Source organism: Leisingera sp. ABM4_103, from assembly GCF_056158685.1.
Genome location: NZ_JBSWTU010000005.1, coordinates 3,219,845 through 3,276,072 on the forward strand (window position 1 = coordinate 3,219,845; position 56,228 = coordinate 3,276,072).

Sequence of the window (56,228 nt, forward strand, 5' to 3'; positions counted from 1 at the left end):
GGTCTTGCCTGTCGCAATTTGTGACCCAAGGTTACTTGTAATGGCAACGTAAAATGGCCTGAAATCAGGGTCAGGAAAAACTTGGAGTTAAGACCGATGGCTGGTCCCGAAGAGATACTTGAATTCTGGCTCGACGAGGTCGGGGAGAAGGGATGGTATCTGCAGGATGACGCGCTGGATCAGGAGATCCGCAAGAAGTTCCAGAAAACCTGGCAGGAGGCCTGCGAGGGCAAATTCTCCTTCTGGCTAACCTACCCCAGCGGGACGCTGGCCTACATCATTCTGATGGACCAGTTCCCGCGCAACATGTTCCGCGGCGAGGGCAAGGCGTTTGCCTCCGACCAAGCGTCGCTGTCAGCGGCCAAGGTCGCGATCAACAAGAAGTGGGACATGAAGATCGACGAGCCGGCACGGCAGTTCTTCTATCTGCCGCTGATGCATTCGGAGAACCTGTGCGATCAGGAACGCTGCATCCGGCTGATGATGGAGCGGATGCCTGAGAGCGGCGGCAGCAACCTGCTGCATGCCCGCGCGCACCGCGAAGTGATCCGCCAGTTCGGCCGCTTTCCCTACCGCAATGAGGCGCTGCACCGCGCCAGCACCGGGCCCGAGCTCGACTATGTCATGGCGGGCGGCTACGGCGAGACCGTGCGGCAGGTGCAAGCGGCTGGCTGACGCCGGCTCCGGCAGAAATCTGCAGCGCCGTGCCCGGGTCCGGGTGCGGCGTTTTTTTGGCCGGTCCCTTGTGCCATTGGGCGGCCTGCGGCAGGGAGGGGCCTTGTTTTCCAAATAAGCAATTGAGGACCGCCCCGTGACCACAGCAGACTTTCAGATGACCGGCAGCTGCCGCTGCGGTGCTACCGTGATTGAGGTTTCCGCCGCGCCGGTGCTGACCGCTGCCTGCCACTGCCGCGGCTGCCAGAAGATGAGCGCCAGCGCGTTTTCCCTGACCGCAATGTTTCCGGCGGAGGCCTTCGAGGTGGTGCAGGGCACGCCGGCCGTTGGCGGCGCCAAGGGCGAAGACCTGGCGCACTACTGCTGCCCGGAGTGCATGACATGGATGTTCACCCGCATCACAGGCGTAGAGGCGTTCGTGAACGTGCGTCCGGTAATGTTCGAAGACACCAGCTGGTTCCGGCCGTTCATTCAAACCTGGACCGCTGCACGGCTTCCCTTCGTCCAAGTCGCGGCCGACCACAGCTTTGAGCAATTCCCCGCAATGGAGGAGTTCGGCGCGCTGCTGGATGCATACGCCGCCAAGGGCTGAGGCAGGATCAGCCTTCGGTCGGCTGGCAGGCACGGCCGTCCCGCAGCATCGGCGCAGCGCGGATGATCCGGCCGGCAAGCTCTGCCGCACCGGCGCGGGCGGCCTGTTCCGCCGCCTGCAGCGGCAGCTGCCGGATCCCGGCGAGATTCGCTTGCAGCTGGTTCAGGCGCTCCTCCACCCGCTCCAGCCGGGCCGCTGAGAGCCTGTCGGCGCCGTCCCGGCCGGGCGGGTCCTGCAGGGCGGCGCGCAGGCTGGCCAGTTCCTCCTGCAGCCCGGTGGCGGCGGTCCGCAGCGGGGCGACGCGGCTGGTAATCTCCGACGCACTGGCGGTGACGGCCTCAGCCGCCGCCATCAGCTTCCATCCCAGGAACAGGCAGAGCGCCAGCAGGATCAGGGTGGCGTTCACTAGGGCCTTGGCAAGATCCGCAACGGTTCGTGTCATTGTCTTTCGCTCCCGGCAGTGGATTGCAGCACATGTTTCGGCTTATGCTGGCCCGGAACCAGCCTCGCTGCCAAGCGGCAGTCTGCCATAAAACGCATGACCGCTATGCCGCAGCAGAGGGTGATTGCAGTGCAGAAAGAAATAGTTTAACGGTAAACTAGTTTTATTGATCCTGTTCAAGGCGAGGGGACAGCATGGCCGCACAATCCTATGACGTGATCGTAATCGGCGCCGGGCCGGGGGGCTATGTTGCCGCCATCCGCGCAGCACAGCTGGGGCTGAAGACCTGCGTGGTCGAGCGCGAGCATCTGGGCGGCATCTGCCTGAACTGGGGCTGCATCCCGACCAAAGCGCTGCTGCGCTCGTCGGAAGTGTTCCACCTGATGGAGCGGGCAAAGGATTTCGGTCTGAAGGCGGAAAAGGTTGGATATGACCTGGACGCGGTGGTGAAACGCTCGCGCGGGGTGGCCAAACAGCTGTCCTCCGGCATCGGCCACCTGATGAAGAAGAACAAGATCGACGTGGTCATGGGCGAGGCAACGATCCCCGCCAAGGGCAAAGTGTCGGTCAAGACCGACAAGGGCAGCCAGGATCTGACCGCCAAGAACATCGTGCTGGCCACCGGCGCGCGGGCGCGGGAGCTGCCGGGCCTGGAAGCGGACGGCGATCTGGTCTGGACCTACAAGCACGCGCTGGACCCCGTCCGCATGCCGAAGAAGCTGCTGGTGATCGGATCCGGCGCGATCGGTATCGAATTTGCAAGCTTCTACAACACCCTGGGCGCTGAAACGACGGTGGTTGAGGTGATGGACCGGGTGCTGCCGGTTGAAGATGCGGAGATTTCCGCCTTTGCCAAGAAGGCCTTTGTCAAGCAGGGCATGAAGATCATGGAGAAAGCCATGGTCAAGCAGCTGGACCGCGGCAAGGGGAAGGTGACCGCCCATATCGAAGTCGGCGGCAAGGTCGAGAAGCAGGAATTCGACACCGTGATCTCTGCCGTTGGCATCGTCGGCAACGTCGAGGGCCTGGGCCTGGAAGAGCTGGGCGTCAAGGTCGACCGCACCCATGTGGTTACCGACGAGTACTGCCGCACCGGTGTTGATGGCCTCTATGCCATCGGCGACATCGCCGGTGCGCCCTGGCTGGCGCACAAGGCGTCCCATGAGGGCGTGATGGTGGCCGAGCTGATCGCGGGCAAACACGCGCATCCGGTGAAGCCAGAGAGCATCGCCGGCTGCACCTACTGCCAGCCGCAGGTGGCCTCCGTCGGCTATACCGAGGCGAAGGCCAAGGAGCTGGGCTATGACATCAAGGTCGGCCGCTTCCCCTTCATCGGCAACGGCAAGGCAATTGCGCTGGGTGAGGCCGAGGGCATGGTGAAAACCATCTTTGACGCCAAGACCGGCGAACTGCTGGGCGCCCATATGGTCGGCGCCGAGGTGACCGAGATGATCCAGGGCTATGTGGTGGGCCGCCAGCTGGAAACCACCGAGGAAGACCTCATGAACACCGTCTTCCCGCATCCGACGCTGAGCGAGATGATGCATGAATCGGTGCTCGATGCCTTTGACCGCGTCATCCACATGTGACGCAGCATTCCCGCACTGCGGCTCTTGCCGCGGGCGGCGATAGCAGGCAGGACAGGGAAAGCAGGCGCGGTGCGTGCCTGCTTTTTCTATTTGAGGGCGGACATTTGACGGATGGCGGAAACTCCCGCTGGGGGCTGATCCTGGCGGTTTGGGCCGCGGGGCTGGGGGCCGCGGCGCAATACGGCAAGATCTCCGTGATCTTCGGCCGCATGGGCGAGCTGTATCCGCAGGCGGGCACGGCGCTCAGCTTTTCCGTCTCGCTGGTGGGCACGCTGGGCATTTTGCTGGGGGCGGTGGCGGGGCTGTATGCGTCGGCCTTTGGCTACCGGCGCACGCTGGTCTGGGCGTTGTGGGCCGGGGCGGCGGTGTCTGCCTTGCAGGCGCTGCATCTGCCGTTCGGGCTGTTCCTGGCCACCCGTGTGGTCGAGGGGCTCTCGCACCTCGGCATTGTGGTGGCGGGGCCGGTCCTGATTGCGCAGCTGAGTTCTGACCGGGGCCGTGGGCTGGCGATGACCCTGTGGAGCACGTTCTTTGCCGTCGCCTTTACTTTGCTGGCCTGGGCCGGCCTGCCGCTGGTGCGCGCCTGGGGGCTGCTGGCGCTGTTCGGCGCTCATGCGGCGGTGATGGCAGGGCTGGCGGTTCTGCTCGGCCTGGCCTTGCGCGCAGTTCCCGTGCCAGAGCGGACGCCGCTGCCGCGGCTGGCGGAACTGCCGGGATTGCATCTGCCGGTTTACCGCTCGCCCTGGATTTCGGCGCCTGCTGCGGGCTGGCTGTTCTACACCTGCTGCTTTGTCGCGGTGCTGACTGTGATGCCGCCGTATATCGCAGAGGGGGCGCGCAGTTTCGTGCTGGGGATGATGCCGTTGGCGAGCATTGCGGTTTCGATGACTATTGGAGTTTTCCTGCTGCGGTACCTGCCCGGGGTGCGGCTGGCGCAATTGGGGTTTCTGGCCTGTGCGGCGGCGGCCCTGTGGCTGTGGGCCGTGCCCGGTGCGCCGCTGGCCTGTATCGCCATGGCCGGTGCGATGGGGCTGGTGCAGGGCGGCTCCTTTGCCGCGGTGCCGCAGCTGAATGAAACCGCCGCGTCGCGGGCGCAGGCCAGCGGCGCGATGGCGCAGATGGGCAACCTGGGCAACACGATCGGCACGCCGCTGATGGTTCTGTCGCTGTCGGCGGCGGGATTCGGCGGCATGATGGCTGCGGTTCTGGTGCTGTTTCTATGCGGCGCGGCGGTGCATGTGCTGCTGTCCGCCCGGCGGCGCGCTTTGGCTTAGAGGTACTCCCGCCCGTCACCGGCCCCCGTGGGGGACCGCGTCCCGTTGGGCGTGGCGCCGCGCGATGCGCGGCGCGCCGGATTTCAGGGAAATCCGGACCGGGCAGACACTGCGTTCCGGCTGCTGCCAGCTGCTGTCAGCAAACTTCCTCTTGTTCGCGATATGTTCTTTATGGGGGCTTGGCGTTTCCGATCGCATTCCCTATCTGTAGGGCGTTCGTCCGCCAAGGGTTCGGCGGGCGCGGGTACGGGGGCATTATGGCTGAGCTGAAATCCATCGAAGTGCGCGGCGCGCGCGAGCACAATTTGAAAAGCATCGACGTGGATATTCCGCGCGATGAGCTGGTTGTGATCACCGGCCTGTCCGGCTCGGGCAAGTCGTCCTTGGCGTTCGACACCATCTATGCCGAGGGCCAGCGCCGCTATGTGGAATCGCTGAGCGCCTATGCCCGCCAGTTCCTCGACATGATGGAAAAGCCGGATGTGGACCACATCAGCGGTCTGTCCCCGGCGATTTCGATTGAACAGAAGACGACCTCCAAGAATCCGCGCTCCACCGTGGGCACGGTGACCGAGATCTATGACTACCTGCGACTGCTGTTTGCCCGTGCCGGCACGCCGTACAGCCCGGCCACTGGGCTGCCGATTGAGGCGCAGCAGGTGCAGGACATGGTCGACCGGATCATGGAGATGGAGGAAGGCACCCGCGGCTATCTGCTGGCGCCGATCGTCCGCGACCGCAAGGGCGAGTACAAGAAGGAATTCCTGGAGCTGCGCAAGCAGGGTTTCCAGCGGGTGAAAGTGGACGGCGAGTTCTATGAGCTCGACGAGCCGCCCGTGCTGGACAAGAAGTTCCGCCATGACATCGACGTGGTGGTCGACCGCCTGGTGGTGCGCGAAGGCATGGAGACGCGGCTGGCGGATTCGCTTCGCACCGCGCTGGACCTTGCTGACGGTATTGCCATTCTGGAGACCGCGCCCAAGGAGGGCGATCCCGAACGCATCACATTCAGCGAGAATTTCGCCTGCCCGGTCAGTGGTTTCACCATCCCCGAGATTGAGCCGCGGCTGTTCTCCTTCAACGCGCCCTTCGGGGCCTGCCCGCAGTGCGACGGCCTGGGGGTGGAGCTGTTCTTTGACGAGCGGCTGGTGGTGCCGGATCAGTCGCTGAAGGTCTATGACGGTGCGCTGGCGCCCTGGCGCAAGGGCAAGTCGCCCTACTTCCTGCAGACCATCGAGGCCATCGCGAAGCATTACCAGTTCGACAAGAACACCGCATGGAAGGATCTGCCCGAGAAGGTGCAGAAGGTGTTCCTTTATGGCTCGGGCGAGGAGGAGATCCTGTTCCGCTATGACGAAGGCGGCCGGGTTTACCAGGTGGAGCGCACCTTTGAGGGCGTGATCCCGAACATGGAGCGGCGCTACCGCGAGACCGATTCCAACTGGATCCGCGAGGAATTCGAGCGGTACCAGAACAACCGTCCCTGCCACCACTGCGAGGGCTACCGGCTGCGGGATGAAGCGCTGGCGGTCAAGATCGCCGGGGTGCATGTGGGGCAGGTGGTGCAGAAGTCGATCCGCGAAGCACTGGCCTGGATCGAGGATGTGCCGAACCATCTGAGCCAGCAGAAGCAGGAGATCGCCCGCGCCATCGTTAAAGAAATCCGCGAGCGGCTGGGCTTCCTGAACAACGTGGGGCTGGAGTATCTGACCCTGAGCCGGAATTCCGGCACGCTGTCGGGGGGCGAGAGCCAGCGTATCCGCCTGGCCTCGCAGATCGGCTCCGGCCTGACCGGGGTTCTTTATGTGCTGGACGAGCCCTCTATCGGTTTGCACCAGCGCGATAATGACCGGCTGATCGGCACCCTCAAGAACCTGCGCGATCAGGGCAACACCGTGATCGTGGTGGAACATGACGAGGACATGATCCGGCAGGCGGACTACGTCTTTGACATCGGCCCCGGCGCCGGGGTGCATGGCGGCGAGGTGGTGAGCCACGGCACGCCGCAGGCGATTGCCTCGGACGCAGGCTCGATCACCGGCCAGTATCTGGCGGGGACGCGGGAAATTGCGGTGCCGGGCAAGCGGCGCAAGGGCAACAAGAAGAAGATCAAGGTGGTCAAGGCCACCGGGAACAACCTGAAAGAGGTGACGGCGGAGTTCCCGCTGGGCAAGTTTGTTTGCGTGACCGGCGTGTCGGGCGGCGGCAAGTCGACGCTGACCATCGAGACGCTGTTCAAGACCGCCTCGATGCGCCTGAACGGCGCGCGCCAGACGCCCGCGCCCTGCGAAAGCATCAAGGGGCTGGAGCATCTGGACAAGGTGATCGACATTGACCAGCGCCCGATCGGCCGCACGCCGCGGTCGAACCCGGCGACCTACACCGGGGCCTTCACACCGATCCGCGACTGGTTTGCCGGCCTGCCGGAGGCAAAGGCGCGGGGGTATAAACCGGGGCGGTTCTCCTTCAACGTCAAGGGCGGGCGCTGCGAGGCATGTCAGGGCGATGGTGTGATCAAGATCGAGATGCACTTTTTGCCCGACGTCTATGTGACCTGCGAGACCTGCAAGGGCGCGCGCTATAACCGTGAGACGCTGGAGATCAAGTTCAAGGGCAAGAGCATTGCCGATGTGCTGGATATGACGGTCGAGGATGCGCAGGAGTTTTTCCAGGCGGTGCCGGCGATCCGCGACAAAATGGATGCGCTGATGCGGGTGGGCCTTGGCTATATCAAGGTGGGCCAGCAGGCGACGACGCTGTCGGGCGGCGAGGCGCAGCGGGTGAAACTGTCCAAGGAGCTGTCGAAACGCTCGACCGGGCGGACGCTGTACATTCTCGATGAGCCGACCACTGGCCTGCATTTCGAGGATGTGAAGAAGCTTCTGGAAGTGCTGCACGAGCTGGTGGAGCAGGGCAACTCGGTTGTGGTGATCGAGCACAATCTGGATGTGATCAAGACCGCGGACTGGATCATCGACATCGGCCCGGAGGGCGGCGATGGCGGCGGTGAGATCGTGGCGGCGGGCACGCCGGAGGCGGTGGCCGATGAGCCGCGCAGCCATACCGGGCGCTACTTGAAGGACATTCTGGCGGCGCGGAAGGTGGCGGCGGAATAAGGGCGGGGCGTTGCGCCGCATTAAAGGGCGGGGGGCGCTGCCCCTCTTGGCCTTTGGCCAATTCACCCCGGAGTATTTCAGGAATGATGAAAGGGGGCTGATACGCCCCCTTTCTTATGCGGGTTGCGCTGCTGACGGGCGGGCCAGCAGCAGCGGCACCAGGAACAGGGCGAGGAAGGCCGAGTTCATCACCACATTGAACCAGGCGCCGGCGGCGAGGGAGCCGAGGCTGTCGGGAATGTACCAGGCTAAGAGCGCCGGGATAAGGAGACGGCGGCCCAGGGGCGGGTTGGCAGAGTAGACATGCTCTGTCACCAGGTAAATCAGCGCGCAGAAGCCGCACAGCAAGCCGCCGCTGATGGCGGTCATAAGAGACGCGGGGCCGGGTTCCAGCCTCTGCCCGCCATCCAAGGGCAGAAAGGCCAGGTCCAGAAAGAAACCGAGGGCCTGTGAGAGCGGTGTGGCCAGTGCCAGCACCATGGCGAGGCCGAAGGCGGCGGAGAGCACCGCGGCGGTTTTGAGCCAGCGGACGGAAGCGGAGCGGGTCATTGGGACCTCCTGTATTGAACTGGCCTTAGCCTGCGGGCAGAGGGGGAGTGAATTCAATTACCTTGGAGGTAAGTGTTTCCAGCAGCTCTTGGTGTAGAGTGGATCAAAGGCAGGAGGCAGCGATGGCGGCAGCATTTGGCGGGGCTTTGAAGAAATGGCGGCAGGTCCGGCGCTTGAGCCAGATGGAACTGGCGCTGAGCGCCGGAGTGTCGCCGCGGCATCTGTCGTTTCTGGAAACCGGGCGGGCGCAGCCCAGCCGGGGCATGGTGCTGCGGCTAAGCGATGAGCTGCAGGTGCCTGCCGCGGCCCGCAATCAGCTGCTGACAGCGGCAGGCCTGGCGCCGGCCTATTTGCAGCGGCCGCTGGAGGATGAGGAGCTGGCACCGCTGTGGCAGGCTGCGGAACAGATGCTGGCGGGCCATGAGCCGTTTCCGGCGATGGTTCTTGGCCGCCATTGGCAGCTGCTGCGCCTGAACCGGGCAGCGGCGATGATGCTGGACGCAACTGGGCTGAAACCCGGTGACAGCCTGATAGAAGCGCTGCTGGAGAACGCAGCGCTGCGGGCGGCGCTGGACAATCTGGAAGACGTCGAACGGCACAGCCTGGCGCGGCTTCGGACCGAACTGGCCCACTTTGGGGCCGATCCGGTATTGGAACAGGCGATAGAACGGCTGCAGCGGAATGTGACGGCGGCAGCGCTGTGCGAAGGCTTGCTGCCCGCGGTGATCCCGGCCCGCTACCGTCTGGACGGGCAGGTGCTGTCGTTCTTTTCCACCATCACCCAGTTCGGCGGCACCGGCGATCTGGCGATGACGGAACTGCGTATCGAGATGCTGTTCCCGGCCGATGAGGGCACGCGGACGGCTATGAAAATGATGGCCGGGCAGCGGGCCGCCCGCTCTGCCACTTAGTTTTTCAGCTCAAACTCAGCGCCGATCAGGCGCAGCACTTTATGCGTTTCCCGGTTGACCTGGTACACATAGCCGCCTGCCTGAACATAGCTGCCGTAGGGGTCCGGCGCCCAGCCGCCGGGCTTGCCGATAAAGGTATAGTTGTCCAGGATGTGGTCGCCGCGCCGGTAGAATTTCTTGGCCTGGCCCGGCGGCACGCAATAGCCGGACTTCTTGGCCATGACATGCGGGCACTGGAAGCTTGCCTGCAGCGGGGTGTCAAAACCATTGCCGGCCGCCAGCGGAATCGCCACCGCACAGGCGGCGGCAAGAACGGTGAGGGGAACAAGGTGACGGCGTACCATTTACAGCGGATCCTTTCTTCGCTGCCCTCCAAATAACCGCCCGTGCGGCAATTCCAAGAGCACACGCAAAGGGGTGGCGGCAGGCTGCCGGTTGCCGCTTACGCGGCGGCAATAACCCGCGCTTCGAAGCTGCGCAGCGACAGCCGGGCCGCGGCGCCGCAGCCGCGGCCGGTTTTTGCGCAAAGATCCGGGAACAACTCGCGGATTTCCGCCTGCGTTTCCGCATCAAAGCCCTCGGCCGTTTCCGGACCGGGCTGATAGCTCTCGCTGAGGGCGCCGTTGGCCCAGAGAATCTGGTGGCTGCCGAACAGCAAGTGGAAATACTCCGCCTGCGCCAGATCCAGCGCCGGGCGGATGGTCTTGTCGTTGACCAGGTCCTTGGCCTTTACCAGCACTTCGTTTTCGCCGAACAGCAGCTCCGCCAGCGGTCCGGACACCACCATCCGGTGCTGGGGCGAGACATAGAGGTCGCGGGTGTTGCCGAAGCTGCCCGCGGCAAAGCGGATCGGGGCGGTGCCGGGCGTGCAATCGGTGCGGCAGCTGCCGATCCATTGCAACCTCTGGGGGCCATTGTCGTAGGTCAGAACTTCCATGCCGGGGCGCAGGTCCTCGACCGCGATCTCGCCGCCTGGAACCCGGATCATGGTGCCACGCAGGAAACAGGGTACCGTCTGGTTGATCTCCACCAGACCGGTGTCCGAATTGCCCTGGCCGTTGTCCGCCGTGTAATTGAAATAGACGGTTTCCAGGTCGCCGTCAGTGACGACAGTCAGGGTGCCGTCGTCATTCAGGGTGATTTCCTGGCCGGTCGTCAGGGTGACCGTATCGCCGGCGGAAACCGCCTGATCGTTGATATGGGTGATGGTCAGAGTGCCGCCGGCAGCGGTGCTGTCGTTTTCCAGGACATCAATAACCCTGGTTTTGTTGACCGCGATGTCTTCCTGGTCACCCTGTGCGACCACGGCGGTCTGCACTGAGCCGCCGGCAATCAGCAGGTTGGAGTCGTAGCTGCTGTCGGAGGTGTCGGCGACACCGATCTTGAGGGTATTGGTCTCGCCTGCATTCACCGGGGCGACGAAGGTCAGGGTGATGGTGAAGCCGTCCATTTCAGTGTTGAACTGGTCACCGGTATTGTCGACGTAGATGTTTTCAGTGCCGCCGTTGATATTACCGATCGAGGCGGTGCCGTCGCCGATGGACACTTGGGCTTCAACCCCGTTCACCCAGACGCCGACGACGTCGTTGTACTGGGAGTTGATGAACTCGGGGTATTCCTCCGACGAGAGCACGAAGTCGATGGTCAGCGTGTCGCCGTCCGGGATGAACTCGATCTCCATGAAGGAGGCGTCGCGGGTGGCGGCACCGGCCAGGGCATCAAAGTCGGCGTCCCGGTCTACGCCGGAGGTGTTGGTGCTGGTGTTGGCGCGGACATTGGTATTGGCGGAGCCGTCACTGTTGGTGAAGTCACGGGCATAGCCGGTCGACAGGATCACCCCTGAGTCCGCGGGCGCAACGCCGGGCGTGCTGGTGTCGGCGCCCGAATAGATGCCGGATGACAGATCATCGCCGCTGTAGCTGGCGCTGGTGACGGTGACGCCGTCGCCAAAGATCTCCTCCGCCATCTGGGTGGCGGTGGCGGAAGTGTTGATGTTCAGTTCCGTTGCCGTGGCCATTTCGGGCTTCTTGCCTCCGGGTGTGCAAGGATTTGCGGTTGCTTACCGGAATGGTGCCGAACTTGGACAGAACTGTGGCAGGCTGGTGCCCGAAATCTGGAGTTTACTCGAATTTTAAGGGCATTGTCGAAGACCAGAAGAAAAAGGCAGCCTGTTCCGGGCTGCCTTTCAAAGCGTCGTGCCGGCTGCCAGAGGGCTGCCGGTGCGGTCAAGTCCCCTCAGCTCTCCCGGCTGCGCTTTTCAAAGCGGGGCAGCATTGCGGAGAAGTCCATGCCCTTGCCGTCTTCTTCCTCGACGAATTTCTTGTAGAGCGCCATGGCCAGTTCGCCCATCGGGGTGTCGGCGTCGGCGCTCGCGGCTGCCTGCTGGCTGAGGCCCAGATCCTTGAGCATCAGCTCGGCCGCGAAACCCGGCTGGTAGTTGTTGTCGGCCGGCGATTGAGGGCCGACACCGGGGGCCGGGCAGTAGGCGTTCATGGTCCAGCTGTAGCCCGAGGAGGTGGAAACCACGTCGAACATTTTCTGCCGGTCCAGTCCCAGCTTGTCGGCCAGCGCAAAGGCCTCGCAGGTGGCGATCATGGTGACGCCGAGGATCATGTTGTTGCAGATCTTGGCGGCCTGGCCGGCGCCGGCCTCGCCGCAATGCACCGCCTTCTGGCCCATGATATCGAACAGCGGTTCCGCTGCGGCAAACGCCTCTGCCGAGCCGCCTGCCATGAAGGTCAGGGTGCCGCCCGCCGCGCCGCCGATACCGCCGGAGACCGGCGCGTCCACGAACATGAGCCCTGCGTCCGCGGCCTGTCCGGCCACCGCGCGGGCGGATTCCACGTCGACGGTGGAGCAGTCGATGAAATTGGCGCCCTTGGCCATGGCCGGGATCAGCTCATCGGCAACCGAGCGCAGGATGGCGCCGTTGGGCAGCATGGTGATCACGGCATCAGCGCCGGCTGCGGCCTCGGCACCGGAGGCGGCCATCGTCACGCCCTCGATGCTGACATCGGCCATGTCAAAGCCGGTCACCTCGTGGCCTGCCTTTGCCAGGTTTGCGGCCATCGGGCCGCCCATGTTGCCAAGTCCGATAAATCCGATCTTCATGCGAGTTCCTCCTCAAATGTCAGCGCATCCGCGCCGAGCGGCGCCAGCATGTCCTCCACCGCTGATGCGGGCACTGCCTCGCCGGCGTATTGCCACTGCGGATTGCGGTCCTTGTCAATGATCTGGGCGCGGATGCCTTCCAGAAAATCGCCCTTTTCCATCGCGCGGTAGGTATAGCGGTATTCCAGGTCCAGTGCGCGGCGGATGGCGGGGCCATCGGCGCGCAGGCGGCGCAGCATCGCCAGGGTGCAGGCCATCGACAGCGGAGAGTTGCGGTTCAGGGATTTCAGCGCAGCAGCAGCAAATTCGCTGCCGTCTGCCTCAAGACCCTGCAGGATGTCTTCCAGGCTGTCCTTGCCGAAATGCTTGGCGGCATCCTCGCGGACCGCGCGCAGCTTGCCTTCGGGGGCGGGTTTGGCGGCGTCCTCTACCAGTTTGGCGGCGCCGGTCTCTTCCAGCCCGGCAATCAGCGTGGGCCATTGGTCCTGCGGAATGAAATAGTCGGCAAAGCCTGCGAGGATCGCGTCATCCGCGCCCATCCGCGCCGCCGTCATGCCGAGGTATTCGCCCAGGTGATCCGGCGCCAGCGCCAGCATCAGCGAACCGCCCACATCCGGCACCAGCCCGATGCCGACCTCGGGCATGGCGATCTGGCTGCTTTCGCCGACCACCCGGTGGGTGCCGTGGCAGCCGATGCCGACGCCGCCGCCCATGGTGAAGCCCTGCATGAAGCTGATCACCGGCTTCTTGTACTCAAAAATCCGCGCGTTCAGACGGTATTCATCGCGCCAGAAGGTGCGGCCATAGGAATAGTCGCCCTTGGTGCCGGTGTCATAAAGCTCGGCAATATCGCCGCCCGCGCAAAAGGCCTTGTCGCCCTCGGCGTCAATCACCACCAGCTTGACGGTGTCATCGCCGGCCCAGTCGCGCATGGCGGCGTCGATGGCCATGCACATGTCATAGCTCATCGCGTTCAGCGCCTTGGGGCGGGTAAAAGTGATGCGGCCGGCCTGGCCGGATTTGCGGATATGGATATCACTCATCGGGCGTGCTCCGTCAGTATGTGTTGCCGCGGGCAGTGTGCTGATTGCAGGTTACTCTGCAATCAGCTGGCGCGCGACGATCAGGCGCATGATCTCGTTGGTGCCTTCCAGGATCTGGTGCACCCGCAGGTCGCGCACGATCTTCTCGACGCCGTAGTCGGCCAGGTAGCCGTAGCCGCCGTGCAGCTGCAGGCAGCCGTTGGCGACGTCAAAGGCGGTGTCGGTGACCATCAGCTTGGCCATGGCGCAGAACTTGGTGGCGTCATGCGCACCGGTGTCCAGTTTCCAAGCCGCCTGGCGCAGGAAGGTGCGGGCGGCCTGCAAGCGGGTTTCATATTCCGCCAGCCGGAACTGCAGCGCCTGGAACTGGTTGATGGATTTGCCAAAGGCCTTGCGCTCGGACATGTACTGCACGGTCTGGTCCAGCGCCGCCTGGGCGCCGCCCAGAGCACCGGCCGAGATGTTCAGGCGGCCGCCGTCGAGACCCGCCATGGCGTAGGAGAAACCTTTGCCTTCCTCGCCGATCAGGTTGTCCGCGGGGATCGCGCAATCATCGAACTGCACCTGCGAGGTGGGCTGAGCCTTCCAGCCCATCTTGTCCTCCAGCGCGCCGAAGGAGAGGCCCGGGTTGCCGTCCTCGACCACCACGGTGGAGATCCCCTTGGGACCGTCTTCGCCGGTGCGGCACATCACGACATAGGCGTCGGAGTAGGAGCCGCCGGAGATGAACGCCTTGGTGCCGTTCAGCGTGTAGCCTTCATTGGTGCGCTCGGCGCGGGTTTTCAGCGCCGCAGCGTCCGAGCCCGAGCCCGGCTCAGTCAGGCAATAGGAGAAGATCTTCTCCATCGAGCACAGGCTGGGCAGCCACTTCTGCTTGGTCTCTTCCGAGCCGAACTTGTCGATCATGCCGCCGCACATGTTGTGGATCGACAGGAAGGAGCCGACCGCCGGGTCAGCCATCGCCAGCGCTTCGAACACCAGAGTGGCGTCGAGGCGCGAAAGACCGGATCCGCCGTATTCCTCTGAGACGTACAGGCCGCCAAAGCCAAGCTCTGCCAGTTGCGGCCACAGGGATTTGGGGATGGTGCCAGCCTTTTCCCACTCACGGGAATGCGGCGCGATGTTCTCTTGGCCAAAGGCTTGGGCCATGTCGAAGATGGCCTGCTGTTCCTCTGTGAGTGCGAAATCCATGTTCAGCTCCTCCCGTCGCGCAATGAATTGAACAGTTGTTTATTTAATAGCGCCGGCAGGACGTTGAGGCAAGCTGCGCAAATGCAAAGCCGCCGTGCAGCAATGCCGCAGGGCGGCGCGCGCTTGATGAGGAGAATGTTAAGAAACTTCGGCGAAACTCTGTCTCAAACCGATCACTCGCAGGTAAATCCTGCCGGGGCATTCCAAAAGGAGTAAACGCAGTGTCGAATTCAGGGGCGCAGCATTTTCTGGCTTCAGAGCAAAACGGGGCTGGCCGCAGCCCCACCGGTGAGCCGGACTTCGCCAATGCGGTGACCAGCAATCTGCGGGCCAATTTCGCGATGGATATTCGGCATGGTATGATGGGCGTCCGGGACGCCTCGCCCCAGGAACATGCAGAACAGCTGCGAAAGCTCGCCACCCGGTTGGCGGTGGAAGGCAAGCGCACGGATGCGGTCTATCTGCTCAAGCAGGCGCTGGAACTGGACCCCAAGAACCGATTGGTCCACACCACACTCGGGGAAGTTCTGGAACTGATGGGGCTGCCTGAAAAAGCAATCCTGCATCACGTCGACGCGCTGCGCCTTGAGCCGAACAATCCGGAATGCCTGGCCTATATCGGAAGTTATCTGATGCGGGTTTCGCAAGACGAAGAAGCAATCAACTATTTCCAGGATACGCTGAAATTCGATCCGTCCAACGACGTTGTCTTTGCCCGCCTGATGTATCTGAAGCGGCGCCAGTGCGATTGGACGGATGTAGGCAAGGCGCTGAAAAGGGTCAAGAACCACTCCAAGAGCACCACCTCTGTCGACCCGTTCTCATTTCTGAGCATCGTGGACGATCCTGAAATTCAGATGAACCACTCGATCAAGGCGGCCAGCGCACAGAAGTTGCGCAACTTCGACACTGGCGGTTTCACGGCGCCTTTGGCCAAGTCCGGCAAAATCAAGATCGGGTATTTCTCCTGCGACTTCCTGGATCACGCCACCATGTACCTGATTGGCCGGATGCTGGAGATGCACGACCGCAGCCGGTTCGAAATCTACATCTACGACTACGGCGCAATGACCGACCAGGACGGCCGCCAGCGGGCCGAAGACGCGGCGGATGTCTACCGGCAGATTTCGGGGATGCCCAGCGAAACGATTACCGCTATGGCCCGCGAAGACGGCCTTGATATCGCGGTGGATTTGAAGGGGCATACAAACGGAAACCGGATCAATCTGTTTGATCACCGCCTGGCGCCCATTCAGGTCTCTTACCTCGGTTACCCGGGAACCAGCGGCGTTGAGGCGATGGATTACATGGTTGCAGACCCGATCGTCGTGCCGCCGAAGTACCGCAGGTTCTATACCGAAAAAGTCCTTTATATGCCCGATTGCTACCAGTCCAACGACGACCGGCGGAAGGCGTCCGAATTCAAGCCCACACGGGCAGACATGGGCTTGCCGGAAAACGGTGTGGTGTTCTGCTCCTTCAACAGCCCCTACAAGGTTTCGCCGGACGAGTTCGGTATCTGGATGAAGCTTCTGAAGCTTGTACCGGGCAGCGTGCTCTGGTTTTACGCGGCTAATGGTGCGGTGCAGAAGAATATCCGCGCCGAAGCCAAGAAGCGCGGCGTCAATCCGGAGCGCGTTGTCTTTGCCGGTCATGCAGAGCAGGAAGACCACCTGGCCCGCCTGCCGCTGGCGGACATCTTCCTGGATACGTTCAATGTGAATGCCCACACCACGGCAAGTGACGCACTTTGGGCCGGCGTGCCGGTGGTGACCAAGATCGGCAAGCAGTTTGCCGCACGTGTTGCTGCCAGCCTGCTGCACTCAACCGGTCTGGATGAGCTGACGGCGGCGACGCCGAACCAGTATCAGGCACTGGCCCTGAAACTTGCACGCGATCCGGAATATCTGGCGGATGTGAAGGCCCGCGTGAAGGAGGGCATCCGTAATGGCCCGTTGTATGACACTGAGACCTTCACACGGAACTACGAGGCGCTGATGGAAAAAGCCGTGGCGCGCTTTGATGCCGGGTTGAAGCCTGACCACATAAGCCTGGGCTAAGGCCGGGCGGTAACAAAGAAGGGGCGCGGATAACTCCTCGCCCCTTCTTTCTGCAGGAAGCTTAGCTCTTGCGGGGTTCCCGGATTAGAGCAGCCGGACCTGGGTGCCGACTTGCACCAGCTCATACAGTTCTTCGACGTGCTGATTATAAAGACCGATGCAGCCGGAGGAGCTTTGGCGGCCGATCTTGCGGGTGTCGTGGGTGCCGTGCACCAGGTAGGCGGGCCAGTCCAGGTACATTGCCCGGGTGCCCAGCGGGTTGCCCGGGGCGCCGCCTTCGATGCGGACCGGCAGCGTCGGGTCGCGCTCGCGCATCGACTGGGTCGGGGTCCAGCTGGGGTTCTCCGCCTTGCGCACGATTTTGGAGTAGCCGCGCTTGGTCAGATCTTCTGTCATCGGTACTGAGGAAGGGAACAGGCGGTAGGTCTCTCCGTCCGGGCCCCAGTAATGCAGGGCGCGGGAGCTTATGTCGGCCAGCAGGCAACCGGCGCCGAGCTGGTCAAAATGATCCTGCCAGTCCTGCTGTGAGAACGCGGAGACATTGCGCTGAACCGGAACCTCCTCACGGATGGCCGGTTCGTTCTGCGGGAAGGCGTCTGTCGACTGCGCGCGCAGGATGGCCGGGGTGGCCAGGGTCGCGCCCAGGCCCATCAGGGTGGCGCGGCGGGTGATGCGGAGTTTTGTCATTTTTCATCTACCGTGCTGCTCAAAAACTCCGGGCAAGATAATCACCCGCACGGGAATTTCCAGAGGTGTCAAAGAGCTGCGGCAGCGCTTCACGTGTTTGTGTAGAGCCGGGCGGCAAGATCTTGCCGCCCGGCGCCGGTCAGGGCGTCAGGCGTAAAGCTTGCGGGCCTGGGCAAAGGAAAGCAGGCGGCAGCTGTCTTCATCCCAGAGGTGCAGACGCGCATTGGCCAGGCTTTCGCGGATGGTCATGCGGTTGCCCTCCGCCAGCTCTGCGTGGTCGCGCAGCACTTCGGTCAGGCGGTAGAACGGGATACGGCTGTAAAGATGGTGCACGTGGTGAATGCCGATATTGGCGCTGAGCCATTGCAGAACCGGCGGCAGCACGTAGTGCGAGCTGCCGTGCAGGGCGGCGTCATGCAGCTGCCAGTCCTCATCCTGCGTCCACTGGGTGGTCTCGAACTGGTGCTGCACATAGAACAGCCACAGGCCGGCAGTGGCGGCGATCAGGGTGGCGGGCAGGAAAATCAGCAGCAGCGGCATCAGGCCGCCGAAATACCAGATCAGCCCCAGCGCCGCGAGGATCGACGCATTGGTGCCCATAGCGCTGATCCAATAGCGCGCCTGCCCGGTCAGGCCGTAGGGAATGCGGTTCTGCAGGAAGAACAGGTATCCGGGGCCGATACCGAACAGGGTCACCGGGTGGCGGTAAAGCCGGTAGACCAGCCGCTCCCAGCGGCTGGCGGCGCGGTATTCGGCGACGGTCATGGTGTGAATGTCGCCCATGCCGCGCTTGCCGAGGTTGCCGTGGGTGCTGTGGTGGATCGAATGGGTTCGGCGCCAGACGTCATAGGGTGTAAGCGTCAGCACCCCGATGATGCGGCCCACCCAGTCGCTGACATGGCGGTTGGTGAAGAAGGAGCCGTGGCCGCAGTCGTGCTGGATGGTGAACAGGCGCAGCAGGAAGGCTGCGATACAGACGGATAGCGCGAGGGTCAGCCAGTAGCTGACCGAGAGCGACCACCAGGCCAAGGCCCAGAGCAGCAGGAAGGGGACCACCGTCACCGCCAGTTCGAAAGCACTGCGCAGGTGGCTGGGTTCGCGGTATTGGGCCAGGATCTTGACCCAGTCGCGGGCGGTTCTTGCAGCCGTCTTCGGCTGGTTCGGGTCGGGTGTCTTGCTCATGCGCCTGCCGTCTGTTTGTCCGTTGCTGACCGGATAGACGAGTTACGCGGCGGAACAAGGGAAATTTGGCCGAAATCCTTATTTTTAACCCCGACCGTGCCGGTAAAAGCGCCGCCCGTCGTGGTGGCGGGTCTGCACTAGGCTGCCCCAACAGAAAAAGGCCCCGGAAAATCCGGGGCCTTTTCTCATTTTCAGGCAGTGGGTTAGTCCATTGCCTTGAAGTTGAACTCGCCGCCTTCCTTGATACCCGAGGGCCAGCGGGAGGTCACGGTTTTGGTGCGGGTATAGAACTTGAAGCTATCCGGGCCATGCTGGTTCAGGTCGCCGAACATCGACTTTTTCCAGCCGCCGAAGGTGTGGTAGGCCAGCGGCACCGGGATCGGCACGTTGATGCCCACCATGCCAATGTTCACACGGCTGGCGAAGTCACGCGCGGTGTCGCCGTCACGGGTGAAGATCGCGGTGCCGTTGCCGTACTCGTGGTCCATCGCCAGCTTCAACGCTTCCTCGTAAGTGCCTGCACGCACAGTGGAAAGCACCGGGCCGAAGATCTCCTGCTTGTAGATGTCCATGTCCGGGGTCACCCGGTCGAACAGGTGCGCACCGACAAAGAAGCCGTCTTCATAGCCTTGCAGTTTGAAGTCGCGGTTGTCGACAACCAGTTCCGCGCCCTGGTCGACGCCGGACTGGATCAGGCCCAGGATACGTTCCTTGGCGGCCGCGGTCACAACCGGGCCCAGGTCGACGTCGTCGCCTGCGGTGTAGGGGCCGACTTTCAGTTTCTCGATGCGCGGGATCAGCTTTTCGATCAGTTTGTCGGCGGTTTCCTCGCCAACCGGAACCGCAACCGAGATCGCCATGCAGCGTTCGCCGGCCGCGCCGAAACCTGCACCGACCAGCGCGTCCGCGGCCTGATCCAGATCGGCGTCGGGCATCACGATCATGTGGTTCTTGGCGCCGCCGAAGCACTGGGCGCGCTTGCCGTTGGCGGTGGCGCGGGAATAGATGTACTGCGCAATCGGGGTGGAGCCCACAAAGGACACGCCCTGGATGATTTCGCTGTCCAGAATTGTGTCAACCGCCTCGCGGTCGCCGTTCACAACTTGGAAAACGCCTTCGGGCAGGCCTGCTTCGACGAACAGCTCGGCCAGCATCAGGGGCACGGAGGGGTCGCGCTCGGACGGTTTCAGCACCACGGCGTTGCCGCAGGCCAGCGCCGGGCCGACATGCCACAGCGGCATCATGGCCGGGAAGTTGAACGGCATGATCGAGCCGACAACGCCCAGCGGCTGGCGCATCGAATACATGTCGATGCCGGGGCCTGCGCTGTCGGTGAATTCACCCTTCAGCATCTGCGGCGCGCCGACGCAGTATTCGATCACTTCCAGGCCGCGCTGCAGGTCGCCCTTGGCGTCCGGGATGGTCTTGCCGTGCTCGCGGGAGAGCGCCTCGGCCAGATTGTCCATGTCGCGGTTCATCAGGCCAACCATCGCCATCATCACACGGGCGCGCTTCTGCGGGTTGGTGGCGCCCCAGGCGGGCTGCGCCGCCGCGGCTTTTTCGATGGCGTCGGTGGTTTCAGCAACGCTTGCCATCGGGCATTTGTACTGCACTTCGCCGGTTGCCGGGTTGAAAACATCGTCAAAACGGCCCGAGGTGCCGGAGACAATCTTGCCGTTGATAAAGTGGCCGAGTTCTTTCATCGGATCCTCCTCTGTTCATCTTGCCGTAATCCTAGGCTTGCAAAAAACATCGGAAAAGAGGAAAGATTTCAAAGAGGCTTTGCAGGAACGCAAAAGGTTAACGCGGCGTTAGCAGGAACACGGAGGAACTGGGCCGATGGATCCCCAGTGGGATGATATGAAAGTGTTTTTGGCGGTGGCACGGGAGGCGAGCCTGTCCGGCGCCGGCCGCGTCCTGAAGATGGACCCGGCGACAGTCGGCCGCAGGGTGGCCCGGTTCGAGGCGGCGCTGGAGACGCCGCTGTTCGTGAAATCCCCGCAAGGCTATGCGCTGAGCGCCGCCGGAGACCGGCTGCTGGTTCATGCGGAGGCCGCGGAACAGGCAATGCGGGCGGGCACCGAAGCGCTGACCGGTCCCAATGATACCCTGTCCGGGCAGATCCGCATCGGCGCGCCGGACGGCGCCGCCAATTACATCCTGCCGCAGGTCTGCGCGCAGATTTCTGAGGAGAACCCGGATCTGGACATTCAGATTGTGGCGCTGCCGCGGGTCATCAACCTCAGCCGCCGCGAAGCGGATATGGCAGTGACTGTCAGCGCGCCGACGGCCGGCAAGCTGCTGGTGCAGAAAATCTGTGACTATCAGCTGCATTTGGTGGCCTCGCGCCACTATCTGAAGGAGCACCCGCCGATCACCAAACTGGAGGATCTGAAGGACCACAAGATGATCGGCTATATTCCGGACATGATCTTCGACAAGGAACTCGATTATCTGAACGACATCGGCGTGGAGCGGGTGGCGCTGGCCTCAAACTCCGTCTCGGTCCAGATCAAGATGGCAGCACAAGGAACCGCGGTCTGCGTGGCGCATGACTTCAGCCTGCCGGCGCACCGGATGCTGCGCAAGATCCTGACCGACAAGGTGAGCCTGACCCGCAGCTTCCACCTGGTGCGCCATCAGGGCGACCAGCGCAGCGAGCGGCTGAACCGCTTTGCCCAGGCGCTGTCCAAGGGGATCCGCGACGAGGTGGCCCGGCTGGAATCCTTGACTTGAAGCTGCGTTGCGGCAAACCTTGCTGTAACGCAATAATATTTCGGAGGTTTGCCGTATGCTTGTTCAGGTCATTTTGAAATCCAAAGCCAGCACCGGTGTCGTGACAGTGAAGCCGGATGCAAGCGTGGCCGAGGCAGCAAAAGTGATGTCGGACAACCGTTTCGGCACCGTGGTGGTTTCCGCGGATGGCGAGACGCCGGTTGGCATCCTGTCAGAACGCGACATTGTCCGGGAACTGTCCAAAGAGGGTGCCGGCTGCCTGGATCAGCCGGTCAGCGGCTATATGACGCGCGATCTGGTGACCTGCACCACCCAGTCCAATGTGGGCGAGCTGCTGAAGCAGATGACAGAGGGCCGGTTCCGCCACATGCCCGTGGTCGAGGACGGAAAACTTGTGGGAATTGTGACCCTTGGCGATGCGGTGAAGGCTCAGCTGGCGCAGGTGGCGATGGAGAAGGACGCGCTCCAGGAAATGATCATGGGGCACTGAGCCGCAGGGGCGGGGTCCGTATTTCTGCCCCCTTGCATTGCCAGCCGCAAATGTGTTTGCGTGCGCAGAAATTCTGACAAGGCAGGAGGCCGCCCATGCGTGTGGGTCTGTATCCCGGCACCTTCGACCCGATCACCATCGGGCACATCGACATCATCCGCCGCGCCAGCGCCCTGGTGGACAAGCTGGTGATCGGCGTGGCGATCAACCGTGACAAGGGGCCGCTGTTCGATCTGGAAGAGCGGGTCGGCATGATTGAAGCGGAATGCGCCAAGCTGAGCGACGAGACCGGCACCGAGATCGTCGCGCATCCATTTGAAAATCTCTTGATCGACTGCGCCCGCGACGTGGGTGCCCAGATCATCGTGCGCGGCCTGCGGGCGGTTGCTGATTTCGAGTATGAATTCCAGATGGTCGGCATGAACCGGGCGCTCGACAGTTCGATCGAGACCGTGTTCCTGATGGCCGAGGCGCGGCATCAGGCGATTGCCTCCAAGCTGGTCAAGGAGATCGCCCGGCTGGACGGCGATGTATCAAAATTCGTCTCTCCGCTGGTCAAGGACAAGCTGCTGGCCCGTTTGGGCAAGACCGCCTGATCCTGTTTGCAGCATAGGACACAGGCAAAGCCGGGCTGACGCCCGGCTTTGTGCTTTCGGCGGCGCGCTGCGCGCGGGCGGCGGCTGACGCCGCCAAGTCAAAGGAAGGGGGGCTTGGAGCTCTCCAAAGCAGCAGCTTCAGATCCCTCCGCGCCCTAGGCCTGCCTGCCGCACCGGCCCGGCGCGCCGCCAGCAGAATGGCCGTCTCCCCGCCGGGGGCGGGGGCCCTCGTCAATTCAGCTGGCCCCGCTTAGGCCGCCGCGGCGGACGGCTGGTAGGCGCGGACGGCTCCGAAGCAGCGGCAGCGGTGACAGCGGCTCAGCGCCAGAATGCGACCCAGTCGATCAGGGCGAACAGTTTCTTGCCCAGGAAGATCATGTGCTGATCCCCGAACAGGGCAATGTCGACAATGGCGGCGGCGATCAGGAGCAGGCCCAGGGAAATGGCAATCCGGTTGGTCATGAAAGCTCCGCCGCAAAGGAAAACGCCCGCCCAGATAACCTGAGCGGGCGTGAATTCTCAAGGGTCTGAGGGCGTTTAGCCCAGTTTGCCCATCGCCACGGCCACGTCGGCCATGCGGACCGAGAAGCCCCACTCGTTGTCGTACCAGGCCAGAACGCGGACCATGCGGTCCTCGACCACGCAGAGTCTGGTCGGGTGCAAAGATCGAGCTTTCCGGGGTGTGGTTGAAGTCGGTGGAAACCAGCGGCGCCGGCTCAAAGCCCAGAACGCCCTTCATCGGGCCCTCAGCCGCTTCCTTGACGGCGGCGTTGATCTGCTCGGCGGTCACGTCGCGGCCTGCGCGGAAGGTCAGGTCCACGGCGGAGACATTCGGGGTCGGCACGCGGATGGCGGAACCGTCCAGGCGGCCCTTCAGGTTCGGCAGCACCTCGCCCAGGGCCTTGGCGGCGCCGGTCGAGGTCGGGATCATCGACATGGCTGCAGCGCGGGCGCGGTACAGGTCCTTGTGGCGGCGGTCCAGGGTCGGCTGGTCGCCGGTGTAGGCGTGGATGGTGGTCATGATGCCGTGCTCGATGCCGAACGCCTCGTCCAGCACCTTGGCCAGCGGCGCCAGGCAGTTGGTGGTGCAGGAGCCGTTGGAGATCATGGTGTCGCCGGCTTCCAGCTGGTCGTCGTTGACGCCATAGACGATGGTCTTGTCGACGTTCTTGCCGGGGGCGGACAGCAGCACTTTCTTCGCGCCGCGCTCCAGGTGCGCCTTCGCCTTCTCACCGTCGTTGAACTTGCCGGTGCATTCCAGAACGACGTCGCAGCCGTCCCAGTCCAGCTCGTTCATGTCATAGGTGGAGAACATCTGCATGTCGCCGCGGCCCAGGTTCATGGTGCCGTCGCCGATGGTCACTTCGCCCGGGAAACGGCCATGCACAGAGTCGTATTTGATCAGGTGCGCTGCGGTCTCCAGCGGGCCGGTGGCGTTCACCTTGATCACTTCGATGTCGTCGCGGCCCGAGGCGGCGATGTGCGACAGGGTGCAGCGGCCGATGCGGCCAAAACCGTTGATCCCGACTTTGATGGTCATGAGTTACGTCTCCAAGCGAGCAAAAACCTTTGGCCGCCATATAGACCGGGGCGGATGTGGTCTAAAGGGGTAAAAGCGTCATTAAATGAAACTGTTAGCGCAAAATCATGATGTTGGCGGTAACGGTTTGCGGCGGTGGCGTTAACGGAAATCCGCGGTTCCGGCGCGGTGGCGCTAACGCTTGTGCTGCGCCGCGGAAGCGGGCAGATTGCCTGTTAAAGCGGATAGATTTTGAGGATATTGGCATGAGCGGATTGCTGGCGCTTCTGGATGACGTGGCGGGGATTGCCAAGGTGGCGGCGGCCTCGGTCGATGATGTGGCGGCAGCAGCGGGCAAGGCCGGGGCCAAGACCGCCGGGGTGATCATCGACGATGCTGCGGTGACGCCCAAGTACCTCCAGGGCTTCGCGCCGGCGCGAGAGCTGCCGATCATCTGGCGCATCACCCGCGGCTCCTTGTTCAACAAGCTGATCCTGCTGCTGCCGGTGGCGATGCTGCTGGCGAATTTCGCGCCTTGGCTGATCACGCCCTTGCTGATGCTGGGCGGGTCTTACCTGTGTTTCGAGGGGGCAGAGAAGATCTTTCACGTGCTGTTTCCCCATGCCAGCCACGCCATTGACGAGGATATGAGCATCAAGGACCCGGGCCATCTGGAGGAGCAGAAGATCAAGGGCGCGATCAAGACCGATTTCATCCTGTCGGCGGAGATCATGACCATCGCGCTGGCCGCCATTGAGGCACCGAGCGTCTGGATGCAGGCGGCAACGCTGGCGGTGGTGGCCATCGGCGTGACGCTGGCGGTCTACGGCTCTGTCGCGCTGATCGTGAAGATGGATGACGTGGGGCTGTACCTGGCGCAGAACGCGCTGACGTCTCCGGGCCGGGGCCTGGGGCGCGGGCTGGTGAAATTCATGCCGGTGCTGATGAAGATCCTGTCGGTGGTCGGCACTGCGGCGATGTTGTGGGTGGGCGGTTCCATCATCATCCACGGGCTGGAGGTGCTGGGTTTTGGCTGGCTGGGCCATCTGATCCACGACTGGGCCTATGCCGTGGGCCACGCGGTGCCGGAGGGCTGGGCCGGCGCTGTGGAATGGGCTGCCAAGGCGGCGATGGACGGGGTGTTTGGCCTCGCTTGGGGACTGGTGCTGATCCCGCTGGCGACCAAGGTGATCGGGCCGGCGATTGCGTCGGTCAAGGGCCAATGAAGTTCACGGCGCCCAAAGGAGTTTTCTTTTGGGCGCAGACATTCGTTGCAGAAAGGCCGGAGCTGAGGATCAGCGGCTTGTGAGTTTGACCTCAAACGCGGTTCCCACATGACCTTGAACGGCTGCGACGGCGGCGTCATTCATGGCCCTGCTTTGAGCATTTTCATTCTTTTTCTTCATCTTGCGAAGGTCCATTTCGATCTGTAGCTCACCCCGGTTGCGCGTGTTTGTTTCCGGCCAATAGCTGTAGGTCCAGATCACATCCTTGTTTGCCTGGATGGCATTGTGCGCGAATTTCGGGCTGGTTTGGTCAATGAGCTTCACAAAGTATATCGGCTTTTCGACTTTGGTTTTCTTAATTTTCTTGACACGTGCCATGCGTTCACTCCTTCAGCTATGGTGTGACGCTAGAGGGCGGTTGCCGGGATTTCGACGAAAAACCCCATAAAAAAAGGACACCCAATCGGGTGCCCTCTCTTGTTTTCTGTATCGACTGGCCGGTCAGCCCAGCAGCTCTTTCACCTTGGCGACGGTGCCCTCAGCGGTGATGCCGAACTTCTCGAACAACTCACCCGCTGGCGCAGAGGCGCCGAAGCGGTCCATGCCGACGAACCCGGCTTTCTTCTCCTGGCCGCGCTCGCCCAGCAGCCAGCGGTCCCAGCCGCCGGCGCGCATGGCAGCCTCAATACCGACACGCACCGGGCCCGCGGGCAGGACCTTGCGGCGGTAGGCTTCGTCCTGCTCGGCAAACAGCTCCATGCAAGGCATGGAGACGACGCGGGTGCCGATGCCTTCGGCTTCCAGCTTGGCCTTGGCTTCCATCGCGACGGAGACCTCGGAGCCGGTGGCGATCAGGATCACCTGGCGCTTGTTCTCGGCCTCGGCCAGAACATAGGCGCCTTTTTCCACCATGTTGGTCAGCTTGTGCTCGGTCCGCACGGTGGGCAGGTTCTGACGGGTCAGGGCCAGCACGGAGGGGGTTTCCTTGGCGGTGATGGCGATTTCCCAGGCTTCGGCGGTCTCGACAGTGTCGGCCGGGCGGAACACATAGGTGTTCGGGGTCGCGCGGCAGATGGCCAGATGCTCGACCGGCTGGTGGGTCGGACCGTCTTCGCCGACGCCGATCGAGTCGTGGGTCATCACGAAAACGGTCGGGATCTTGGACAGGGCAGCCAGGCGCATCGCCGGGCGGGCATAGTCGGTGAAGCAGAAGAAGGTGCCGCCGTAGGGGCGCATGCCGCCGTGCAGGGCCATGCCGTTCATCGCTGCGGCCATGCCGTGCTCACGGATGCCCCAGTAGACATAGCGGCCCTTGCGGTTGTCGGTGTCAAAGACGCCCAGATCGCCGGTCTTGGTGTTGTTGGAGCCGGTGAGATCGGCAGAGCCGCCCACGGTTTCCGGCATCAGCGGGTTGATGACGGCCAGCGCCATCTCGGACGACTTGCGGGTCGCAACCTTGGGCTGCTCCTCGCTCACCTGCTTTTTCAGCGCCTTGATGGCGGCGGACAGTTTTTTGGGCGCTTCCAGTGCATAGGCGCGGTTGAAGCGGTCCTGCTTCTGCTGCGAGAGCTCGGCAAAGCGGGCTTCCCAGGCTTCGCGTTCGGACTTGCCGCGGGCGCCGATTTCTTCCCACTGGGACTTGATGTCCGCGGGAACCTCGAACGGGCCGCCGGTCCAGCCGTAGGCGTCCTTGGCCGCTTGCAGCTGCTCGGGATCGGTCAGCGCGCCGTGGCCTTTGGAGGTGTCCTGCGCGGCGTGGCCCAGGGCGATGTGGGTCTTGCAGGCGATCATCGAAGGCTTCTTGGACTTCTTGGCTGCCTCGATGGCCTCGTCGATGGCCTTGGGGTCGTGGCCGTCGATTTCCAGCACCTGCCAGCCCGACGCCTTGAAGCGCTGCACCTGGTTGGTGCGGTCGGACAGTTCAACGGTGCCGTCGATGGTGATGTTGTTGTTATCCCAGAACACGATCAGCTTGCCGAGGGAGTGGCGGCCTGCAAGACCGATGGCTTCCTGGCTGATGCCTTCCATCAGGCAGCCGTCGCCGGCGATCACATAGGTGTGGTGATCCACGACCTTGCGGCCGTAATGGGCACGCTGCATTTCCTCTGCCATAGCAAAGCCGACGGCGTTGGAGATGCCCTGGCCCAGCGGGCCGGTGGTCACTTCGACGGCATCAACCAGGAAGTTCTCCGGGTGGCCCGCGGTGATCGCGCCCATCTGGCGGAAGTTCTTGATCTGATCCAGGGTGACCTGCTTGTCGCCGGCCAGGTAGAGCAGCGAATAAATCAGCATCGAGCCGTGGCCCGCCGAAAGGATGAACCGGTCGCGGTCCGGCCAGGACGGGTTGGATGCATCAAATTTGAGGTGCTTTTCGAACAGCACGGTCGCCACATCGGCCATGCCGATGGGCATACCGGTGTGGCCGGAGTTGGCGGCGGCGACGGCGTCCAGAGCCAGCGCGCGGATTGCGGCGGCCTTGTTCCAATGCTCGGGATTGGCGGTGCGCAGGGCTGTCAGGTCCACTTGGATTGTTCCTTTGGCGTTACAGGCAATTGCTGCGCTCAATAACAGCGATGAGCCAAAGATCAAGCATGGTTGCGCGCATGTCTGCTGGCTTGCGCGAAGTTGGCGCGGCAAGTGGTTGAAAGACAAGGGGGGGTGTTTTATCCCTGAAGGGGAATAGCTGGCCCCATGTCAGCGGCGCGTGCGCGATTTGCGCAGGTGCCGGAAAAAGAGTGAACTGATGTGGACGGGTGAGGGACAGGCATGAACCAGATCGAAGAATTGCAAGGCCGCATCCAGGCCGCGCTGGAGCGCATCAGTGCGGGCACCTCAGCGCTGCAGGAGGCCCGCGAGGCGGACAAGGTCAAGGCGGCTGAAGCCGTAGCCGAAGCTGCCCAGGCAGCGGAAGCGGCTGCGGCAAGTGCTGCAAATGAGGCGCTGGAGCAGGCGCTGGACGAAGAAAAAACCGCCAACGCCCAGCTGGAAGAGCGGGTAAAGGTACTGCACGCCCGACTGCAGGAGGCCGAAAGCAAGACACCTGCCGATGGCGGTGATGTTGCGGCCATGGAGGCGGAGCTGCAGCTGCTGCGCAATGAGGCGGGCGACCCGGCAGAGAAGGAAGCGCTGCGGGCTGAGGTTGAGCGTCTCAGGGGCCAGCTGGAAGCCGCCGCCAATACGGCGGCGAGCGAGAAAGAGAAGCTGGAGGATCAGCTCACCGAGATTCAGGCTGCAAACGACAGCCTGAAAGCCCGCTTGGAAGAGGCTGAGGAGAATGGCGGGCAAGCCGCGGCAGCGCCTGCCGCAGAGTCCGGCATGAGTGCTGAGATTGAACGCCAGAACGAAGCCCTGCTGCGGCTGGATACCGAACTGCAGCAGCTTCGCCAGGCCAATGAGGAGCTGCGCGCCTCCAACGCGGCGCTGCGCGAGGCCAACGCCCAGGGCTTGGGCGATGCCGGGCTGATCAATGCCTCGATGGAAGCCGAAATTGAGGGCCTGCGCGCAGCCCAGGCCAGCGACCAGGCTCAAGTGAACGCGGTTCTGGCCAAGCTGGAGCCGCTCTTGGCCAACGCCCGCAACCTGCCCGAAGGAGAGGAAGTCTGATGCCCGAAGTGACCATTCATATCGGCGGCCGCGGCTTTGAGGTCTCCTGCCAGGAGGGCGAGGAGAGCTATCTGCACTCTGCCGCCAAGATGCTGGACGATGAGGCGCAGGTGCTGTCGGATCAGATCGGCCGCATGCCCGAGGCGCGGATGCTCCTGATGGCCGGGCTGATGCTGGCGGACAAGACCGCTGCCGTCGAAGACCGGATCAAGGAAGTGGAGGCTGAACTGGCCGAGCGAGTGCAGGAGCTGGAGGCGCTGAAGAACGCGCCAGCGCCGGAACCGGAGCGTGTTGAAGTGCCGGTAGTGCCGCCGATGGTCACCGAGGCGCTGGCCGAGATCGCGGCCCGAAGCGAGGCGCTGGCCCAGGAGATCGAAGAAAAATCCGCGGGCTGAGGGCACCGTTCCCTTAAGTCTTTCCGAAACGAAAAAAGGCGCCCCGCAGGGCGCCTTTTTCCTTTTACAGCAGAAGCCGCGATCAGCCGTTGGCTTCGCGGATCTTGTCGGCGGCGTCCTTGTTGAAGGCGATGCCGTTGTCCTCGAACATGCCGTCCAGCTCGCCCGACAGGGTCATCTCGGTGATGATGTCGCAGCCGCCGACGAACTCGCCTTTGACGTAAAGCTGCGGAATGGTCGGCCAGTCGGAGTAGTCCTTGATGCCCGCGCGGATCTCTTCATCCGCCAGGACGTTCACGTCGGTGTAGTCCACGCCGATATAGTTCAGCACCGCCGCCACACGCGAGGAAAAGCCGCACTGCGGCATTTCCCTGGTGCCTTTCATGTAGAGCACCACGTCATTGGCTTTGACGGTTTCGTCGATGCGGGTCTTTGCGTCGGTCATAAGTCAGTATCCTTTCGGCTGCTGCGCCGTTTGCGTTGGCCGTCATATAGGCAGTTTCGCGGGTTTTGCCAATCCGCCCCGCAGGCGATGCGGGGCTCAGTGCAACGCTATTTCGCCTTGTTCTTGGGAACGAAAAATCGTGCGTATTCCTGCGGGTCTTTCGGGACTTTCCACGTGCGGACGGAGCCGCCGCCCATCCCCGACTGATAGTCTGAGCGCAGGGTGTGGTAGTCCGGGTCCTCATCGTCCTCCTCCAGCGGGCGGCGGCGCTGGGACACGGCCGCGACAATCGCGGTCATGACCACAATGCCGAGCACCAGGATGGAAGCGAAGAGAGACACGAATCCTACTCCGGCGCCTTGGTGGTCAGCGCCAGGGCGTGCAACTCTCCGTCAGGCCCGTCCATCTTGCCTTTCAGCGCGGCATACACGGCGCGCTGCTGCTGGACGCGGTTTTTGCCGCGGAAGCTTTCGTCGACAACCATCGCCGACATGTGAACGCCATCGGTGCCGCCGACCTGGATTTCGGCGTCCGGGAAGGCTTCGCGCAGCAGTTCTTCGATTTCATGGGCTTGCATGGGCATCCGGGGAAGTCCTTTGTCTAGTTCGGTAAAAATGTAGGGGGGCGCCGGGGGCTGTGCAAGCAGGATTAGCAGCCGTCCTGGGCGAAGGGCGCGAGGCTTTCGACGAAGTCAGGAAGACTGGCCAGGGCCTCTTGCACGCTGTCATCCTCGAAATCCCAGACTGAAGCCGGGTTTTCCGGGCAAAGCGCACGGGTCAGCTCAGAACACCGGGCCTGCAGGTCTTCCGGCAGGGGCAGGGCGGCGGCCTCCTGCAGCACCAGCAGCGCCTCGTGGATCGGGCGCAGCACCCGCAGGGCGCGAGTCATGTGGGTCAGCAGGTCCGGGTCATCCCGCCAGGTTTCGCCGTCAAAAAGGTCTTGAGTCACCCGCTGGCCGGCACCGGCGCAGGAATAGGCCACGCAGCCGCCAAAACCGCAGGCTTCCAGATCCTCGTGGATGGTGCAGCGGAAGTCCGGAGCGAGATTGGGACAGGGGGTGTCCGCGTCCTTCAGGAGGCCGAAATCCTCTTGCGCTTCAAACGGATAGGCCACGCAGCAAAGGCCCGCGCAGCGGCTGCAATCCTCTTTCAGGTCGGGAAGGGTCATGGGCAGGTCCCCGGTCAAAGGAAAAGGCGGGACGGCTGTGCCATCCCGCCCTTTGTATTGTAACGAGCGCTGCCCGGCGGTGCGAGCGGTCAGGCTACAGCAGCGGCAAAGCTGGAGCGGAAGATCTCCTTCAGCTCGGCCAGCGGCGCCTCAGAGCCGCCGATCTTCACCATGTCGCCGCCGAACTTGCCGACGGTGGTGACGGTGACGCCCGCCTGGCCCGCGGCCAGCATCAGCGCTTCGGCCTGGTCGAAGTTGCAGGCGATCAGATAACGCGCCTGGTCCTCGCCAAACACGGTTTGGGTGTCGCCCGCGTCGATCTGCACGCCGACGCCGGCTTCCTCCGCCATTTCGAACGCCGCCAGCGCCAGGCCGCCGTCGCCGAGGTCGGTGCAGGCCTTGATCAGCTCGCGGTTGGCGCGGATGAACTCGCCGTTGCGCTTCTCGGCTTCCAGGTCCACCGCCGGGGCGTCGCCGTCCTCGCGGTTGAAAACTTCCGCCAGCAGTGCCGACTGGCCCAGATGGCCGACGGTTTCACCCACCAGCAGGGCAACATGGCCGTCGCGCGCCTCGCCGATGATCGGCTCTTCGCCCGCGGCAATCAGGCCCACGGCGCCGATGGTCGGGGTCGGCAGGATGCCCTTGCCGTCGGTTTCATTGTAGAGCGACACGTTGCCGGAGACGATCGGCATGTCGAGCGCGGCAACCGCCTCGCCGATGCCCTTGATGGCACCGACGAACTGGCCCATGATCTCAGGCTTTTCCGGGTTGCCGAAGTTCAGGTTGTCGGTGGTTGCCAGCGGCTTGGCACCCACGGCGGTCAGGTTGCGGTAGGCCTCGGCCACCGCCTGCTTGCCGCCCTCGAACGGGTTTGCCTTGACGTAGCGCGGGGTCACGTCGGAGGTGAAGGCCAGTTTCTTGTCAGTGCCATGCACACGCACGATACCGGAACCGGCACCCGGACGGCGCTGGGTGTCGCCCATCACGGTGGTGTCGTACTGCTCGTAAACCCACTGCTTGCCTGCGTAGTTCGGCGAGGACAGCAGCGCCTTGAGCCCGTCAATCGGGTCAATGGTCGGCACATCCGCGTCGGTCAGCGGCTCGGCTGCCGGGGTTTCCACCCACGGGCGGTCGTATTCCGGCGCGGTGGAGGACAGTTTGGACAGCACCAGATCGGCTTTCACTTCGCCGTTGTGCATGATCAGGAAGCGGTCCTCGGCAATGGTCTCGCCGACGATGGCAAAGTCCAGGTCCCACTTTTCGAACACCGCACGCGCCTCGGCTTCCAGCTCCGGCTTCAGAACCATCAGCATCCGCTCCTGGGATTCCGACAGCATCATCTCGTAGGCGGTCATGTTCTCTTCGCGCTGCGGAACCTTCTCCAGGTCCAGGCGCACGCCCAGTTTGCCCTTATCGCCCATTTCCACGGCCGAACAGGTGAGGCCCGCGGCGCCCATGTCCTGGATCGAGATCACCGCGCCGGTCTGCATCAGCTCCAGCGTGGCTTCCATCAAGCGCTTTTCAGTGAAGGGGTCGCCGACCTGAACGGTGGGGCGCTTTTCCTCGATGGTGTCGTCGAATTCCGCGGAAGCCATGGTGGCGCCGCCAACGCCGTCACGTCCGGTTTTGGCGCCCAGGTACACTACCGGCATGCCAACGCCCGAGGCGGCGGAGTAGAAAATGCCGTCCGTCTTGGCGAGGCCCGCCGCAAAGGCGTTGACCAGGCAGTTGCCGTTGTAGGCGGGGTGGAAGCGGACTTCGCCGCCAACGCACGGCACGCCAAAGCAGTTGCCGTAGCCGCCGATGCCCTCAACCACGCCGTTGACCAGCTGGCGGGTCTTGTGGTGGGCGGGCTCGCCGAAAGACAGCGAATTCATCGAGGCGATCGGCCGCGCGCCCATGGTGAAAACATCACGCAGAATGCCGCCAACCCCGGTTGCCGCGCCCTGGTAGGGCTCGATGTAGGAGGGGTGGTTGTGGCTTTCCATCTTGAAGACAACGGCATCACCGTCACCGATATCCACGATGCCCGCGTTCTCGCCGGGGCCGCAGATCACCTGCGGACCGTCGGTTGGCAGGGTGCGCAGCCATTTCTTGGAGGATTTATAGGAGCAGTGCTCGTTCCACATCGCCGAGAAAATGCCCAGCTCGGTGAAGGTCGGCTCCCGCCCGATGATTTCGAGGATCAGATCGTATTCCTCGGGCTTCAGCCCGTGATTGGCAATCAATTCAGGCGTGATGGCGGGTTCCTGCATCCGTAAACGTCCCCAATGGCTGCGATTGCGCGCCTTTTAGGGCAAGGCGGGGCGCGGGGGAAGTGGAATTAAACGAATCCACTGCAGATGCCGCCGGAGGCGTCTTTGCGCCGCAGCATGCCCGCCGCCGTCTCGATGGGCAGAAGATGGCATTGCGGGGTTGTCAAATCGGCGGAAATTGCGGCTTGGGCCAGGCAAGCTGCTGAAAATACAAGCATTGCGAATGTAGACGGTAAGAAACGTCAAATGTTTTCGGGCAAGTTTTTTCATTCTGATGCTATCCAGCAGGGGCAGTCTATGGCCGGAGACAGACATGCATACAGTTAGCCCAATACCAGAGGCCGATGTTTGCAGCGCCTTAAGAGCTGTTACAGGCCAATGGGTTACAGCCAAAAAAAAGGCCGAGCACTAAGCTCGGCCGAAGTCCAACAGGGAGGTATGAAGGGGGGCGTTGCCGCCGCCTTCATGAGGTTCATTTAGGGCTCCGGGCCTGCCCCTTCAAGGGGATTAACAACAAATGAGCGTCAATGCTGCTATGCGGTTTTTGCATGGCTGGGGCGGCGCTCTGTTTGCAAGGCAGTCCGGATGCAGGTCCGCTTGCCGCAACGCAGCAGGAGCGGACTGATCCAGAGGCGGGCGGGATCACAGCTTGCCCAGCGCTTTCATATGCTTGCGGTGTTCCATGATCTCGGACTGGACGAAATCGCGGAACGCACCGACCCGCTGCGAATGACGCAGCTCTTCCGGGTAGGCCAAGTATACGGGAACCTCGTTCTGGTCCTCGTGCGGCAGCACCTCGACAAGTTGCGGGAACTCTTCTGTCACATAGTCCGGCAGAATGCCGATGCCCAGATTGTGCAGGACACCCTGCAGAACGCCGAAGTAGTTGTTCACGGTCAGCAGCGATGCCGGATCCAGCGCCATCAGTTTCTTGCCCAGCACGGCGGCAGAACCGACCTGCGCTGAACTCTGGTTCTGGCAGATCAGGCGGTGCTGGGAAATGTCTGCAGAGGTTTCCAGGTTGCCGTGCTTCTCCAGATACTCCGGTGTCGCATATAGCCCCATGCGCACCGTCATCAGCCGCTTGCGCACCAGGTCGGCTTGGCTGGGCTCCTTCATGCGGATGGCCACATCGGCCTCGCGCATCGGCAGGTCCAGCACACGTTCCTCCAGCATCAGGTCGATTTTGAGGTTGGGGTACTGCTCGTAAAGCTTGGTCAGCCGCGGCGCCAGCCACAGGGTGCCAAAACCGACGGTGGTGGTCACCCGCAGCTCGCCGAACACTTCCTCTTCGCTGTCACGGATGCGCGCAGCGGCAGCGTCCAGGCGGCTGGTCATGGATTGGGTAGCGTCGAACAGAAGTTCACCCTGTTCGGTGAGAATCAGCCCGCGTGCATGCCGGTGGAACAGAGTGGCGTTCAGGCTTTCCTCCAGCGCACGGATCTGGCGGCTGACCGCCGATTGCGACAGGTTCAGCTTGTCGCCGGCATGGGTCAGGCTGCCCGCGTCCGCCACCGCGTGAAATATTCTGAGCTTGTCCCAATCCATATCCGTTACTTTCCGTGCGTTTGGGGCCGACTATATGAAATCTTAGTTATGTATCAGTTTTCGATGCGCAAGCGAGCGAAAACGAAAAAAAAGCGGCTATTCAGGTCAGCAATTATGACCTATTCTGCGCGCCAGAATGTGCAAGCTAATCCCGGTTGAGGAGGCCACGATGAGCACGCAAAAGATCTCACTCAATGATAAATACGATCTGACCAAATCGCCGGTTCTGCTGAATGGCACCCAGGCGCTGGTGCGGCTGATGCTGATGCAGAAGCAGCGCGACACGGCGGCGGGCCTGAATACGGCCGGCCTGGTCACCGGCTACCGCGGATCGCCGCTGGGTGCGGTGGACCTGCAGATGAGCCGCGCTGAAAAGCACTTGAAAGCCGCGGATGTCACCTTTCAGTATGGCCTGAACGAGGACCTGGCGGTCACCGCCCTGTGGGGCGCGCAGCAGGCTGAGGTGCGCGGCGAAGGCAAATACGACGGCGTCTTTGGACTGTGGTACGGCAAGGGCCCGGGCGTCGACCGCTCCGGCGACGCGCTGCGCCATGCCAACATGGCCGGCACCTCCAAGCACGGCGGCGTGCTGCTGGCGATGGGCGACGACCACACCGGCGAAAGCTCGACCGTACTGCACCAGTCGGAATGGTCTTTGCTGGATTGCTACCTGCCGATTGTCAGCCCCGCGGGCGTGCAGGAGATCCTGGACTACGGCATCTACGGCTATGCGCTCAGCCGCTTCTCGGGCCTGTGGGTCGGTCTCAAGACCATGAAGGACACCATCGAGGTGACCTCGGTCGTGGACGCCCGCCCGGACCGGATGCAGATGGTGACGCCGGAGTTTGACATGCCGGCGGATGGCCTCAACATCCGCTTGGATGACGACCGGTTCCGTCAGGAAGACCGCATCATTGATTACAAGCGCTTTGCGGCAGAGGCGTTCAGCCATGCCAACAAGATGGACAAGCGCGTGTGGGGCAAGCCCGGCGCCAAGATCGGGTTTGTCGCCGCGGGCAAGAACTGGCTCGACCTGGTGCATGCGCTCAAGCTGTTGAACATCGACGAAAACATGGCCGAGCGGCTGGGCATCACCACCTACAAGGTGGGCCAGACCTGGCCGATGGACATGAAAGGCTTCAACGACTGGGCCGAAGACCTGGACCTGATCGTCGTGGTCGAGGAAAAGCGCAAGCTGATCGAGATCCAGATCAAGGAAGCGATCTTTGACACCCGCCAGGGCCGCCGCGTCTATGGCTGGTACAAGGGCGGCGCCGGCTCCATGCACCGGGACGAGCTGTTCCCGACCCGTTACGCGCTCGACCCGATCATGATCGCCGAGAAGCTGGGCAACATCCTGATCGAGGAAGGCCGCGACACCGAGGCGCTCCGCGCCGGACTGGAGAGCCTGGCAGAGGCCCGCCGAGCCGACAACGCCGAGGAAATCGCCACCCGGCTGCCCTATTTCTGCTCCGGCTGCCCGCACAACAGCTCCACCAAGCTGCCGGACGGCTCCCGCGCTTATGCGGGCATCGGCTGCCATTTCATGGTTCAGTGGATGGACCGGGAAACCACCGGGTTCACCCACATGGGCGGCGAAGGCGTCAACTGGGTGGGCGAAGCGCCCTTCTCCAAGCGCAAGCACGTGTTCCAAAACCTGGGCGACGGCACCTACAACCACTCCGGCGTGCAGGCGATCCGTGCCGCGCTCGCCGAAGGCACCAACATCACCTACAAGATCCTCTACAACGACGCGGTGGCGATGACCGGCGGCCAGCAGGCCGAGGGCGGCCTGACCGCGCAGCAGATCGCGCATGAGCTGAAGGCGATGGGCGTCAAGACCATCGCGGTGGTCTATGACGAGAAGGAGGACGTGGACGCCTCCCTGTTCCCGGCCGGGATGCGGATGCACGAACGCGCCGAGATGATGAAGATCCAGCGCGAGTTCGAACAGATCGAGGGCGTCTCTGCCATCATCTACATCCAGACCTGCGCCGCCGAGAAACGCCGCCGCCGCAAGCGGGGCCAGTTCCCGGATCCGGACCAGCGGGTGTTCATCAACTCCGACGTCTGCGAAGGCTGCGGCGATTGCGGCGTGCAGTCGAACTGCGTCTCCATCGTGCCCAAGGACACCGAACTGGGCCGCAAGCGGGCGATTGACCAGTCGTCCTGCAACAAGGACTTCTCCTGCCTCAACGGCTTCTGCCCGTCCTTCGTGACGGTGGAAGGCGCCAAGATCCGCAAGGAGGCCACCGCCGATATCGACCTGCCGCATCTGCCCAAGCCTGAGCTGCCGGCAATCGACGGCACCCATAACGTGGTGATCACCGGCGTTGGCGGCACCGGGGTTGTGACCATCGGTGCGGTGCTGGCGCAGGCAGCGCAGATCGACGGGCTGGGCGCAGGCTTGATGGAAATGGCCGGTCTCGCCCAGAAGGGCGGCGCGGTGCACATCCACTGCCGGATCGCAAACAAGCCGGAAGACATTTCCGCCATCCGCGTCGCCACCGGCGAAGCGCATGCGCTGATCGGCGGCGATCTGGTGGTGAGCGCGGGCGCCAAGACCCTGGGCCTGACCACCTCCGGCCAGACCGGCGCGGTGGTGAACAGCCACGAGATCATCACCGGCGATTTTACCCGCAACACTGAGTTCGCGATCCCCACCGACCGGCTGGAGGTGGCGCTGCAGGCCCGCCTGCGCGACCGTCTCGACCTGTTCGACGCATCCGAGCTGGCGCGCGCGACCATGGGCGACTCGATCTTCTCGAACATGATGGTGTTCGGCGGCGCCTGGCAGAAGGGCCTGATCCCGGTCAGCCACGAGGCAATCGAACAGGCGATCGAGATGAACGGCGCCGCGGTGGAGCGCAACAAACGCGCCTTCGACATCGGCCGCTGGGCGGTGCTGCACCCGGAAGAGGCGGCACGCCTGATCCAGCCCAAGGTGGTGGAAAAGCCCAAGTCGCTGGACGAGAAAATCGCCTTCCGCGCCGATCACCTGGTGGCCTACCAGGGCAAGGGTCTGGCCAAGCGCTATGCGAAACTGCTGGACGGCATCAGCGATCCCGCGCTGAAGGAGGCTGTGGCAAAGGGCTACCACAAACTGTTGTCCTACAAGGACGAATACGAGGTGGCCCGCCTGCTGCTCGACAGCCGTGCCAAGGCTGAGGCGGAGTTCGAGGGCGACCTCAAGCTCTCCTATCACTTGGCGCCGCCGATGCTGGGCGGCACGGACCCGAACGGGCGCCCGCAAAAGCGCAAGTTCGGCGCTGGTATGGAGCGCTGGTTTCGGGTGCTCGCCAAGCTGAAGTCTCTGCGCGGCACGCCGCTCGACATCTTCGGCTACACCGAAGAGCGCAAAATGGAGCGGGCGCTGATCAAACAGTATGAGGCCGACATGCAGGAATGGCTGCCGAAAGCCCGTGCGGAGATCATGGAGCCGCTGGTGGCGCTGGCCGAGCTGCCGCTGCAGATCCGCGGCTTCGGACCGGTGAAACTGGCAAACGAACAGAAGGCCGCGAAGCGCCGCGAAGAGCTGCTGGCTGCCCTGCGCCAGGGCGGCACGGCTGTAAAACAGGCGGCCGAGTAACGCTGAACGGCATTGCGGCAGGGCGGGGCACTCCCGCCCGCTCCGGACCATCCTTGGGATGGCCCCTCCCGGTTGGGCCCGGCGCCGCGCTGACGCGCGGCGTTTGCCGTTCCACGGCGCCGTTTGCGCATCTGGACACCCCAGGGCACGTGGAAGCACCCCGGCCAGGTCTTGCAGCAAAGCGTCACACCCCTGTTACGCATCCATTGCAGAATGCGCCTCCGGCCTTATCTGGCCGCTGACACCAGACGGAGACCCGCCACAGATGCAGGCGCAGCGCCATATTGCCCGTGATATTTCCTATGCCCATTCGGCCTCCACCCGCGCGGGCCGCGCGGTGATCCGGCTGATGGAGAATTCCACCGGGCGCCTCGGCCTGATCCGGCGTGCGGCTGGATATGAACGAGATGTAGCCGCGGGCCGAAGCTTCTGGAGCGTGATGGCGGAGCGCTACGGTCTGTCGCTGGACGTGGCCAGAGGATCGCTGGCGAACATTCCGCGGGACAAGCCGGTGATCCTGATTGCCAATCACCCCTATGGGATCCTCGACGGGCTGATGATGGGGCATATTCTGTCCCAGACGCGGGGAGATTTCCGCATTCTGGCAAATCAGGTGTTCCGCAAGGCGGAGGATCTGAGCAAGGTGATCCTGCCAGTGGACTTCGCCGGGACACGGCAGGCCATGCAGACCAACCTGCAGACCCGCAAGGACGCGCTCAGCTTTCTGGGGCAGGGCGGTGCCATCGGCATCTTCCCGGGCGGCACTGTGTCCACTGCGGCCCGGCCCTTTGACCATCCGATGGACCCGGGCTGGCGCGGTTTTACGGCGCGGATGGTGGCTAAATCGGATGCGGTGGTGGTTCCCGTCTTCTTCGACGGCCACACCTCACGCCTGTTCCAGATTGCCAGCCATTTGCACGTTACACTGCGGATGGGGCTGCTGATCAAGGAGTTCCGCAAACGTGTCGATACCCCGGTGAGGGTCGTTATCGGCGAGCCGATTGGCCGCGACGTATTGGACCCGCTGGCCAAAGACACAAAAGCAATGATGGATTTCCTGCGCAAAGCGACGTATGACCTGTCTCCGGTACCGCTCAAATCCTATGCGCATGGGTTTGAGTTCGAGGAGAAACACCGCGCGTGAGAGAGCTTTATGGCTGTTGGCATCTTTGATTCAGGCCTGGGCGGGCTGACCGTCCTTGACGCAGCGCAAAAGCGGCTGCCGGATGTGAATTTCCTGTACTACGGCGACAACGCCCGCGCGCCCTATGGTGTGCGCGATGCCGAGGATGTCTATCAGCTGACCAAAACGGCCGTGGCCGGTATGTGGGACAAGGGCTGCGATCTGGTGATCCTCGCCTGCAACACCGCCTCTGCCGCGGCGCTGCGCCGGATGCAGGAGGGCGGGCTGCCCAAGGGCAAGCGGGTGCTGGGGGTGTTTGTGCCGTTGATCGAAGCGCTGACCGAGCGCCAGTGGGGCGACAACTCGCCCCCGCGTGAGGTCGCGGTGCAGCATGTGGCGCTGTTCGCCACCCCGGCGACCGTCGCCAGCCGCGCCTTCCAGCGCGAACTGGCGTTCCGCGCCATTGGCGTAGATGTAGAGGCGCAGGCCTGCGGCGGCGTTGTCGACGCGATCGAAGACGGCGACATGATCCTGGCCGAGGCGCTGGTGCGTTCCCACGTTGATGCGCTGAAACGCAAGATGCCGCATCCGGAGGCCGCAATTCTGGGCTGCACTCACTACCCGCTGATGGAACAGACGTTTCAGGAGGCGCTGGGGCCGGAGGTCAAGGTGTTCAGCCAGGGCAATCTGGTGGCGGACAGCCTGGCAGACTATCTGACCCGCCATCCTGACATGTACGGCAATGGCGGTGGCGGCTTCTTCACCACCGGGAACCCGGGCCGTGTCAGCGACCGCGCGACCCAGTTTCTCCGACGGGAAATCACCTTTCAGGCGGCCTGAACACCGACCGTCCGGAACCTTGTTCCAGGTCAAAGTGTGCGGGCGCCTTTCCCCGTATTTCTCTCCGCAGATGGCTGCGGAAACGGCATATCATATTGAAAGACGAGGTCTGACATGACCCATAAAGTGGCTATCCTTGGCGCTTCCGGCTACACCGGCGCCGAACTGGTGCGGCTGATCGCGCAGCACCCGAACATCGAGATCGCGGCGCTGTCCGCCGACCGCAAGGCCGGCATGACCATGGCCGAAGTGTTCCCGCACCTGCGCCATATGGAGCTGCCGGTGCTGTGCAAGATCGACGAGATCGACTTTGCCGGCATCGATCTTTGCTTCTGCGCGCTGCCCCATAAGACCAGCCAGGAGGTGATCGCGGCGCTGCCCAAGACCCTCAAGATCGTGGATCTGTCGGCGGACTTCCGGCTGCGCGACCCGGCGGAATACGAGAAGTGGTACGGCAATCCGCACGCTGCGCTGGAGCAGCAGGAAGAGGCTGTTTACGGCCTGACCGAGTTCTACCGGGATGACATCAAATCTGCGCGCCTGGTGGCCGGCACGGGCTGCAACGCCGCAACCGGCCAGTTTGCCCTGCGGCCGCTGATCGAAGCCGGTGTTATCGACCTGGACGAGATCATTCTGGATCTGAAATGCGCCGTCTCCGGCGCCGGCCGGTCGCTCAAGGAAAACCTGCTGCACGCGGAGCTGAGCGAGGGCTACAATGCCTACGCCATCGGCGGCACCCACCGGCACCTGGGCGAGTTCGACCAGGAGTTCAGCAAGATCGCAGGCCGCCCGGTCAAGGTGCAGTTCACCCCGCATCTGCTGCCGGTGAACCGCGGCATCCTGGCGACCGTCTATGTGAAGGGCGACGCGCAGGCGATTCATGATACCTTTGCCAAAGCCTATGCTGATGAGCCGTTCATTGAGCTGCTGCCCTTGGGTGAGGCGCCCTCTACCCATCACGTGCGCGGCTCCAACTTCTGCCATATCGGCGTGGCACAGGACCGGATCGAAGGCCGTGCCATCGTCTTTGCGGCACTGGATAACCTGACAAAAGGAAGCAGCGGCCAGGCCTTGCAGAACGCAAACCTGATGTTAGGTGAGGAAGAAACCGAAGGTCTGATGATGGCGCCGCTGTTCCCCTGATCAGGGGCCGGCGCTGTTGGGGCCTGAATAGAGGACACCATGAAGAACCTGAAGAAACAGCGCCGGATCCAGGTCATCGCGGTTGCCGCGGTGGCCCTGATCGTGGCAACCGCCCTGATCGGCTATGCCATGCGGGACGGGATCAACTACTTCCGCTCGCCCAGCCAGGTGATGGAGGAGCCGCCGAAGCCATCCGAGGTGTTCCGCATCGGCGGGCTGGTGGCGGAAGGCTCCTTGCAGCGCGGCCAGGGCGAAACCGTGCGCTTTGCGGTGACGGACGGCGGCGCGACTGTAAACGTCGCCTATACCGGGGTTCTGCCTGACCTGTTCGAGGAGAACCAGGGCATGGTTGGCACCGGGCGTTACGTGAACGGCGTCTTTGAAGCCACTGAAATCCTGGCAAAACATGATGAGACTTACATGCCCAAGGAAGTCATGGACGCGTTGAAGGAACAGGGTGTTTATCAGGAACCCGGGACCTGAGCCCTTCGCAGGTTTAGATCAATGGCCCCGCAGGACTGCCGTCCTGCGGGGCTTTTTGCTTCTGGGCTCACCAGCAAACAGACGCGGTTTCCCGTTGGGTGTTGCGCAGCCGGCGCACGGTTGTGTGAGAAGGTTTTAGCGCCTTTGCGGCATCCTGTTGCGGTTGGATGTGGTGAGGTGACATGCAGAGCGTTCAGGAAATTGCACAACAGATCGTGGCGCGCGAAGGCGGGTTTGTGAATGATCCGGATGATCCCGGCGGGGCCACGAAATACGGGGTGACGATTGGCACGCTGCGGCTCCTGGGGCTGGATCTGACCGGCGATGGAGCTGTCGGGGTCGAAGACGTGCGGGCGTTGAGCCGCGCCCAGGCGATAGAAATCTTCATCGCCCACTATTTCGAGTCGCCGCGGATTGGCAGCCTGCCGCAGTGCCTGCAGGACACGGTGTTCGACATGTACGTGAATGCAGGCAGCAACGCGGTGCGCATTCTGCAGCGGTTGCTGCGGGAGATGGGCTATGGTGTTGCTGTTGATGGTGCCATCGGCCCGCAGACGGCAGGGGCCGCTACCCAAGCGGCGGAGATCGGCGCGGAGGCCCTGCGTGACGCCTACGGCGTCGCGCGCCGCAACTATTATTTCCGTCTGGCGGACCGGCGCCCGGCCAGCCGCAAATATGCGCGCACCCGTGCAGGCGGCAAGGGCGGCTGGATCAAGCGGGCCGAAGAGTTCATTTCACCAGTCTACCACCTGAGCCGCGGCGACTTTCAGCGGAGGACCGCGGCATGGGGCTGATTGCAGATATATTCGGATTGATTTTTGGTAGCCATCGCAACGCCTTGCGGGAAGCCGTTGAAGTCTTTCGCGAAAACGCGGAGGCAGGCGCTGCACGCGCGCACGATTTGCAGAACGCTGCGCTGAGCCAGCTGGCGGCGGAGTTTCAGTATGGCGGCAGAAGCCGCTTTGACCGGTTCATGGACGGGGTGAACCGTCTGCCGCGCCCCCTGCTGGCGCTTGGGACCCTTGCACTGCTAGGCGCATCTCTCAGCGATCCGGTCTGGTTTGCTGCAAGAATGCAAGGGCTCGCGTTGGTGCCAGAGCCGCTGTGGTGGCTGCTGGGCGTCATCGTCTCCTTCTACTTCGGCGCCCGCCATCAGGTGAAGAGCCAGGAATTTCAGCAGGGCCTGGCTGCCAGCATGGCGCGGGTGCCGCAGGTGGCGCAAAATATCGCCGCGCTGGAGCGGCTCAGGGCCGATACGCCTGCCGCCGCCGCCACCCGCACAGATGCGGCGGCCCGGCTGGACGCCACCGCGGCGGAGAACAATCCAGCGCTGGAAGCCTGGAAAGCGCGCCGCGGCTGATCACATTTTGCCCTCTGCGGCGGCATGGCGCGGCGTTTGCCATTGGCCCTCCCGGCAGACAGGCGTATAGGAAAAAACATGATTACAGAGCTCGGCCACTTCGCCCTTATCCTCGCCTTCATGATCGCTATCGTGCAGGCCGTGATCCCCTTGATCGGCGCGCAGAAACGCTGGCCCGGCTGGATGGCCGTGGCAGAGCCTGCCGCGCAGGCGCAATTCCTGTTCACCGCGTTTTCCTTTGGCGCGCTGATGTGGGCCTTCATCACCTCTGACTTCTCGCTGAAGCTGGTGACGCTGAACAGCCATTCGGCCAAGCCGATGCTGTACAAGATCTCCGGCACCTGGGGGAACCACGAGGGCTCGATGCTGTTGTGGGTGCTGATCGTCAGCCTGTTCGGCGCGCTGGCCTCGGTATTTGGCGGCGGGCTGCCGCCCACGCTCAAGGCGCGGGTGCTGGCGGTGCAAGCGGCGATCGGGGTGGCGTTCTTTGCCTTCATCCTGTTCACCTCGAACCCGTTCCTGCGCCTGACGGTGCCGCCGTTTGACGGGCAGGACCTGAACCCGCTGCTGCAGGACCCGGGCCTCGCGTTCCACCCGCCGTTCCTTTACCTCGGCTATGTCGGCCTCAGCATGGCGTTTTCGTTTGCCGTCGCGGCCCTGATCGAAGGCCGGGTGGATGCCGCCTGGGGCCGCTGGGTGCGGCCGTGGACGCTCGCCGCCTGGATCTTCCTGACCATCGGCATCGCGCTGGGGTCGTGGTGGGCCTATTACGAGCTTGGCTGGGGTGGTTTCTGGTTCTGGGACCCGGTGGAGAACGCTTCCTTTATGCCCTGGCTGCTGGCCGCAGCGCTGCTGCACTCCGCCATCGTGGTGGAAAAGCGCGAGGCGCTGAAAAGCTGGACCATCCTGCTGGCGATCCTGGCCTTCGGCTTCTCGCTGATCGGTACGTTCATTGTGCGTTCGGGCGTGATCACCAGCGTCCATGCCTTTGCCAACGACCCGGAGCGGGGCGTGTTTATCCTGATCATCCTGGCCTTCTTCACCGGCGGCGCGCTGACCTTGTTTGCGGCGCGTGCGCAGGCGATGGAGGCCAAGGGCGTTTTTGGCATGATCAGCCGTGAAAGCGCGCTGGTGGCGAACAATATCCTGCTGGCGGTCAGCTGCTTTGTGGTGTTCTTCGGCACCATCTGGCCGATCGTGGCAGAGATGCTGCTGGACCGGAAGCTGAGCGTCGGCCCGCCGTTCTTCAATTCGGCCTTCACCCCCTTCATGGTGGTGCTGGGCTTGCTGCTGCCGGTCGGCGCCATGCTGCCGTGGAAGCGCGGCCGGATCGGGCGCACCGCCTGGCAGCTGCGCTATGTGTTTGTGCTGGCGGTGTCGCTGGGCGTGCTGGCCTGGTCGATGCAGACCGGGCGGTCTGCGCTGGGGCCGGTCGGGCTGTTCTTGGGGTCCTGGGTGGTCTTCGGTGCGCTGACGGATCTGTGGATGCGCAGCGGCAAATCCGGCCGCTTGCAGCGGATGCTGCGGCTGCCGCGGGCGGACTGGGGCAAGGCCACGGCCCACGCCGGCCTTGGCGTCACCATCTTTGCCGTTGCCGGGCTGACCGCCTGGGAGCAGGAGGATATCCGCGTGGCCCGTATTGGCGAGCCGTTTGAGGTTGGTGCCTTCACGCTGGTGTTGCAGGATGTCAACCGCGAGCAAGGGCCGAACTACTTCACCACCAAGGGACGCGTCGAAGTTACCCGAAACGGCCGGCCCGAGGCGGTGATGTTCCCGGAGAAACGCGACTATCCGGTGGCCAAGATGCCGACCACGGAGGCCGCGATTGACTACCGGGTGACCCGGGACCTGTATGTGGTGCTGGGCGACCAGCAGGCCGACGGCAGCTGGACCATGCGCACCTATATCAAACCCTTTGCCAACTGGATCTGGGCCGGCACCATCCTGATGGCGCTCGGCGGGCTGCTGAGCCTCAGCGACCGGCGCTTCCGCGTGGCTGCGGGCGCGCGCAAGACACCGGCAAGCGGAGTGCCTGCGGAATGAAACGGATGCGTTTTCTGATTGTCGCCCTGGCGGGTTTTATGGCGGCAGCTGCCGTCACCCCGTCGCCCGCTCTGGCGGTGGAGCCGGATGAGATCCTGGCGGACCCGGCGCTGGAGGCGCGTGCGCGGGAGCTGTCCAAGGACCTGCGCTGCCTGGTCTGCCGCAATGAAAGCATTGATGAATCCAACGCCGAACTGGCCCGCGACCTGCGGGTGCTGGTGCGGGAGCGGCTGGTGGCCGGCGACAGCGACCGTGAGGCGATGGATTTCATCGTCGCCCGTTATGGCGAGTACGTGCTGCTGCGGCCTACCACCAGCGGTGCCAACTGGCTGCTGTGGGCGGCGGGCCCGCTGATGCTGCTGGCGGCGCTGGTGATCGCGGTATTCTATGTTCGCGGCCGGGCCCGGGCGCCGAAAGCCGCAGAGCAGAGCCTGAGTGCGGAAGAACAGGAACGGCTGCGCAAAATCCTGAAGGATTGACGCCGGGTCTGCCTTTCCGGCGGGCAGGCTTTACGTCACCATAGCGTCAAACGGGCCCGCTGCGCACGGCTGGGCGGGACGCAAGCTTTATGAGGCAACCCTATGGACTACAAGGAAATCCTGTTCACGCTAGAGGACGGGCTGGCGGTCATCACCCTGAACCGTGCCAGCCGCAAGAACGCGCTGACCAGCCTGATGCGCTCGGAAATCACCCATGCGGTGCGGATGGCGTCGGCAGAAGCGCGTGCGGTGGTGCTGACGGGGGCGGGCGATGCGTTCTGCTCCGGCCAGGACCTGAGCGATGCCTCCAGCAGCGGCGACCTGGATCTGGAGCGCACGCTGCGCGACGAATACCTGCCGATGGTTGAGGCGATCTACAATTGCCCGGTGCCTGTCGTGGCCGCGGTCAATGGAGCCGCAGCCGGCGCCGGCGCCAGCCTGGCCCTGGCGGCGGATGTGGTGATCGCCAGTGAAAGCGCGTTTTTCATGCAGGCGTTCAGCAAGATCGGCCTGATGCCCGATGCCGGCGGCACCTGGTTCCTGCCGCGCCAGGTCGGTATGGCCAAGGCGATGGGTGCGGCGCTGTTTGCCGACCGTATCAGCGCGCAGCAGGCCAGCGATTGGGGCATGATCTGGGAAGCGGTGCCGGATGCGGAGTTCGACGCCCGCTGGCGCGAGCGTGCCGCCTATCTGGCGCAAGGCCCCAGCAAGGCCTTTGCCGCCACCAAATCCGCCCTGCGCGAAAGCACGGGCCGCAGCCTAATGGAACAGCTGTCGGAAGAGGCGCATCTGCAAGGGGAATGCGGCAAGACCCGCGACTTCCTGGAAGGGGTGACCGCCTTCATGGAAAAGCGCCCCGCGAAGTTCGAGGGGCGCTGACAGGCACTCAGGGGACGGGGCCGATCGGTCAGGAGAAAAAGGACCCGCCGGAAGAACGGTCGACGATGGAAACATCGCTGACCGTCAGCAACCCGCCGGCGCCTTGGATCCGTGCGACGAATACATTGTCTGCAAAGAGCAGGGCAGAGCCTTGCCCTTCTCTGCTGCCGTCGCCGACGGTCTGAACCGACAGTCTGGGCGGCAGCCCGTCGCCGTTGTAGGAGTAGACCAGCAGGTCTTCGGCGGGGTCAAAGTCTGTCACGATAACGGGGTCATCGTTGGACGCGACCCAATCACCAACCACCAGAGTGTCGCGTCCTTCGCCGAGAGAGATGGTGTCGCCATCCCCCGCGATCACGGTATCATCGCCATACCCGGCTGAGACGCTGTCTGCATCGCCGTCAAGATCCGTATCCGGGTTTACAAACCCGGACAGGCCGCTGATATCCGTGATGGACCCGTCGGCCACCCCACGCGAAAAGCCGACAATTCCTTCGCCGTCGATACCGCTGGTTGAGATGATCCTGTCATCGCCGGCATCCCCGTGCAGAGTGTCCGATCCGTCGTTGTCGATAAGATAGTCATCGCCGGCGCCGCCCCGCACAAAGTCGTCGCCGGTGCCGCCAACCAGAATGTCGGTGCCGTCCATTCCAAACAGGCGGTCATCGCCGCCGCGGCCTTCGACGATATCGTCTCCGCCCCTGGCAAAAATGGTTTCGTCCTGGTCAGTGGCAGTCAAGTCATCTGCTGCATCAGACGTGGTGATGGTACTTACGGGTTCTTCGGTTTGAGGCGGTTCCGTAGCGTCCGGTTCACTGGCGCCGTCATCATCATCGTCCGCTGCCATAGCCACACCGCCTATGGTCAGGCCGATACCGAGCAAAATCAAAAATTCCATCTATTCAATCCTGTAGCCGCCCGGCGGGTGACGTTCTGTAACGACGCGCGCGGGGCACGCGCACCACCGGATTGGAGTAAACTAAGTAGTTTGGTATTGAGTTGAGTACTTTTAGACAAATACTCGTAAATATTGAAATTCTCGACGAAACAGTCAGCTGATGCCGCCGGGATTGTTTCGCGTTCTGGCCTGCCGCAGCAGATGGGGATTAGGAGTGCAGGCGGGAAGAAGGCCGCTGATTGCATCGGCGGCTAATAAAAAACGCCCCGCAAAGTGCGGGGCGTTTGTCTGATTGTCTACGCAGCTATCAGCGCTTTTCGATGTCGACGTAGTCGCGCAGGGTCTCGCCCAGGTACAGCTGGCGCGGGCGGCCGATCTTGTTCTGCGGATCGGCGATCATCTCTTTCCACTGCGAGATCCAGCCGACGGTGCGCGACAGCGCAAAGATCGGGGTGAACATCGAGGTCGGGAAGCCCATCGCCTCCAGGATGATGCCGGAGTAGAAGTCGACGTTCGGGAACAGCTTCTTCTCGATGAAGTAGTCATCGTGCAGCGCGGTGCGCTCCAGCTCCTTGGCGACCTGCAGCAGGGGGTTGTCTTCGACGCCCAGCAGCTCCAGCACTTCATCCGCGGATTGCTTCAGCACCTTGGCGCGCGGGTCGGTGTTCTTGTACACACGGTGGCCAAAGCCCATCAGGCGGAACGGGTCGTTCTTGTCCTTGGCGCGTTCGATGAACTCCGGAATGCGGTCAACGGAGCCGATTTCCTTGAGCATTTCCAGGCAGGCCTGGTTGGCGCCGCCGTGTGCCGGGCCCCAGAGACATGCGATGCCCGCAGCGATACAGGCAAACGGGTTGGCACCGGAGGAGGACGCCAGGCGCACGGTCGAGGTCGAAGCGTTCTGCTCGTGGTCGGCGTGCAGGATGAAGATCCGGTCCATCGCGCGGCTCAGGATCGGGTTTACGTGATATTCCTCGGCCGGAACCGAGAAGCACATGTGCAGGAAGTTGGCCGAGTAATCCAGGTCGTTCTTCGGGTACACGAAGGGCTGGCCGATGGAGTACTTATAGGCCATCGCCGCGATGGTCGGCAGCTTGGCGATCAGCCGGATGGCGGCAACTTCGCGCTGCCACGGGTCGGTCACGTCCAGCGAGTCGTGATAGAAGGCCGACATCGCGCCGACCACGCCCACCAGGGTCGCCATCGGGTGCGCGTCGCGGCGGAACCCGCGGAAGAAGTTGTGCATCTGCTCATGCACCATGGTGTGACGGGTCACACGGGTCTCGAAATCCTCCAGCTGAGCGGCGGTCGGCAGTTCGCCGTACAGCAGCAGGTAGCAGACCTCGAGGTAATGCGACTTGGACGCCAGCTGGTCGATCGGGTAGCCGCGGTGCAGCAGTTCGCCCTTGCCGCCATCAATATAGGTGATGGTGCTGTCGCAGCTGGCGGTCGAGGTGAAGCCCGGGTCATAGGTAAACACACCTGCCTGCGCATAGAGCTTGCGGATGTCGAGGACATCGGGCCCGGCCGTTGGCGAGAAAATGGGCAGCTCGTAATTTTCGCCATTCAGGCTGAGCGTGGCAGATTTCTGTGTCTCGGTCATGGATGTCCCTTCCTGTTACAGGCACGAAAGCTGCCGCTCGGGCGTCTTCATGCGGGGCAGCGCCTGCGCGATTTCGCGCAGGGGTTGTCTTATCAAAACAGGCTTACCCGGGCGTAAAGACCGAAGTCAGCCTGTAGCGTCTTTGAGCCGGGCGATGGTTTCATCGCGGCCCAGAATCAGCATCATATCGAACACCGAAGGCGTTACCGCCCGGCCCGCGAGCACAGCCCGCAACGGGCCTGCCAGTTTGCCGAACTTGGTATCATGTGCTTCTGCAAATGCGTTCAGAAGCGCCTCCAGATCGTCACGGACCCAGCTAGCATTTTGCAACTGCGGCGTCAATTCTTCCAGTATACCATCGGATACAGAAGACAGCGCTTTTTCTGCCTTCGCATCCCGTTCAAGAGGCCGTGATGCAAGGATAAAATGCGCTTTTTCAAGCAGTTCCGGGAAGGTGCGGGCCCGGTCCTTGAGGCAATACATCGCAGCTTCCAGCCCTTGTGACTGCGCGTCAGTCAGGGCCGGTTCTCCAGCAGCCGCCAGATATGCGCAGATTTCCTGCCGCAGTGCGGCATCATCGCTAACGGCAATATGCTGGCCGCAGAGGTTCTCCAGCTTTTTGGTGTCGAACCGGGCCGGGCTTTTGCCGATACCGTCAAAGTTAAACCACTCTTTGGCCTGGCTGTCTGTAAAAAATTCGTCATCGCCGTGCGACCAGCCGAGACGCGCCAGATAGTTGCGCATGCCAGCAGCCGGGTAGCCCATCGCCTGATACTCCTGCGCGCCAAGCGCGCCGTGGCGTTTGGAAAGTTTCTTGCCGTCCGACCCGTGGATCAGCGGGATATGCGCCCAGACCGGCACGTCCCAGCCCATCGCCTCGTAAATCATCATCTGGCGGGCGGCGTTGTTGAGGTGGTCATCGCCGCGGATCACATGGGTGACGCCCATGTCATGGTCATCCACCACTACAGCCAGCATGTAGACAGGGGTGCCGTCCGAGCGCAGCAGGATCATGTCGTCCAGCTGGTCGTTGCGGATGGTCACATCGCCTTGCACCTGATCCTTGATCACAGTGACGCCATCCTGCGGCGCCTTGATGCGGATCACATAGGGCGCGTCCGGGTGGCTGGCCTCATCAGCGTCGCGCCAGGGCGAGCGGTAGAGGGTGGACTTGCCCTCGGCCTTGGCCTGCTCGCGGAAGGCGGCGATTTCTTCCTGAGTGGCAAAGCATTTGTAGGCCTTGCCTTCCGCCAGAAGCTGTTTGGCAACCTCGGCGTGGCGGTCTGCGCGCTCGAACTGGCTGATCACCTCGCCGTCGTGATCCAGGCCCAGCCATTCCATGCCCTGAAGGATGGCCGCTGTGGCCTCCGGCGTGGAGCGTTCGCGGTCGGTGTCCTCGATCCGCAGCAGGAACTTGCCGCCGCGGCCGCGGGCATAAAGCCAGTTGAACAGCGCGGTGCGGGCGCCGCCAATGTGCAGAAAGCCGGTGGGAGAGGGCGCGAAACGGGTGACAACCGGTTGGGTCATGAGCGGGATTTACCTTTTGGAAACCATGGGAGGCATAGAGTTTCCGCCTGTCTACCGGGCCAGAAGGCGGGGGGCAAGCATGCGGCTGAGCGCAGCCATCGCAGACCTGCTGCAGGCGCAGCGGGGACATTTGTTCGCCTGGGTTCCAGTGTTTCTGGGCGCCGGGATCGGGGCCTATTTCAATTTGAAAAGCGAACCTGGCTGGGCGGTTTATGCGTCTTTCACAGCGCTTTCACTGCTGCTGGCTTGGCTTGCGAGGCAACGGCGGCCGCTGGCGTTCCTGTGGTGGGCGCCAGCCTTTGCGGCCGCGGGCCTGTGCCTGGCGGGTGCCCGCGCCAATTGGGCTGCGGGTCCGGTTCTTGATTTCCGCTATTACGGCCTGGTGGAGGGGCGGGTGGTGTCGGTGGACCGCTCCCCGACCGATGCGCTGCGGCTGACCCTGGACCAGGTACGGCTGGACCGTGTGTCTCCCGCGAAAACGCCGGTCCGTGTCAGGATTTCGCTGAAGGGGCAGGACACTGTTCCGCCGCCCGGCGCCATTGTGATGACAACCGCGCATCTGCTGCCGCCGCAGGGTCCGGCGGAGCCGGGCGGGTTCGACTTCCGCCGCCATGCCTGGTTCAAACAACTGGGCGCCCTCGGCTATACCAGAGCACCGGTTCTGCTGGCGGAGGCACCGGGAGATGGTGTCCCGGTGGAGCGCCTGCGCCGCGCAATGGCAGGGTATCTGCAGGAGCGGATCCCGGGCGAGACCGGCGGATTCGCCGCGGCCATCACCGCCGGCGACCGCAGCGGTGTCGGCGAGCAGACGCTGACGGCCCTGCGGCAAAGCAACCTGGCGCATTTGCTGGCAATCTCCGGTCTGCATATGGGGCTGCTCACCGGCTTTGTCTTTGCCGCCGTGAGGGTGCTGTTCTGCCTGGTGCCGCCGGTTGCCCTGCGCTGGCCGGTCAAGAAACTGGCAGCGCTGACCGCCTTGGCTGCCGGGGCAGGCTATCTTTTATTGTCAGGTGGCAATGTTGCGACGGAGCGGGCCTTTATCATGGTGGCCGTAATGCTGGGGGCTGTGCTGCTGAACCGGCGCGCGATCACGTTGCGGGCGGTGGCAGTGGCGGCATTGATCGTATTGCTGCGGCGTCCCGAAAGCCTGCTGAGCCCGGGTTTCCAGATGAGCTTTGCCGCGACGGCCGCGCTGGTCGCGGTTTTTGCCGCGCTGCGCGATGGAGAGGTTCCGTTGGGCCCGCGCTGGCTGCGGCCGGTTCTGGCGCTGGTGATTTCCTCCGCCGTGGCAGGTGCCGCAACCGCGCCCTTTGCAGCCGCGCATTTCAACACCCTTCCTCACTACGGTCTTCTTGCAAATGTGCTGGCAGTTCCGGTTATGGGCACTGTGGTCATTCCGGCGGCTGTACTGGCGCTGTGCCTGGTGCCCATCGGGCTGGAAGGGATTGCGCTGACGGTGATGCGCTGGGGCATGGACTGGATTCTGAGCGTCGCACAAACCGTGTCTGGGTTTGAGGGGGCCGTGTCCCATGTGGCGGCCCCGGGCGGCGCGGTGCTGCCGCTGTTTGCGTCGGGCATGGTATTCGCGGTGATCTGGCAGGGGAGGCTCCGGCTCGCTGGCCTGTTGCCAGCGGCTGCGGCGCTGTGGGTTTGGAGCGGGGCGGAGCGGCCCGCGGTCATCATCGCCGGATCCGGCGGGCTGATCGGAGTAATGGAAACCGAGGGCCGTGCGTTGTCGCGGGCTAAGGGGCAGGCGTTCACGGCAAAGATTTGGCTGGAAAACGATGGCGATGCGGCCAGCCAGCCTGAGGCCGCTGCGCGGTGGCGCGCGGCGGACATGGGGTTGCCTGTTTGGAAAGCTGCGGGCTACCGCTTGGTTCACGCACCAGGAAAGCGTAAGCTGCTGCAGGCAAGCCCTTGTAAAAAGGGAGATATCATCGTCTCCAACGTCGCCGGCGTGCCGCTTGGCGACTGCTTGCTGCTGACGCCCGAGGATTTGCGGCAGACCGGCAGCATCGCGGTCCAGCCCGACGGGCGGCTACTGACTGCCCGCGAAGCGACCGGAGCGCGCCTGTGGAGCGGGTGGAAGCCGGAGGGGCCGGAGATCCGGCGCCTGCGGCGGCTGCTCGCGGTGGCAGCGCAGCGTCAGTAGGTGCGGATCAGTCCGACGAGGCGGCCCTGAACCTGCACCTGGTCCTCGGGGTAGCGCCGGGTTTCATAGACCGGGTTCGCGGCCTCCAGCGCAATCATTCCGCCCTGGCGGTGATAATACTTCAAAGTGGCTTCCTGGTCTTCGACCAGTGCCACCACGATGTCTCCGTTGTCGGCAGAACTGGTCTCGCGGATAACCACGATGTCGCCATTGTTGATGCCGGCCTCGATCATCGAGTCGCCCTTGACCTCCAGAGCAAAGTGCTGGCCGTTGGGGGCAATCATGCCGCCCGGCACCGCCACCTGGTGCGAGACCTGGCTGATCGCCTCAATCGGAACACCGGCCGCGATGCGGCCCATAACCGGCAGCTCGACCGCGGCCTGACGCATGGGGTCGGGGGCCGCAGCTGCGGCAGTACGGTGGCCGCTCTGGCCGCCTTCGATCACAGCGGGTGCAAAGCCCTGCGGCTCTGGCGTGCCACCCAGGCTTTCGGGCAGCCGCAGGATCTCAATGGCGCGGGCGCGGTGGGCGAGGCGGCGGATGAAGCCGCGTTCTTCCAGGGCAGTGATCAACCGGTGGATGCCGGATTTGGAGCGCAGATCCAGCGCCTCCTTCATCTCGTCAAAACTGGGCGGAACACCGTCCCGCTGCAGGCGTTTGTGAATGAATTCCAGCAAATCCAGCTGTTTTTTCGTGAGCATCGCCGCTCCCTCCGCGCCTCTTGTAGATGTTTTCTTTTGTTCTACGCATGTTCACGTTTTGTGTCAACATGGCGGCTTGCGGTTGTGGCGGATAATGGACGCGCGGGAGTCGCGTTCATTTAGCTGGAGTATTTTTGCAAAGATGAAGGGGTATCAGATCGGCAAATATTGCACGGTTTCGCCTGCGTCGCGTGAGCCGTCACCCGGCCTACGGATCAGCAAGGCGTTGGCCCCGGCCAGGACAGTAAGCAATGAGCTGTCCTGATTGGCGAAAGCGCTGATCTTACCGTCCTCAATCCGGGCGCGCATGTAATGCTCGCGCGGACCGTTCGCAGAAAGAGGCTCTGCCAAGGTGGCAGTTTGAAGCGACTGGCCGCTGTCCGGCAGGCCAAGCATCGCCTGGATCATCGGTGCGAGGAACACATGGCCGCAGACCATCGCTGACACTGGGTTGCCGGGCAGACCCACCATGGCGGCAGAGTTGATCCGGCCTGCCATCAGCGGTTTCCCGGGGCGCATGGCGACTTTGTAGAAGCTGCGCTCCATCCCCAAATCTTGCGCCACCTTGCCGACCAGATCGTGGTCGCCAACGGAGGCGCCGCCGATGGTCACCACCAGGTCGGCGCCCTCTGCCAGTTCAAAAGCCGTGCGCAGGGAGCTTTCGGTGTCGCGGGCAATCGGCAGGATGCGGGCGCGCGCGCCGATGTTCTCCAGCATGGCCTTGAGGCCGAAAGTGTTGGAGGCGATGATCTGGTCCGGTCCGGGCGTGCCGCCCGGCATCACCAGCTCATCCCCGGTGGAGATCAGGGCGACCTCGGGGCGGCGAATGACCGGAACGGAGGGGATGTTCATCGCGGCCAGAAGGGCGACGTCCGCAGGTGTCAGCAGCCGGGGTGCGGAGACGGTCTGACCATCGGTGAAATCACCGCCGCGGGGGCGGATGTTGTCGTTCCTTCCAGGCTCATCCCTGATGGTGATGAGGTCTCCGGTCCGGCTGATATCCTCTTGAATGACAACGAAACTTGCGCCTTCCGGAACTGGCGCGCCTGTGAAGATCCGCACCGCCTGGCCCGCGCCCACGCGGCCGTCAAAGGCATGGCCCGCAGCAGCCTCGCCGATCACCTTGAACATGGCGTGCAGCTCGACTTCTGCAGCATTCACCGCGTAGCCATCCATGGCGGAAGCGGAAAAGGGCGGCTGGTCGCGGCGCGCGTGCATATCCTCTGCCAGTACCCGGCCCGCGGCCTCTGCCAAGGGAACTTCTTCGGTCTCCAGCTTGGCGACAAGCGCCAGAAGATGCGCGCGGGCTTCGCTGACGGAGATCATCTATGCCTCGTACCTGCCTGATTTTCCGCCATCTTTCAGCGTGACGCGGATGCCGCCTATCTGCATCGCCTTGTCCACGGCCTTGGCCATGTCATAGACGGTGAGCGCGGCGGTGGAGACGGCGGTGAGCGCTTCCATTTCGACCCCGGTCTGGCCGGTGGTCTTGACGGTTGCCTCGATGCGCACGCCGGGCAGGTCCGGATCCAGCGTCAGCTCCACCGCAACCTTGGTCACCGGCAGCGGGTGGCAGAGCGGGATCAGGTCCGGTGTCTTCTTGGCGCCCATGATCCCGGCCAAGCGGGCCACGGAGAGAACGTCACCCTTCTTGGCGCGGCCTTCTGAAATGATTTCAAAGGTTTCCGGCGCCATGGCAATGTGACCCTCGGCAGTTGCTACGCGCGAAGTCACTGCCTTGTCCGAGACATCAACCATATGGGCGTCGCCCTTGGTATCGAAATGGGTGAGGCTCATGGGCTGCCTCCTTTACATCATGCCGGGAGTCAGAGGGTTGGCGAGCAGAGTACGGGTGGCCGCGGCCACGTCCTCCTGGCGCATCAGGCTTTCGCCGATCAGGAAGGTGCGGGCGCCGTAACGGGCCATGTCCGCCAGATCCTCGGGTGTGGTCAGGCCGCTTTCGCAAACGATGGTCCGGTCAGCAGGCACCAGGCGCGACAGCTCGCGGGTGGTGTCCAGCGTGGTCTCAAACGTCTTGAGATTGCGGTTGTTGATGCCCATCAGCGGCGATTTCAGATTGCAGGCGCGCTCCAGCTCTTCGGCGTCATGCACCTCGAGCAGCACATCCATGCCCCATTCAAAGGCACTTTCCTCCAGCTCCTGCGCCTGTTCGTCGGAGACGGAAGCCAGGATGATCAGGATGCAGTCGGCGCCCAGCGCACGGGCTTCGGCCACCTGATAGGTGTCGTACATGAAGTCCTTGCGCAGTGCCGGCAGCGAGCAGGCTGCGCGCGCCTGGGTGAGGAAGTCTTTGGCACCCTGAAAGCTGGGCGTATCGGTGAGCACCGACAGGCAGGTGGCGCCGCCGGCCTCATAGGCTTTGGCCAGTTCGGCGGGTTCAAAATCCGGGCGGATCAGCCCCTTGGACGGGCTGGCTTTCTTGATCTCCGCGATGAGGCCGTACCCTTGGCGGCTGGCCTGAAACAGGCTGTCGGCAAAGCCGCGCACCGGGGAGGCTTCGCGCGCCTCGGCCTCAACCGCCTCAAGCGGTTTCGCGGCTTTGTCGGCGGCCACTTCCTCAAGCTTATAGGCCTTGATCTTGTCCAGCACGTTTTGGGTCATGCCAGTGCCTCCGTTCATGTGTTCCAGTCTATGCCGGCTTCACCGCGTGCGGCGAGCCAATTGTTCACTTTTGAGAAGGGCCGGGACCCAAAGAAGCCGCGCCGCGCCGACAGGGGCGAGGGATGCGCGGTTTTCAGGATCAGGTGATCGCCCGGTTTGATATGTTTTTCAAGCTTTTGCGCCGCATTACCCCAGAGAATGTAAGCGGTGGGGCGTTCTGACGTCAGCTCCAGCACCTGATGCACCAGATGGTGCCAGCCGAGGTGCTTGTGGCCGTTTGCCTCACCCGCGGGGACCGACAGGGCGGTGTTCAGCAGCAGCACCCCCTGGCGGGCCCAGCCGCGCAGGTCGCCGTTCGGACGGGTTGCACCAAGATCCGCCTCC

At 63.3% G+C, this 56,228-nt stretch carries 51 protein-coding genes and 1 pseudogene (1 of these 52 cut by a window edge); 24 read left to right on the plus strand and 28 right to left on the minus strand.

Translation table 11 applies throughout. From position 1 onward, the window contains the following. The first annotated feature begins 96 nt into the window (after positions 1-96). Both ACXAED_RS17625 and ACXAED_RS17630 read left to right on the plus strand, forming a co-directional pair. Positions 97-675, plus strand: a complete 579-nt coding sequence (locus ACXAED_RS17625; protein ID WP_475051869.1) for a DUF924 family protein — start codon at positions 97-99, stop codon at positions 673-675. Positions 676-811: 136 nt separating this feature from the next. Next, the gene (locus ACXAED_RS17630; RefSeq protein WP_475051871.1) at positions 812-1,267 is read left to right on the plus strand and encodes a GFA family protein; all 456 of its coding nucleotides are present in this window, start codon (positions 812-814) and stop codon (positions 1,265-1,267) included. Between the two features lie 7 nt (positions 1,268-1,274). Here ACXAED_RS17630 and ACXAED_RS17635 read toward each other — a convergent pair whose 3' ends face one another. Continuing rightward, positions 1,275-1,709 carry a hypothetical protein gene (locus ACXAED_RS17635; protein ID WP_475051874.1) on the minus strand — a complete coding sequence of 145 codons (435 nt, stop codon included), beginning with the start codon at positions 1,707-1,709 and terminating at the stop codon, positions 1,275-1,277. Between the two features lie 194 nt (positions 1,710-1,903). Between ACXAED_RS17635 and lpdA the strand changes: the two genes are divergently transcribed. The 3 genes from lpdA to uvrA all read left to right on the plus strand — a co-directional run bounded on the left by lpdA (position 1,904) and on the right by uvrA (position 7,688). Then, the gene (gene lpdA / locus ACXAED_RS17640; RefSeq protein WP_475051877.1) at positions 1,904-3,298 is read left to right on the plus strand and encodes a dihydrolipoyl dehydrogenase; all 1,395 of its coding nucleotides are present in this window, start codon (positions 1,904-1,906) and stop codon (positions 3,296-3,298) included. A 104-nt stretch (positions 3,299-3,402) separates the two neighbouring features. Then, positions 3,403-4,572, plus strand: coding sequence for an MFS transporter (locus ACXAED_RS17645; protein ID WP_475051879.1), 1,170 nt, complete (start codon positions 3,403-3,405; stop codon positions 4,570-4,572). Positions 4,573-4,829: 257 nt separating this feature from the next. Continuing rightward, a complete protein-coding gene (uvrA, locus tag ACXAED_RS17650; protein ID WP_475051881.1) occupies positions 4,830-7,688 on the plus strand; it encodes an excinuclease ABC subunit UvrA in 2,859 nt (952 codons plus the stop codon). 114 nt (positions 7,689-7,802) lie between these two features. On the opposite strand, the gene ACXAED_RS17655 is transcribed toward uvrA, so the two are convergent. Then, positions 7,803-8,237 carry an excinuclease ABC subunit A gene (locus tag ACXAED_RS17655; RefSeq protein WP_475051882.1) on the minus strand — a complete coding sequence of 145 codons (435 nt, stop codon included), beginning with the start codon at positions 8,235-8,237 and terminating at the stop codon, positions 7,803-7,805. Positions 8,238-8,359: 122 nt separating this feature from the next. Between ACXAED_RS17655 and ACXAED_RS17660 the strand changes: the two genes are divergently transcribed. After that, on the plus strand, positions 8,360-9,148 hold the full coding sequence (locus ACXAED_RS17660) for a helix-turn-helix domain-containing protein (RefSeq protein WP_475051884.1): 789 nt from the start codon (positions 8,360-8,362) through the stop codon (positions 9,146-9,148). On the opposite strand, the gene ACXAED_RS17665 is transcribed toward ACXAED_RS17660, so the two are convergent. From ACXAED_RS17665 to ACXAED_RS17685, 5 genes are all read right to left on the minus strand, one after another. Continuing rightward, on the minus strand, positions 9,145-9,492 hold the full coding sequence (locus ACXAED_RS17665) for an excinuclease ABC subunit A (protein WP_475051886.1): 348 nt from the start codon (positions 9,490-9,492) through the stop codon (positions 9,145-9,147). The two genes, ACXAED_RS17660 and ACXAED_RS17665, sit on opposite strands and share 4 nt — an antisense overlap. A gap of 98 nt (positions 9,493-9,590) precedes the next feature. After that, positions 9,591-11,165 (minus strand): choice-of-anchor L domain-containing protein, encoded by a 1,575-nt coding sequence (locus ACXAED_RS17670; protein ID WP_475051887.1) that lies wholly within the window; start codon positions 11,163-11,165, stop codon positions 9,591-9,593. A 218-nt stretch (positions 11,166-11,383) separates the two neighbouring features. Beyond that, a complete protein-coding gene (gene mmsB / locus ACXAED_RS17675) occupies positions 11,384-12,259 on the minus strand; it encodes a 3-hydroxyisobutyrate dehydrogenase (RefSeq protein WP_475051888.1) in 876 nt (291 codons plus the stop codon). Next, positions 12,256-13,302, minus strand: a complete 1,047-nt coding sequence (locus ACXAED_RS17680) for an enoyl-CoA hydratase/isomerase family protein (RefSeq protein WP_475051890.1) — start codon at positions 13,300-13,302, stop codon at positions 12,256-12,258. The genes mmsB and ACXAED_RS17680 overlap by 4 nt, the downstream gene beginning before the upstream one ends. Before the next feature lie 51 nt (positions 13,303-13,353). Next, positions 13,354-14,493 carry an acyl-CoA dehydrogenase family protein gene (locus ACXAED_RS17685; RefSeq protein ID WP_475051893.1) on the minus strand — a complete coding sequence of 380 codons (1,140 nt, stop codon included), beginning with the start codon at positions 14,491-14,493 and terminating at the stop codon, positions 13,354-13,356. A 221-nt stretch (positions 14,494-14,714) separates the two neighbouring features. Between ACXAED_RS17685 and ACXAED_RS17690 the strand changes: the two genes are divergently transcribed. Then, positions 14,715-16,553, plus strand: a complete 1,839-nt coding sequence (locus tag ACXAED_RS17690) for an O-linked N-acetylglucosamine transferase, SPINDLY family protein (protein WP_475051895.1) — start codon at positions 14,715-14,717, stop codon at positions 16,551-16,553. An 84-nt stretch (positions 16,554-16,637) separates the two neighbouring features. Here the strand turns inward: ACXAED_RS17690 and ACXAED_RS17695 are convergent, their stop codons facing one another. From ACXAED_RS17695 to ACXAED_RS17705, 3 genes are all read right to left on the minus strand, one after another. Beyond that, positions 16,638-17,240 carry a L,D-transpeptidase gene (locus tag ACXAED_RS17695; RefSeq protein WP_475051898.1) on the minus strand — a complete coding sequence of 201 codons (603 nt, stop codon included), beginning with the start codon at positions 17,238-17,240 and terminating at the stop codon, positions 16,638-16,640. A gap of 147 nt (positions 17,241-17,387) precedes the next feature. Further along, positions 17,388-18,422: a fatty acid desaturase gene (locus ACXAED_RS17700; RefSeq protein ID WP_475051900.1), complete on the minus strand. Its 1,035-nt coding sequence runs from the start codon at positions 18,420-18,422 to the stop codon at positions 17,388-17,390. A 203-nt stretch (positions 18,423-18,625) separates the two neighbouring features. Beyond that, positions 18,626-20,125, minus strand: a complete 1,500-nt coding sequence (locus ACXAED_RS17705) for a CoA-acylating methylmalonate-semialdehyde dehydrogenase (protein ID WP_475051903.1) — start codon at positions 20,123-20,125, stop codon at positions 18,626-18,628. 136 nt (positions 20,126-20,261) lie between these two features. Between ACXAED_RS17705 and ACXAED_RS17710 the strand changes: the two genes are divergently transcribed. The 3 genes from ACXAED_RS17710 (at position 20,262) to coaD (ending at position 22,244) form a co-directional block, all read left to right on the plus strand. After that, positions 20,262-21,158 carry a LysR family transcriptional regulator gene (locus ACXAED_RS17710; RefSeq protein WP_475051905.1) on the plus strand — a complete coding sequence of 299 codons (897 nt, stop codon included), beginning with the start codon at positions 20,262-20,264 and terminating at the stop codon, positions 21,156-21,158. A 55-nt stretch (positions 21,159-21,213) separates the two neighbouring features. Continuing rightward, the gene (locus ACXAED_RS17715) at positions 21,214-21,648 is read left to right on the plus strand and encodes a CBS domain-containing protein (RefSeq protein WP_475051906.1); all 435 of its coding nucleotides are present in this window, start codon (positions 21,214-21,216) and stop codon (positions 21,646-21,648) included. 95 nt (positions 21,649-21,743) lie between these two features. Further along, positions 21,744-22,244: a pantetheine-phosphate adenylyltransferase gene (coaD, locus tag ACXAED_RS17720; RefSeq protein ID WP_475051909.1), complete on the plus strand. Its 501-nt coding sequence runs from the start codon at positions 21,744-21,746 to the stop codon at positions 22,242-22,244. Positions 22,245-22,562: 318 nt separating this feature from the next. Here coaD and ACXAED_RS17725 read toward each other — a convergent pair whose 3' ends face one another. Together ACXAED_RS17725 and gap are read right to left on the minus strand one after the other, a co-directional pair. Continuing rightward, entirely contained in the window at positions 22,563-22,706 is a 144-nt protein-coding gene (locus tag ACXAED_RS17725) for a hypothetical protein (protein WP_475051912.1), read from the minus strand. Between the two features lie 75 nt (positions 22,707-22,781). Further along, a pseudogene (gene gap / locus ACXAED_RS17730) lies at positions 22,782-23,784 on the minus strand (type I glyceraldehyde-3-phosphate dehydrogenase). 245 nt (positions 23,785-24,029) lie between these two features. Here gap and ACXAED_RS17735 point away from each other — a divergent pair. Next, entirely contained in the window at positions 24,030-24,989 is a 960-nt protein-coding gene (locus ACXAED_RS17735) for a DUF808 domain-containing protein (protein ID WP_475051915.1), read from the plus strand. Positions 24,990-25,058: 69 nt separating this feature from the next. Here ACXAED_RS17735 and ACXAED_RS17740 read toward each other — a convergent pair whose 3' ends face one another. Then, the gene (locus ACXAED_RS17740; RefSeq protein ID WP_475051916.1) at positions 25,059-25,367 is read right to left on the minus strand and encodes a hypothetical protein; all 309 of its coding nucleotides are present in this window, start codon (positions 25,365-25,367) and stop codon (positions 25,059-25,061) included. Between the two features lie 123 nt (positions 25,368-25,490). Further along, a complete protein-coding gene (tkt, locus tag ACXAED_RS17745; RefSeq protein ID WP_475051919.1) occupies positions 25,491-27,512 on the minus strand; it encodes a transketolase in 2,022 nt (673 codons plus the stop codon). Positions 27,513-27,755: 243 nt separating this feature from the next. Between tkt and ACXAED_RS17750 the strand changes: the two genes are divergently transcribed. Together ACXAED_RS17750 and ACXAED_RS17755 are read left to right on the plus strand one after the other, a co-directional pair. Further along, positions 27,756-28,592, plus strand: coding sequence for a coiled-coil domain-containing protein (locus ACXAED_RS17750; protein ID WP_475051920.1), 837 nt, complete (start codon positions 27,756-27,758; stop codon positions 28,590-28,592). Next, positions 28,592-28,987 carry a cell division protein ZapA gene (locus tag ACXAED_RS17755; protein ID WP_475051922.1) on the plus strand — a complete coding sequence of 132 codons (396 nt, stop codon included), beginning with the start codon at positions 28,592-28,594 and terminating at the stop codon, positions 28,985-28,987. Before ACXAED_RS17750 ends, ACXAED_RS17755 begins: the two co-directional genes overlap by 1 nt. Before the next feature lie 82 nt (positions 28,988-29,069). Here the strand turns inward: ACXAED_RS17755 and grxD are convergent, their stop codons facing one another. The 6 genes from grxD to ACXAED_RS17785 form a co-directional block, all read right to left on the minus strand. Further along, positions 29,070-29,432, minus strand: a complete 363-nt coding sequence (gene grxD, locus ACXAED_RS17760) for a Grx4 family monothiol glutaredoxin (RefSeq protein ID WP_475051924.1) — start codon at positions 29,430-29,432, stop codon at positions 29,070-29,072. Between the two features lie 107 nt (positions 29,433-29,539). Further along, positions 29,540-29,773 (minus strand): hypothetical protein, encoded by a 234-nt coding sequence (locus ACXAED_RS17765; RefSeq protein WP_475051926.1) that lies wholly within the window; start codon positions 29,771-29,773, stop codon positions 29,540-29,542. A 5-nt stretch (positions 29,774-29,778) separates the two neighbouring features. Continuing rightward, positions 29,779-30,015 (minus strand): BolA family protein, encoded by a 237-nt coding sequence (locus tag ACXAED_RS17770; protein ID WP_027237713.1) that lies wholly within the window; start codon positions 30,013-30,015, stop codon positions 29,779-29,781. Positions 30,016-30,080: 65 nt separating this feature from the next. Beyond that, positions 30,081-30,599 carry a hypothetical protein gene (locus ACXAED_RS17775; RefSeq protein ID WP_475051928.1) on the minus strand — a complete coding sequence of 173 codons (519 nt, stop codon included), beginning with the start codon at positions 30,597-30,599 and terminating at the stop codon, positions 30,081-30,083. Between the two features lie 89 nt (positions 30,600-30,688). Continuing rightward, entirely contained in the window at positions 30,689-32,854 is a 2,166-nt protein-coding gene (purL, locus tag ACXAED_RS17780) for a phosphoribosylformylglycinamidine synthase subunit PurL (RefSeq protein WP_475051929.1), read from the minus strand. A 642-nt stretch (positions 32,855-33,496) separates the two neighbouring features. Further along, entirely contained in the window at positions 33,497-34,402 is a 906-nt protein-coding gene (locus tag ACXAED_RS17785) for a LysR family transcriptional regulator (protein WP_475051932.1), read from the minus strand. Positions 34,403-34,571: 169 nt separating this feature from the next. On the opposite strand from ACXAED_RS17785, the gene ACXAED_RS17790 reads away from it, so the two are divergent. The 10 genes from ACXAED_RS17790 (at position 34,572) to ACXAED_RS17835 (ending at position 46,341) form a co-directional block, all read left to right on the plus strand. Next, on the plus strand, positions 34,572-37,991 hold the full coding sequence (locus ACXAED_RS17790) for an indolepyruvate ferredoxin oxidoreductase family protein (protein WP_475051934.1): 3,420 nt from the start codon (positions 34,572-34,574) through the stop codon (positions 37,989-37,991). 265 nt (positions 37,992-38,256) lie between these two features. Then, on the plus strand, positions 38,257-39,135 hold the full coding sequence (locus tag ACXAED_RS17795; RefSeq protein ID WP_475051935.1) for a lysophospholipid acyltransferase family protein: 879 nt from the start codon (positions 38,257-38,259) through the stop codon (positions 39,133-39,135). Positions 39,136-39,144: 9 nt separating this feature from the next. Further along, positions 39,145-39,954 (plus strand): glutamate racemase, encoded by an 810-nt coding sequence (locus ACXAED_RS17800; RefSeq protein WP_475051936.1) that lies wholly within the window; start codon positions 39,145-39,147, stop codon positions 39,952-39,954. A 114-nt stretch (positions 39,955-40,068) separates the two neighbouring features. Continuing rightward, positions 40,069-41,097 carry an N-acetyl-gamma-glutamyl-phosphate reductase gene (argC, locus tag ACXAED_RS17805; protein WP_475051937.1) on the plus strand — a complete coding sequence of 343 codons (1,029 nt, stop codon included), beginning with the start codon at positions 40,069-40,071 and terminating at the stop codon, positions 41,095-41,097. A gap of 39 nt (positions 41,098-41,136) precedes the next feature. After that, positions 41,137-41,580: a cytochrome c maturation protein CcmE gene (gene ccmE, locus ACXAED_RS17810; RefSeq protein ID WP_475051941.1), complete on the plus strand. Its 444-nt coding sequence runs from the start codon at positions 41,137-41,139 to the stop codon at positions 41,578-41,580. A gap of 182 nt (positions 41,581-41,762) precedes the next feature. Further along, positions 41,763-42,374: a holin-associated N-acetylmuramidase gene (locus ACXAED_RS17815; RefSeq protein ID WP_475051943.1), complete on the plus strand. Its 612-nt coding sequence runs from the start codon at positions 41,763-41,765 to the stop codon at positions 42,372-42,374. Further along, positions 42,365-42,940 carry a holin family protein gene (locus ACXAED_RS17820; RefSeq protein WP_475051945.1) on the plus strand — a complete coding sequence of 192 codons (576 nt, stop codon included), beginning with the start codon at positions 42,365-42,367 and terminating at the stop codon, positions 42,938-42,940. Before ACXAED_RS17815 ends, ACXAED_RS17820 begins: the two co-directional genes overlap by 10 nt. 78 nt (positions 42,941-43,018) lie before the next feature. Then, positions 43,019-44,983, plus strand: a complete 1,965-nt coding sequence (locus ACXAED_RS17825; protein ID WP_475051947.1) for a heme lyase CcmF/NrfE family subunit — start codon at positions 43,019-43,021, stop codon at positions 44,981-44,983. Then, positions 44,980-45,462, plus strand: coding sequence for a cytochrome c-type biogenesis protein (locus ACXAED_RS17830; protein WP_475051948.1), 483 nt, complete (start codon positions 44,980-44,982; stop codon positions 45,460-45,462). The genes ACXAED_RS17825 and ACXAED_RS17830 overlap by 4 nt, the downstream gene beginning before the upstream one ends. A 102-nt stretch (positions 45,463-45,564) precedes the next feature. Then, positions 45,565-46,341 carry an enoyl-CoA hydratase-related protein gene (locus tag ACXAED_RS17835; protein WP_475051950.1) on the plus strand — a complete coding sequence of 259 codons (777 nt, stop codon included), beginning with the start codon at positions 45,565-45,567 and terminating at the stop codon, positions 46,339-46,341. A 28-nt stretch (positions 46,342-46,369) separates the two neighbouring features. On the opposite strand, the gene ACXAED_RS17840 is transcribed toward ACXAED_RS17835, so the two are convergent. The 3 genes from ACXAED_RS17840 to gltX all read right to left on the minus strand — a co-directional run bounded on the left by ACXAED_RS17840 (position 46,370) and on the right by gltX (position 50,369). Further along, complete coding sequence (locus tag ACXAED_RS17840) at positions 46,370-47,239, minus strand: calcium-binding protein (RefSeq protein WP_475051952.1); 870 nt, start codon at positions 47,237-47,239, stop codon at positions 46,370-46,372. A gap of 307 nt (positions 47,240-47,546) precedes the next feature. Then, entirely contained in the window at positions 47,547-48,842 is a 1,296-nt protein-coding gene (locus tag ACXAED_RS17845) for a citrate synthase (protein ID WP_027237699.1), read from the minus strand. 126 nt (positions 48,843-48,968) lie between these two features. Continuing rightward, a complete protein-coding gene (gene gltX / locus ACXAED_RS17850; RefSeq protein WP_475051954.1) occupies positions 48,969-50,369 on the minus strand; it encodes a glutamate--tRNA ligase in 1,401 nt (466 codons plus the stop codon). Between the two features lie 79 nt (positions 50,370-50,448). Between gltX and ACXAED_RS17855 the strand changes: the two genes are divergently transcribed. Next, positions 50,449-52,521 carry a ComEC/Rec2 family competence protein gene (locus ACXAED_RS17855; RefSeq protein ID WP_475051957.1) on the plus strand — a complete coding sequence of 691 codons (2,073 nt, stop codon included), beginning with the start codon at positions 50,449-50,451 and terminating at the stop codon, positions 52,519-52,521. Here the strand turns inward: ACXAED_RS17855 and lexA are convergent. From lexA to ACXAED_RS17880, 5 genes are all read right to left on the minus strand, one after another. After that, on the minus strand, positions 52,515-53,222 hold the full coding sequence (lexA, locus tag ACXAED_RS17860; protein ID WP_475051959.1) for a transcriptional repressor LexA: 708 nt from the start codon (positions 53,220-53,222) through the stop codon (positions 52,515-52,517). The genes ACXAED_RS17855 and lexA overlap by 7 nt on opposite strands. A 153-nt stretch (positions 53,223-53,375) precedes the next feature. Then, entirely contained in the window at positions 53,376-54,548 is a 1,173-nt protein-coding gene (locus ACXAED_RS17865) for a molybdopterin molybdotransferase MoeA (protein ID WP_475051961.1), read from the minus strand. Beyond that, on the minus strand, positions 54,549-55,019 hold the full coding sequence (gene moaC, locus ACXAED_RS17870) for a cyclic pyranopterin monophosphate synthase MoaC (RefSeq protein WP_475051964.1): 471 nt from the start codon (positions 55,017-55,019) through the stop codon (positions 54,549-54,551). A 12-nt stretch (positions 55,020-55,031) separates the two neighbouring features. After that, positions 55,032-55,844 (minus strand): indole-3-glycerol phosphate synthase TrpC, encoded by an 813-nt coding sequence (gene trpC, locus ACXAED_RS17875; protein WP_475051965.1) that lies wholly within the window; start codon positions 55,842-55,844, stop codon positions 55,032-55,034. Between the two features lie 14 nt (positions 55,845-55,858). Beyond that, positions 55,859-56,228, minus strand: partial view of a uracil-DNA glycosylase gene (locus ACXAED_RS17880; protein ID WP_475051966.1) — the 3' portion only. Its footprint extends 284 nt past the window's final position; 370 of the gene's 654 nt are visible here — the last part of the coding sequence; its start codon lies off the right edge, out of view — the gene reads right to left on this strand; the stop codon is at positions 55,859-55,861.

Excerpts from the sequence above, each read along its gene's own strand:
- ACXAED_RS17625 (WP_475051869.1), top strand. The coding sequence starts at position 97 with ATGGCTGGTCCCGAAGAGATACTTGAATTCTGGCTCGACGAGGTCGGG.
- ACXAED_RS17635 (WP_475051874.1), bottom strand. The coding sequence starts at position 1,709 with ATGACACGAACCGTTGCGGATCTTGCCAAGGCCCTAGTGAACGCCACC.
- lpdA (WP_475051877.1), top strand. The coding sequence starts at position 1,904 with ATGGCCGCACAATCCTATGACGTGATCGTAATCGGCGCCGGGCCGGGG.
- uvrA (WP_475051881.1), top strand. The coding sequence starts at position 4,830 with ATGGCTGAGCTGAAATCCATCGAAGTGCGCGGCGCGCGCGAGCACAAT.
- ACXAED_RS17655 (WP_475051882.1), bottom strand. The coding sequence starts at position 8,237 with ATGACCCGCTCCGCTTCCGTCCGCTGGCTCAAAACCGCCGCGGTGCTC.
- ACXAED_RS17660 (WP_475051884.1), top strand. The coding sequence starts at position 8,360 with ATGGCGGCAGCATTTGGCGGGGCTTTGAAGAAATGGCGGCAGGTCCGG.
- ACXAED_RS17665 (WP_475051886.1), bottom strand. The coding sequence starts at position 9,492 with ATGGTACGCCGTCACCTTGTTCCCCTCACCGTTCTTGCCGCCGCCTGT.
- ACXAED_RS17670 (WP_475051887.1), bottom strand. The coding sequence starts at position 11,165 with ATGGCCACGGCAACGGAACTGAACATCAACACTTCCGCCACCGCCACC.
- mmsB (WP_475051888.1), bottom strand. The coding sequence starts at position 12,259 with ATGAAGATCGGATTTATCGGACTTGGCAACATGGGCGGCCCGATGGCC.
- ACXAED_RS17680 (WP_475051890.1), bottom strand. The coding sequence starts at position 13,302 with ATGAGTGATATCCATATCCGCAAATCCGGCCAGGCCGGCCGCATCACT.
- ACXAED_RS17685 (WP_475051893.1), bottom strand. The coding sequence starts at position 14,493 with ATGGATTTCGCACTCACAGAGGAACAGCAGGCCATCTTCGACATGGCC.
- ACXAED_RS17695 (WP_475051898.1), bottom strand. The coding sequence starts at position 17,240 with ATGACAAAACTCCGCATCACCCGCCGCGCCACCCTGATGGGCCTGGGC.
- ACXAED_RS17700 (WP_475051900.1), bottom strand. The coding sequence starts at position 18,422 with ATGAGCAAGACACCCGACCCGAACCAGCCGAAGACGGCTGCAAGAACC.
- ACXAED_RS17705 (WP_475051903.1), bottom strand. The coding sequence starts at position 20,125 with ATGAAAGAACTCGGCCACTTTATCAACGGCAAGATTGTCTCCGGCACC.
- ACXAED_RS17710 (WP_475051905.1), top strand. The coding sequence starts at position 20,262 with ATGGATCCCCAGTGGGATGATATGAAAGTGTTTTTGGCGGTGGCACGG.
- ACXAED_RS17715 (WP_475051906.1), top strand. The coding sequence starts at position 21,214 with ATGCTTGTTCAGGTCATTTTGAAATCCAAAGCCAGCACCGGTGTCGTG.
- coaD (WP_475051909.1), top strand. The coding sequence starts at position 21,744 with ATGCGTGTGGGTCTGTATCCCGGCACCTTCGACCCGATCACCATCGGG.
- ACXAED_RS17725 (WP_475051912.1), bottom strand. The coding sequence starts at position 22,706 with ATGACCAACCGGATTGCCATTTCCCTGGGCCTGCTCCTGATCGCCGCC.
- ACXAED_RS17735 (WP_475051915.1), top strand. The coding sequence starts at position 24,030 with ATGAGCGGATTGCTGGCGCTTCTGGATGACGTGGCGGGGATTGCCAAG.
- ACXAED_RS17740 (WP_475051916.1), bottom strand. The coding sequence starts at position 25,367 with ATGGCACGTGTCAAGAAAATTAAGAAAACCAAAGTCGAAAAGCCGATA.
- ACXAED_RS17750 (WP_475051920.1), top strand. The coding sequence starts at position 27,756 with ATGAACCAGATCGAAGAATTGCAAGGCCGCATCCAGGCCGCGCTGGAG.
- ACXAED_RS17755 (WP_475051922.1), top strand. The coding sequence starts at position 28,592 with ATGCCCGAAGTGACCATTCATATCGGCGGCCGCGGCTTTGAGGTCTCC.
- grxD (WP_475051924.1), bottom strand. The coding sequence starts at position 29,432 with ATGACCGACGCAAAGACCCGCATCGACGAAACCGTCAAAGCCAATGAC.
- ACXAED_RS17770 (WP_027237713.1), bottom strand. The coding sequence starts at position 30,015 with ATGCCCATGCAAGCCCATGAAATCGAAGAACTGCTGCGCGAAGCCTTC.
- ACXAED_RS17775 (WP_475051928.1), bottom strand. The coding sequence starts at position 30,599 with ATGACCCTTCCCGACCTGAAAGAGGATTGCAGCCGCTGCGCGGGCCTT.
- purL (WP_475051929.1), bottom strand. The coding sequence starts at position 32,854 with ATGCAGGAACCCGCCATCACGCCTGAATTGATTGCCAATCACGGGCTG.
- ACXAED_RS17785 (WP_475051932.1), bottom strand. The coding sequence starts at position 34,402 with ATGGATTGGGACAAGCTCAGAATATTTCACGCGGTGGCGGACGCGGGC.
- ACXAED_RS17790 (WP_475051934.1), top strand. The coding sequence starts at position 34,572 with ATGAGCACGCAAAAGATCTCACTCAATGATAAATACGATCTGACCAAA.
- ACXAED_RS17795 (WP_475051935.1), top strand. The coding sequence starts at position 38,257 with ATGCAGGCGCAGCGCCATATTGCCCGTGATATTTCCTATGCCCATTCG.
- ACXAED_RS17800 (WP_475051936.1), top strand. The coding sequence starts at position 39,145 with ATGGCTGTTGGCATCTTTGATTCAGGCCTGGGCGGGCTGACCGTCCTT.
- argC (WP_475051937.1), top strand. The coding sequence starts at position 40,069 with ATGACCCATAAAGTGGCTATCCTTGGCGCTTCCGGCTACACCGGCGCC.
- ccmE (WP_475051941.1), top strand. The coding sequence starts at position 41,137 with ATGAAGAACCTGAAGAAACAGCGCCGGATCCAGGTCATCGCGGTTGCC.
- ACXAED_RS17815 (WP_475051943.1), top strand. The coding sequence starts at position 41,763 with ATGCAGAGCGTTCAGGAAATTGCACAACAGATCGTGGCGCGCGAAGGC.
- ACXAED_RS17820 (WP_475051945.1), top strand. The coding sequence starts at position 42,365 with ATGGGGCTGATTGCAGATATATTCGGATTGATTTTTGGTAGCCATCGC.
- ACXAED_RS17825 (WP_475051947.1), top strand. The coding sequence starts at position 43,019 with ATGATTACAGAGCTCGGCCACTTCGCCCTTATCCTCGCCTTCATGATC.
- ACXAED_RS17830 (WP_475051948.1), top strand. The coding sequence starts at position 44,980 with ATGAAACGGATGCGTTTTCTGATTGTCGCCCTGGCGGGTTTTATGGCG.
- ACXAED_RS17835 (WP_475051950.1), top strand. The coding sequence starts at position 45,565 with ATGGACTACAAGGAAATCCTGTTCACGCTAGAGGACGGGCTGGCGGTC.
- ACXAED_RS17840 (WP_475051952.1), bottom strand. The coding sequence starts at position 47,239 with ATGGAATTTTTGATTTTGCTCGGTATCGGCCTGACCATAGGCGGTGTG.
- ACXAED_RS17845 (WP_027237699.1), bottom strand. The coding sequence starts at position 48,842 with ATGACCGAGACACAGAAATCTGCCACGCTCAGCCTGAATGGCGAAAAT.
- gltX (WP_475051954.1), bottom strand. The coding sequence starts at position 50,369 with ATGACCCAACCGGTTGTCACCCGTTTCGCGCCCTCTCCCACCGGCTTT.
- ACXAED_RS17855 (WP_475051957.1), top strand. The coding sequence starts at position 50,449 with ATGCGGCTGAGCGCAGCCATCGCAGACCTGCTGCAGGCGCAGCGGGGA.
- lexA (WP_475051959.1), bottom strand. The coding sequence starts at position 53,222 with ATGCTCACGAAAAAACAGCTGGATTTGCTGGAATTCATTCACAAACGC.
- ACXAED_RS17865 (WP_475051961.1), bottom strand. The coding sequence starts at position 54,548 with ATGATCTCCGTCAGCGAAGCCCGCGCGCATCTTCTGGCGCTTGTCGCC.
- moaC (WP_475051964.1), bottom strand. The coding sequence starts at position 55,019 with ATGAGCCTCACCCATTTCGATACCAAGGGCGACGCCCATATGGTTGAT.
- trpC (WP_475051965.1), bottom strand. The coding sequence starts at position 55,844 with ATGACCCAAAACGTGCTGGACAAGATCAAGGCCTATAAGCTTGAGGAA.